Origin of the sequence: Pseudoalteromonas sp. T1lg88, from assembly GCF_002964765.1 — a bacterium.
GTDB lineage: Bacteria > Pseudomonadota > Gammaproteobacteria > Enterobacterales > Alteromonadaceae > Pseudoalteromonas.
The window spans coordinates 785491-843161 of record NZ_PQCF01000032.1 but is presented as its reverse complement, the minus strand read 5'-3'; the positions used below and the strand labels follow the sequence as shown (position 1 = coordinate 843161).

The following is a 57671-nucleotide window of genomic DNA, read 5'->3' as shown; positions in this document are numbered from 1 at the left end:
GCCGGCATCCCTTTTAACTTGCCACCATAGAACATGTTCAAAAACATGGTTTCTATCATATCGTCACGGTGGTGGCCCAGGGCAATCTTGGTGGCACCCATTTCTTTGGCGGTGCGGTATAAGATGCCGCGGCGCAGACGTGAGCATAGCGAGCAGGTGGTTTTACCTTCGGGGATCTTGTCCTTAACGATGGCGTAGGTGTCTTCCTCGACTATCTTGTATTCAATACCCAGCTCATTGAGGTACTGAGGCAAAATATGCTCAGGGAAGCCTGGCTGTTTTTGGTCCAGGTTTACGGCGAACAGCTCGAAGTTGACTGGTGCCGAGCGTTGCAGGTTTTGCAGTATATCCAAAAGGGTGTAGCTGTCTTTACCACCAGACAAGCACACCATGATGCGATCGCCTTCTTCAATCATATTAAAGTCGGCAATGGCCTGACCGGTATGGCGGCGTAAGCGCTTTTGCAGTTTGTTGAAATTGTATTGCGCTTTGGCTTGTGCTGAATGCGACACCTGGGCACCCTCTAAGGCTAAAAATCAAAGGCGCGTATTATAGGCTGACGCACTCGAGGCATCAAGAAAAAGGCAGCGGATGCTGCCTGAAGGTGTTGAAAATTGGTTTTGGGTTAATCTTCCAGTGGACTGCGATAGCCATCTGGTTTAAGCGCCAGCACGTCACAATCCAGGCTGTCGATAACATGCTCGGCGGTATTACCCACCAAGGCAGCGCTGAGTCCGGTACGACCCACTGTGCCAATGACCACTAACTCGCTGTCGAGCTTTTCCGCCAGGCGCGGCAGTACGTCTTCCGGCAGGCCTTCTTCCACATGTTGATGATTTTCAGGGATACCGAATTGCTTACCCAGCTCACGGGTAGAACTGAGGTGATGCTCTTTCACCGTTTCATTGTACTGCGACGGATTAAACTCGGGAATTTCGATGGCGATATTGACCGGTGTAGCCGGGTAGGCGTTAACCAGGTGCAAGTCACCCTTGGCTATCTTGCTGATAAACTGGGCATCTTTGATGATGCGCTCGCTGAGTGCCTGATGCTGTTCATCATCGCTCGACGCATTCACTGCCGCTAGAATAGCGCCACCAACCAACCATTTGTGGTCTTTCACCAACAATAATGGCGTAGGGCACTTGCGAATAAGGTGCCAGTCGGTGGGGGTAAAGATCACAGATTTTAGGGCATGATGTTGATGTGTGCCCTTGATCACCAAGTCGTACTCATGCTCTAACACCTCACGAATAATGGCTTCAAAAGGACGGTTATGCCATACCACCTTGGTATCGAAGCTGATATCCTGATGCTGCGCCGCTAAAGATTGCAGCCATTGCTCTTTATCGGCTATTACTGCTCTGCGCATGGCTTCGCGCTCATCGCCGCTGAGCATGGTGGTCATTTCATAAGAGAAATCGTAGATGGATAAGAAGGCGGTAATGTTTGCGCCTGTGTTACGCGCTATTTCCGCGGCTCGAGATAAGCTCTGCTGTGCCTCGACGGATGGGTCAACAACTGCAAGTATACGTTTAATTTTATCCATTATGCGCCTCCTTAATACCTAATTTTAAGAGTATTTCAATACAACTATGAGTGTAATAGAAATCCCTGATATTAAAAGGCGCGAATGGATTTAGTTTGAGTCAGATCAACTGCTTGGCGTAGAAATGGCTGCAGCCTGAGCGAGTTGCTGATGATCATTGATGGTAATAAATTTACCGTCGACGCTAATAAAGCCACTTTTCTGAAAACGACTTAATAAACGGCTGATGGTTTCAACGGTTAAACCCAGGTAATTGCCGATTTCGCCCCGGGTCATGGTGAGGCGGAATTCACGAGCCGAGAAGCCGCGCTCGCTAAAGCGACGAGAAAGCGTATGTAAGAAGGACGCCAGACGTTGCTCGGCGGTCTTTTTATTCAATAACAGCAGCATTTCCTGATCATAGTTAATCTCGTTGCTCATCAGGCGCATGATCTGTTGGCGTAACTTGGGCAGGCGTCCGGCCAAATCATCCAAGGTTTCGAAAGGAATTTCACAAACCATGGAGGTTTCCATAGCCTGGGCAAAACTTTGGTGAGTAGCGGTATGAATACCATCGAATCCCACTAAATCTCCTGCCAGGTGGAAGCCGGTGATCTGCTCTTCACCCTGCTCTGAAAGGGTAAAAGACTTAAATGAGCCGCTGCGTACCGCGAAAATGGATTTTAGCTTAGTGCCAGACTCGAACAGGTAATCGCCCTTGTGCAGTGGCTTTTTGCGCTCGATGATTTCATCAAGGCGGTCCATTTCTTCGCCATTTAAGCTAAAAGGAAGGCACAACTGAGAGATAGAGCAGTTGGTACAGCTAATGGTGCAATTCGATTTACCAGCGAATTTACCAGAAAGTTGTGTTTTTACGTCCATTTTACATTCCAAGGTAAGCAAGAGATGAAGTTAAATCTACGTGACTAGCGAGGCACTTGCAATAACCAAGCTATAGAGCCCATACCAAAGTAATAGATTACCCAAGACCAGGCGCACCCACGTTTGGTTAAGTATACCCTTAATGGCGTTGGCACCCAAGCCCAAGGCGAGCAGTGCCGGCAAGGTGCCAAGGGCAAACAAGGCCATAAATAAGGCGCCATCGGCGGCGCTTTGGCTAAAAATAGCCCAGGTTAACGCGCTGTAGACCAAGCCGCAGGGTAACCAGCCCCACAGGGCGCCGTATAACAGGGCTTTTGGGTAGCTGTTAACCGGCATCAGATGACGATTCAGTTTGACGATATGGCGCCAAATTGCCCAGTTGCCCAGCTTTTCTATGCCGCCCAAAGGATTAAACAGGCGCATAACGTAGAGGCCAACGAGGATCATAAAGACAGCACTTAGCAGGCTTAGGCCCTGGCTGATATGGTTGTTTTGACTGGCAAATGCGGCGCTAAAGCCGCCGACCAGAGCACCGGCTAAAGCATAGCTGCTTAAGCGCCCGACATTATAGGCAAGCGTGGCGCCGAGCGGCGGCAGATCGCGGCTGGCGAGCTGAAACGTGCCAGCGATACCACCACACATGGCGACGCAATGGCCACTGCCGGCCAAGCCCATTAACAGGGCGGCGGCAAAGTTAATCTCGTTCATTGCTCTTGTCGTGTTCCTCTTTGTCGTCCTCAAAGAGAATACTGTGACCTTGCTTTTCCAAATCGGAAAACTGCTCGCTTCTTACCGCCCAGAAAAAGATACCAATGGCGATAAGCACAAACAAAATGGCAATGGGGATTAGGACGTAGATGATACTCATAAGCGCAGCAACCGTAATGAATTGGTGATAACAATAATCGAGCTTGCCGACATGCCGATCACCGCCATCCAGGGGGCAACCCAGCCCAAGGCGGCAAGGGGTAGAATAGCCCCGTTATAACACAAAGACAGGGTTAAGTTCTGCCTGATAATACGGCGCGTTTGTTTGGCCACGCGGATAAGTTGCGCCACCGAGCGTAAATCGCTGTTGAGCAGCACCACATCGGCGGTGTTTTTAGAAATATCGGCACCGCTGTCCATGGCGATAGACAGGTGAGCGGCATTAAATACTGGGCTGTCATTGACACCATCACCTATCATGGCGCATACCTGACCTTCGCCATGCCATTTTTGCATTAACGCCAGCTTGTCTTCGGGCAGCAAGGCGCCATGGTAGGCATCAAGTTCAAGTTGCTCCGCCAGCTGTTTGCCGGCGGTTGACGGGTCGCCAGTAAGCATCACACGGCTGATATTTTGCTCTTTCAGCTCAGTTTGCAATGCCTCGGCATGGTCGCGCACCTGATCTTGCAGATAAAAGGCGGCCACAGGTTTTTGGTCGATAAAAAGCACAGCTTGAGCATTGAGTTCCAGCTCATGGGTAAACCAGTTGGCCTTGCCAATATGCACCTTATGCGCTTGCCAGATGCCAGCAACACCAAAGCCTGTATGCACCTCAACCTGCTCGGGCTGCGGGTGAATGGGTGTGATCTCGCTAAAGGCTTTGGCGATCGGGTGCTCGGAATAACGCTCTAAACTGGCGGCTAAGGATTGTAATTCCTGTTCGCTGTAGCCGCTATCGAGAATGTCCATTTTGGCGATGGCGAAGCGGCCATAGGTGAGGGTACCGGTTTTATCAAAACCCACCTTGGTTAACTTGGTGGCGGTTTCCAGCACATGTGCCTGCTTTATTAAAACCCCACGCTTGGTGAGGTTGGCCACGGCGCAGGTTAGGGCTGTTGGAATTGCCAAACTTAAAGCACAGGGGCAGGTGGCAACCAATACGGCTATGGTTATCCAAAACGCGTGCTCCGGGTCGATTTGGTACCAGGATAAGGCGGTAATGGAGGCAAAGATCAACAAGCAAGCGACAAACCATTGTGCCACCTTGTCGGTGATTTGGGCGATTTTAGGGCGTTGGCTTAGGGCACTGTGTTGCAGGCGAATAATCTGATTGACCAGGGTATTTTGACCAACCTTGTTCACTTTCAGGGTTAATACCCCGTCATGGTTCACCGTGCCGGCATGGACCTGATCGCCCAATGTCTTGTTAACCGGGTGATGTTCACCCGTCATCATGGACTCATCGACGCTGGAACGCCCGCTGATAACCTGGCCGTCGGCGGCTATGGTTTCACCGGCTTTGACTCGCACCGTATCACCAAGCTTTAACAGCTTGGCGCTGATTAACTGCTCTTCGTTGTCGCCATCGACCACGCGGGCAGTGAGCGGCAGTAGCTGCTGCAGGTTTGCAGTGAACTCGCTGGCTTTAAGGCGAGCACGAAACTCTAAATATTTGCCCAGCAGCAGCAAGAAGGTAAACATACAGATGGACTCAAAATATACCTCGCCGGTGCCAGTGAAGGTGGCATAACCACTGGCAAAATAGGCGCCAAAAATGGCTAGGGAGACGGGCACATCCATATTTAATTGTTTGGCTTTTAAGCCGGTAATGGCGTTACTTAAGAACGGCAGTGCCGAGTAGAAGATCACCGGCGTGGCCAGCGTCAGGCTGATCCAGCGAAAATACTGTTCAAAGTTATCTTCCATGCCGGAGAACATGCCAAAGTACATGGCAAAGGCAAACATCATCACCTGCATGGTCATCAAGCCGGCTACACCGAGACGGCGGACAAAGCTCTTGGCCTGCACCTGCTTTTGTGCCGCTTCGTTATCGGCCTGGAAGGGGTAAGATTTATAACCGATTTCTGCAAGGCTGGTGATCAAGGTACTGAGTTTGGCCTGGGTGTCGTCCCAGACTATCATAGCGCGGTGGGTGGAGGTGTTTACATCAACCCGTTTCACCCCGGAGTGAGCCAATAGCTGCTTTTCAATCAGCCAGGCACAGGCGGCGCAACTTATACCTTCAACGCTGAGCAGCACCTCTTTGTCATTACCCTGATGGGAAATAAATTCCTGCTGGATAGACTCGTTGTCATAACTTTGGATCAGCGCCAGTTGCTCTGGCACCAACTGCTGCACCTTGCCGGCTGATTCGGTGCGGAATTTGTAATAGTCGCTCATACCCTGAGCGATAATGGTCTCGGCCACTGCCTTACAGCCGATACAACACATGGGTTCAGGTTTATTGTTAACCACAACCGATTCATTAAAACCCTTGGGAATGGGCTCAAGGCAATGAAAGCAGGACTGCACACTCATTTAATTATACTCGGGCATTTATTTATACTCGGGGCTCACTTTAATCGTGTCCGCTTGTGGCAGTTGAATGTTTTCTTTCAACTTCCAGCTGTCATCAAATGGAGTGATAAATACCGTATAGGCGCCTTGTTCGATAGGCGTGTCGAGTAGGGTGGTGAACTGGCCATGGGCATTTTTGGTGAGGCGAAAGCTTACGTCTTTATCGCTTAGAGTGCGGTGGTATAAACCTATGTTGAGCGCTGCGACTTTTGAGTCATCGCCCTTGGTAAAGGCAAAGCTGATACGCTCATCCGTGAATTGTAAATCACCGTGCAAATACAAGGCCTTAGCCTTGTCGAACTTGGTTAACTCGAGGTTGATGGCTTTGCCTTTTTTATAATAGTCATCGACCACCATATCAGGGCCATTGCCCACCGCCATGGTGATAAGGCCAATACAGGCAATAATGGTTGTAAGAGGGAAGAAAAGTAAAAACCAAGGCCAAAACTGCTTATACCAGGGAGTAGTGTTCATAATACCAAGTTAGTTGCCATTAAGTTGCGGCTATTTTACGGCATTGGCGGATAAAAACCTAAAAAAAAGCCTCCAAATAGGAGGCTTTTTTGATTTCGATTAAATTCGTATGCTTACTTGTCTTGCGACAGGCTGTATACGTAGGCGGTTAACAGGTGAACCTTGTCTTCGCCTAGGATATCTTTCCATGCTGGCATCACACCGGCACGACCGTTAGCGATAGATTCTTCTACCGAACGAGCTGAACCGCTGCCGTATAACCAAGTGTTGTCGGTTAGGTTAGGCGCACCGAAAGGTAGGTTGTGAGCCACCGAGCCTTTACCATCTGCACCGTGACAGGCTGCACACATGGCAAACTTAGCTTTACCTGCGTCCGCATCACGTTGGTTAACCGTACGACCAGAAAGGCTTAGTACAAAGGCAGTCATTTCTTTTACGCCTTGCTCGCCACCAAGGGCTGCTTCCCAGCTAGGCATAGCAGCGATACGGCCGTGTAGTATTGTTTCTTTGATCTTGTCTGGCGTACCACCGTATAACCAATCTTTGTCGGTTAGGTTAGGGAAGCCGTCACCACCACGGGCGTCAGAGCCGTGACACTGAGCACAGTTTTGTAGATAAAGGCGTTGACCGATTTCTAGTGCTTGCTCATCTGATGCTAGATCCAATACGTCACGCTGGGCGAAAGATTTGAACATAGGTCCGAATTTTTCGTCTGCCGCACGGTACTCACCATCCAACTGGATGCGGTAGCCATCAGCGTGCATGTCTTCAACCGCTTTCTTAGACTCTTCTAGTGATGTTACGCCCTGGTTAGAGCTCTTCCACTTTAAGAAGCCTTCAAAGTTACCTAGGCCAGGGTAGGCAGCAAGGTAGTACACAGCCCACGCGAAGGTCGCGAAGAACATGTAGGTCCACCACTTAGGTAGCGGGTTGTTAATTTCTTCAATGCCATCAAATTCATGGCCACAGCTCTCGCCTTCTTTTACACCTACGAAGTTCTTTAAGTTCCAAACCAGTAGGCCGAAGAGCAGAACTAGACAGGCCAAGGTTAGAACGATGACCCAAATACTCCAAAAGCTAGTCATTTCTCAGACTCCTTTTCCTCATTAGTGATTGTGCTTTGGTGTTTCTTTTCGTCTTCAAACACCGCGTTGGCGGCATCATCGAAGCGCTTTTTGCTGCGCTTGCTGAAGGCCCACAACACAATCACGATAAAAAGTACCATTATTACCAGAGTTAAAATGCCTCTGAACGTGCCGTAATCCATAATAATTACTTCAAGTGTGTACCAAGTTGCTGTAAGTAAGCGATAAGCGCTTGCATCTCAGTCGCACCTTGGCCGTCGTTCATAGCATTAATCTCGTCAACCTGAGTTTGTAACTCTTCATCTGTACCGTAGCCTAAGCCATTATAGCGGTCAGTATTTTTATCAATACCAAAGCTATCACGGAAGATTTGTAGTTTTTTCAGGGTGTACTCTGTGTCTACTCGATTTTCATCTAACCAAGGGAAGGCTGGCATATTCGACTCAGGAACCACTGAGCGTGGGTCCATTAAGTGCGCATATTGCCAATCGTCAGAGTAACGTCCGCCAACACGAGCCAGATCTGGACCGGTACGCTTAGAACCCCACTGGAATGGGTGATCCCAAACGCTTTCACCGGCTACCGAGTAGTGGCCATAGCGTTCAACTTCGTCACGGAAAGGACGGATCATCTGTGAGTGACAGTTATAACAACCTTCACGTACATAGATGTCGCGGCCTTCAAGTTCTAGCGCCGTTAGGGGGCGTAGACCGTCTACCGGCTCAGTGGTGTCTTTTTGGAACATCAAGGGAGTGATTTCCACTAGGGCACCAAAGCTGATAGCAAATACCGTAAGGATGGCCATTAGGCCAACGTTCTTTTCAACAATTTCATGTTTGTTGCTAGAGTTTTTATTGCTCATCATCCTACCCCTTAAGCTACTTGTGCTTGCGCATCGTCTGCAATTGAGCCTTTCTTAGCTGCAATAGTGCGATAGCTGTTGTAGGCCATTACCAGCATACCCGCTACGATGAATACACCGCCTAGGAAACGCATGACGTAGAATGGGAATGAAGCTTCTAGCGATTGTACGAAGCTGTACATAAGCGTACCGTCTTCGTTAACTGCTCGCCACATAAGACCTTGCATTACACCAGAGATCCACATAGCAACGATGTACAGTACAACACCCACAGTGTGTAGCCAGAAGTGGGTGTTAACCAGTTTCACGCTGTACATGCGGCTGTGGCCGAATAGTGCAGGGATCAGGTGGTAAGTCGCACCGATTGAAATCATAGCAACCCAACCTAGGGCACCCGAGTGTACGTGACCTACGGTCCAGTCAGTGTAGTGCGAAAGCGCGTTAACTGACTTGATAGCCATCATTGGGCCTTCGAACGTCGACATACCGTAGAAAGAAAGAGATACAACTAGGAAACGCAGCACCGGGTCGGTACGTAGTTTGTGCCACGCGCCAGACAGGGTCATGATACCGTTGATCATACCACCCCAAGAAGGTACGAATAGAATGACCGACATTACCATACCTAGTGACTGAGTCCAGTCAGGTAGAGCAGTGTAGTGTAGGTGGTGCGGACCAGCCCAGATGTATAGAGAGATAAGTGCCCAGAAGTGAACAACCGATAGACGGTATGAGTAAACAGGGCGACCCGCTTGCTTAGGTACGAAGTAGTACATCATACCAAGGAAACCAGCAGTCAGTAGGAAACCTACCGCATTGTGGCCATACCACCACTGTACCATGGCATCAACGGCACCAGCATAGATAGAGTATGACTTAGTCAGTGAAACAGGCACTGCCATGCTGTTAACAATGTGCAATACCGCAACCGTAAGAATGAAGCCGGCATAGAACCAGTTGGCGACATAGATATGCGATACTTTACGCTTAACCAAGGTACCAAAGAAAACAACAGCATAAGAAACCCAAACGACGGCGATTAGGATATCGATTGGCCACTCAAGCTCGGCATATTCTTTCGAGCTGGTAATACCCAAAGGCAGGGTAATGGCGGCTAATACGATAACCAGTTGCCAGCCCCAGAAGGTGAAAGCTGCAAGTTTATCGGAGAAAAGGCGCGTTTGGCAGGTACGCTGCACAACGTAGTAAGACGTTGCGAACAAGGCGCTGGTGCCGAATGCGAAGATAACAGCGTTCGTGTGTAACGGACGCAGTCGAGAGTATGTTAGCCATGGGGTATCGAAGTTCAATGCTGGCCAGGCAAGCTGGGCAGCAATTAATACACCAACACTCATGCCAACGATGCCCCAAATCACTGTCATAATAGCGAATTGGCGAACAACTTTATAGTTGTACTCAGTTTGTGATGCTACTGTTTGGCTCATTGTCAGGTTTCCGCTGCATTATTATGCGATTAGAAATGAAATACCTACTCTTGCGAATAGGGCCTACTGATGGTGTCAAAGCCGGCTACCTAAAACTCTCATTTTACGAAGCGTTTCAGAAAGCAGACTCACAACACTCTTATTATTTGCGGTCGAAATAATAAAATTTTTGACCTCAAAAAGATAGCGCAAATGGCTAAAATAATGACTTCAATCAAATTATCACGTGAAGTTGGGGAATTTTTAACTCATGCCTAGTCAGGACGGATCCCATTGGTTAATATTGGCGCTAAATTAACGTTCAATAAATAACCATGTTGCAGTCGTACCACACCCGTCACTCTCTTGTTTTGCTTTCCCTGTTCACGGCGCTGCTGTCACTGACTGCGTGTAACGACAGCAACCTAAGTATAAACAAAGAGAGTATAGACAAAGATACGCAGCTCACCCATTGTTGTGATTCTCATCCCTTGCATATCGAGCCATTCCACTTTGCGCTCAGTGCTGAGTATGTTCACCCAGAGTCGCCTTTTTCAGTGTCTTTACATATGCCAAACGATGCTCAGATTGAAGGCGCAAAGATGCGGGGTGTGACCATGTACATGGGTACTATTCCGGTGTTTTTTAAGCAAATAGACACGCATTTATGGCAAGCGGATATCATGGTCGGTGCCTGCTCAGAAGCTCAGATGATTTGGCAACTGAACGTCGATATTAGCCGTAACGGGCAAATTCGCAGGTTAACTTATCCCATTAAGGTCACTCATCCCTAACACTCATCGCTGATATAACGCTCTGGCCTTGTTGGAAAAAATAAGTTCCTAGTAGATAACCGGGTGAATTTCTAACGCATGTTTTCTTGAATGCTGTGGCAATACCACAGCACGCCGGGGTAATCTTTTTTGCATATAAATTCACCGTATTTGGTTTGAATTATAATCAAATCCCTTGATTTCTTTTTTGACAAGCCCAAAGCCGTATTAGCTCGGCTATTAATTTAACCTGTCTATTTTAAATGTATGAATAACGGCCTGTGTATAAGTTGTAAATTTTCGATTAAGTAAACTTACTCACGATTGATTACATCGGGTTACAAAGTTGTCGCATATAGTTTCAGGTATCAAAAATTGTCGTTTTATTAGTTCCTCACCCCGCATTTTTAAAGGTGTTTTGACGTAAACATTTATAACAAGTGGTTACATGAGTTTAAGGCAGAAGGTGGAGTATTTCATGGTGTTTAATCCCTGGTCACTCATTCAGTTTTCATTCAGTTAATTAAACCTAAGTTGCTCGGCGTTATGCAGTAACTTCATAAAAATATGAACTGTATAACCACCCTAAACGGGTGAAAATTCAACAAGTAGGGTTTAATATGAAAAAGACACAACTAGGGCTAGCTGTTTTAGCAGCATTGCCTATGTTCTCAAGTGTTCAAGCAATTGCTGCGGATTCTTCAGCCGATGCAATTGAAAAGATTCAAGTAACAGGCTCACGCATCAAGCGTACCGATATGGAAACCGCTTCTCCGGTTACCCTAATCGGTGCCAACGATATTAAAGCCATGGGTGCGACCAGCATCGACAGCGTATTACAAAAAATGACCGCTGCCAGCGGTGCCATGACCAACCCGGCCGTAAACAACGGTTCAGGTGGTAACGCACGCGTTGACCTTCGTGGTTTAGGTGCTCAGCGTACGCTAGTACTTGTAAACGGTCGTCGTATGATCAACTCAGGTACAGGTGCTGCGTCAACGGTTGACCTTAACACCATCCCAGTTTCTATGATCAAATCGGTTGAAGTACTAAAAGACGGTGCTTCTGCCGTTTACGGTACCGACGCAGTAGCCGGTGTTGTGAACATCATCCTTAAAGATGATTTCGAAGGCCTGGACATGAACCTAAGCGGCGCCATCACAGGTGAAGGCGATGCCGACGAGACTTCATTCGACATCACCATGGGTACCAGCTTTGACCGTGGTAACGTGGTAATCGGTCTTCAGTACACAGACCGTGGCGATGCTTCTCAGGCAGACCGTGATTTCTCTGATTGTCCAATCGAAGAAGATTACGACAACAAGAGCTTCTACTGTGGCGGTTCTTCTTACACGCCTTTCGGCCACATTTGGGCTGACAATGCGAGTCTACAAGGTAATGAAGATGGCAGCTGGCACGATTATGCCGCTGAGAACGATGCCTATAATTTCTCAAAAGAAAGCTATCTTTACACACCAATGCGTCGTCTTAACCTAACGGGTATCGGTAACTTTGAATTGACAGACGACACTCGTCTAGTAACAGAGTTCACTTACTCTAAGCGTTGGTCAGATCAGCAAATGGCACCTCAGCCGGTATGGTTCGACTTTGAATACGATGCAGCCACCATGGGTGATTCACTACTATCACACGGTGTTGCTGATGGTGAAGCCATCTCTTACGGTCGTCGTATGACCGACATTGGTCCTCGTGGTTACGAGCAGGTTGTAGATACCGTACGTGCGGTAATTGGCCTAAACGGTGCGTTCGACAACGGTTGGGGCTGGGATACATCGGTAGTATTCGGTCGTAACGACTCGGTTGACCGCGCTACTAACCTGCTGAACATGGGTTCAATTCAAGACAAAATCGCTGCAGGTACCTTCAACCCGCTAAACCAAGGTCATTGGACTGCTGCTAACCTAGCTGACGACGTTTACACAGAAAACAACTCGGGCGGTAGCCAGTTATTGATCATGTCAGCCGGCCTAAACGGTGAGATTTTTGAACTTCCTGCCGGTTATGTAGGTTTTGCAGCGGGTATCGAGCGTCGTGAAGAAAAGGCTTGGTACGTACCAGATTCACTAACTTCACAAGGTCTTGCCAATGATCCTCGCGTTGACCCAACGGGCGGTCGTTTCGATGTAAACGAAGCTTATGTTGAATTCGCTGTACCGCTAGTTGCCGATACAGCATTTGCTGACAGCATCGACCTAAGTGCAGCCGTACGTGCATTCGACTACAGCACATTTGGCTCAGACGAGACCTGGAAGCTAGGTCTAACTTATCGTGTAAATGATGAGTTTATGGTTCGTGCGGTACGTTCAACGGCGTTCCGTGCTCCGACTGTAAACGAGCTATATGCTGGTCAAGGTCCATCATTTGAACAGGTTGATTTTGACGTTGAAAATGCTCAAGACCAGGCTGAAGTGACTGTAGGTGGTAACGACCAATTGACTCCGGAAGAAGCTGATACGCTAACCGCAGGTTTCGTATACGCGCCTTCATGGTTAGATGGTTTCTCAATGACGGTTGATTACTTCGACATTGAAATCGAAAACGCCATTGCCAGTGAAAACGAACAATACATCGTAGACACCTGCCTTGATTCGACAACAGGCGCTAATATCAATAACGATCTTGCCCTATGTCAATTTGCAGGCGTTAATTTTAACCAAAACACTGGCCGTATCAGCTTCAACAACCAGTTGAAAAACATTGGTACAGAGCAAACTAAAGGCTACGATGTTAACTTCAAATACGCGTTTGACGCTCTTGATCTAGCTTGGCGTACTGGCCTGGATATCACTATCCTTGACGAGTACATTGTTGAGTCTACAGGTGTAGACAGCGTTGATTACGCTGGTTTGATAACTTCAGGCCTGGGTAGCTATGCTGAGTACAAGACCAACTTCACCTTAAATGTTGCTGGTGATAACTGGGATGCCCAGTATCAAGCACGTATGATCGACGGTCTTGATGATTACTCTTGTCAAAAAGAAAGCAGCAAGTGTCTAGTACCAAGCGTTGGCACAGTGGTTTACCACGACATCAGCGGTTCTTACATCTTCAACGACACGCTGTCGCTTTCTGGTGGTGTAAACAACCTATTTGATAAGCAAGCGCCTTACTACACAGGTAATAACGATTCTAATACTGACCCGTACACTTATGACGTACTAGGTCGTCGCTTCTTCGCGAGTGTGAACGTTAAGTTCTAATTGGCCTTAGTGCCTTAGCATTAAAATGCCTGTCAGCGTGCTGATGGGCATTTTTTTTATCCCTGAAAAATAGGTTATACTTTTATTATCAATAAAATATGGGGGTTAATCATTGCACGAAATTGCTACGCTCAAACTTGATGAAGGCTTGCGTTTGGCGTTGGGGCAGTCATTGCACCCTAAATCCCACACCCGTATCGAATTGTTTTTTTGTATCCCCAACGAAATGGGCATTAACCCCAATACCCTGAGTGAAGAGAGCTTTTACTATAACCATATAAAAAGTCATCTGGCCTATAACGCCAGTGGTATACATTTACCCTTGGTTCGTAGTCGTTATGTGAGTAAGGTGCGGGGGGATGATCAAGAATACCGGCAAAATCTGAACTTATATTGCTACCAGGTACGCCTGGCTGTAGATGCTGATATTGCCGAGGCGCTGAGTATTAGTGAGGCTGATGAGTTTTATATACGTTCTCTGGCATTAATGCATGAAACTCAACGGCTTTTAAAGCGTTTACGTCGCTATAAACCACAAGATAGAAATCTATTATCCTTTTATCACAATGCCGATAATTTTCTTAGTTGGTATATAGAGCAAGGACTATTAAAGCTGCTCGATAAGGCACCAAAAACCACTGACTTTGGCCTGGAGCGCTCGCAATTACTACAATATTGCCAAGATGAAAACGAGCACCGCGAAAATGCCCGCTATAATTCTTCCCCGACTTTGGAAGATCCCAACCGCCTTGCCAACAAGATGTTGCTACTACAGCGCTTAATTGAGCATGGAGTGGTGTTGAAAAGGGAGGCAAAAAATCTCGATGCCGTACTTAAACGTATGGTGAAGGGCTCGGTTACCGCAGTGATTATGGCCTTTGTGATGGTGCTGGTGCTCAATACGCGTACCAATTTCACTCAGGTCACGGTAGGCCTGGTGGCTTTATTGGGTGCTATTTATGGTTTGCGGGAAATTTTTAAGGAAGATCTCACCTATTTTATTTGGCGCCGTATTATTCGTGGCCGTGCTAAGTGGCTGAACATATTCTACAACAACACCACACGTACGCGGATAGGTAAACAAAAAGTCTGGCTTGAATATATTCGACCTAAGCGTATACCAAAAGATGTGGCTGCTATATTTTCAAAGCGTCGTCAGCAAAATAAACAGGCGGCTAAGTGGTTATATATGCAGTTTGAAAATGAAATTTTGGTGAATGAGTTCCTGCCTGGCTATGATGCCTTAAATCAAACAACTAGTATTAGTCTGGCACCCATGGTGCGTTATTTACGTAAAGGGGAAGGGAAACTGTATGAATATACCGGCAAGGGGATCCGCAAACATACGGTAGAGCGGCGCTACCAAATTAACCTGGTATTGGTCACTCATACTAGCGCTGGCGAAAAATATGCCCAGCGCTATAAGATCACGGTAAATCGCTCTGCTGTAGTGGCCTTAGAGCCTATAGGTGAGGTGCAACAGAGCTAATGGGTAGCAGCGCCACCGGGCCTGTATTACAGGCCTTTTTCAGAATAAAGGGTTACTTTGTCTGATACCAGAGTAACCTGGATGTTTTTACTTTCTGAGCCCCAGACGCAGTTGGTGTGTAGGGCTTTGTCTTCACAGGCCGATGGGCTGCCTAATAGCGCTTCTACTTCTGCGCGGTCCATGCCCACCTTGATTTGTTCATAGTTTTCCAAGGTTACTTTAGAACAAGCGCTTAAAGTAAGACCTGCAGTGATGGCTAAAAGTAGAGATTTTTTCATGTTATTTTCCTTTTCACTCATTAGTGATTAAAACGTCTAATTTGCACCAGCATGCCAATTTGCGGGTGATCGAAATAATGAATCTCGCCGGAAATGACGCGGCGAAATTGTGAAAACTCACCACTGACCGAGGTATCTGTGTCGCCAATGGCACGGGTTACTAGGTTAGAGGTGATGTATAGATAATGATTCAGGTGCACCTTTAAAAAACCGTCCAGTTGCCACTGCGGTTCATAATGGGTGCTTGGCGATAATAATAGACTATCTTCTGTCAGCTGCTCGGGAAGCTCACTCAAGGTGGCAACCTGCTCGCCGCCGAAAAGGCGAAAACGTGGTGCCGCACGCTTAGATTGCCCAGCGAAACGCCAACCTGTGTGCAACAGAAGTTGCTTACCTTTGCGGCTGAGAGCTTGGCGCTGCTCTTTAAATTGCAGTTGCTCCGGCGCCAACACATAGGGGCTGGCGGTATGGCTTTGGGTCTCGGCATTGGGGATCTTGGGCAAGCGCTGCAGATTTACCAGGTCGGCATTATTGTAATCACAGCCCTCGCTTTGCATTTGCCCTGAATTTGTAAAAACGTCTGTAGTACGCTGTGGTGGGCTGATCTGGCCATTATCACATTGATTATTAAGAGTGCGCAGATAAGCTGGGGTCAGCAGGTCGTTATCGTATTGATACTTGTCTAACTCGAGTTCTTCATTACGCAAGGTTTCCGTACTGCCAGTCTGACCTTGTTCAAAAACCAGTATCTCGATTTCAAACCAACGACCGTCCGCGTAACTTGGGGCACTGAGCATGGCCGCCAATATAACTAACATTTTTCTTATCATTAATTTCCTACCTTGGCTTCAAATTCAGTGATCATTGCCGTAATTAATTTAAGTCGCTCTTTGGCGTTGGCTTCACTGATCATAAAGCGTAACCGATTCGCGCCTTCCATTCTATAGTGTTTTGGATCCGCTTGAATTAAACCAATAATAAAGCCCGGACTGACCTTGGTTTGCTGGCTAAATTCAAAATAACCGCCCTTAGGATTGGCTTCAACCTTGGTTATTCCTATTGCACCGGCACGTTGTTTCAACACCTGCAGGGCGAATAAGTGCTGTGTGGCATCGGGTAACAGGCCAAAACGGTCAATAAGTTCTACCTTAAGCTCGTCCAGAGTTTCCGTATCGCCGGCACTGGCGATGCGCTTATAAAGGCCTAAACGCAGATTTACATCGCCTATATAATCATTAGGCAGCAGGGCGGGCAGCTTTAAATCCACTTCTGTGTGGGATTTAAGCAGCTTGTCCAAGGTGGGCTCCTGGCCATTTTTTAATGCTTCAACGGCCTGCTCCAGCATTTCCATATACATGCTAAAGCCGATAGTTTGAATTTGCCCGCTTTGCTCATCGCCAAGCAGTTCACCGGCGCCACGGATTTCCAAATCATGGGTGGCCAGGGTAAAGCCAGCGCCCAGGTCTTCCAGCGAGGCGATGGCCTCGAGACGTTTTTGCGCATCTTTAGACATGGCTTTGGGCGGTGGCGTTAACAAATAGGCGTAGGCCTGGTGATGGCTGCGACCAACACGGCCCCTTAGCTGATGCAGTTGCGCCAGACCAAGGCGATCGGCTCTGTCCATAATAATGGTATTGGCGCTGGGAATATCTATACCGGTTTCGATTATGGTGGTACAGACCAGCACGTTGAAGCGCTGATGATAGAAATCGCTCATCAGGGATTCCAGCTCGCGCTCACGCATTTGTCCGTGGGCTACGGCCACCGTTGCTTCTGGCACGATAGTGCGGATGTCTTCGGCGGTGCGCTCTATGGTTTCAACATTATTGTGCAGGAAGTAAACCTGACCACCGCGCTTAATTTCCCGCAAAATGGCTTCGCGGATCATTTCATCATCGCGCTGACGAACAAAGGTTTTTACCGCCAGGCGTTTTGCCGGCGGGGTGGCGATAATGGAGAGATCGCGCATGCCACTCATGGCCATGTTCAGCGTTCTTGGAATTGGCGTAGCGGTCAGGGTGAGAATATCCACATCGGCACGCAGCGCCTTGATTTTTTCTTTCTGACGTACGCCAAAACGGTGCTCTTCGTCCACCACTAAAAGGCCTAAATCGGCAAAGTCGATGTTTTCCTGCAGCAGTTTATGAGTACCGATCACTATATCCACCTGACCTTCTTTGATCTTGGCCAGGGTCGCATTTTGCTCCTTGGTGGATTTAAAGCGCGATAGGATATCTACCGTTACCGGAAAGTCGGCAAAGCGGTCGCGGAAGTTTTCAAAGTGCTGCTGCGCCAACAAGGTGGTCGGCACCAATACCGCCACCTGCTTACCATCGGCCACGGCAACATAGGCGGCGCGCATGGCGACTTCGGTTTTACCAAAACCTACATCACCACACACCAGGCGGTCCATGGCGTTTTTGCTGCGCATATCTTCAAGCACGGCGGTGATGGCATTTTGCTGATCTTCGGTTTCTTCAAAGACAAAGTTGTCACTGAACTGACGATAGCCTGCTTCATCGAGAGCAAATTTGTAGCCGGGCTTGGCCTGGCGCTTGGCATAGATATCAAGCAATTCGGCGGCCACATCGCGGACCTTTTCGGCGGCGCGTTTTTTGGCTTTTTCCCAGGCATCTGAACCCAGTTTATGTAACGGGGCGCTGGCTTCTTCACCGCCAGAGTAGCGGCTAAGCATATGCAAGGCGGCCACAGGGACGTAAAGCTTGGCTTCGTTGGCATACATTATGGTCACAAACTCGGTGGCCACGCCCGCAGCGTCCAGGGTTTCCAGGCCGATGTAGCGGCCGACACCATGGTCGAGGTGCACTATGGGCTGGCCTTCTTTGAGTTCAGCCAGGTTACGAATAAGGGCGTCACTGCTGACCTGATGCTTGTGTTTACGGCGACGTCGTTGGGAGACGCGAATACCCAGTAATTCCTGCTCGGTGATCAGGCTGACACGGCCGTTTTGATTGAGCACCACACTTTGTTCAAATGGTGCCACGATCAGGGTGATATCCGCATCGCTAGCGAGCGCCGCATCAAGGCTTTCACAAGGTGTAATTTTTAACCCGCTCGGTTTTAGCAGGGTCAAGAGTGCTTCGCGGCGGCCATCGGATTCCACACTTAAAACGATGCGGCCCTTGTTCTGTTTTTCCGCCAGGACATAGTCCAAAAATGCACCAAATGGGGGCTGTTTGGCATGGTCGATGCGCACCTCGGGCAAGGGCTCTGTGCCTAGGTTAAAATGCCCGGCGCGCAGCGGCAGACTGGCTTGGGAGAGCTCGATTCGCGGATACTGTTTAAAGCGGCTGTTAAGCTCTTCAATGGGCAGATAGAGACGTTGCGGCTCCAACAAGGGGCGCAGCGGGTCAACCTTGCGACTGGTATAACGGCTGTAGACATCCGCTAAGAAACGCTCGGCACCGTGCTGAATATCGCCCATATGCATAAACACGGCCTGCTCGGGCAGGTAATCGAATAAAGTGTCCAACTGCTCAAAAAACAGCGGCAAATAATATTCTATCCCAGGTGGCAATGCGCCCTTGGAGACCTGCATATACACAGAGTCTTGCTCGGCACTGGCGCCAAAGGCTTCACGGTATTGGATACGAAAACGTTCTATGTCCGTATCCGTGGTACCAAACTCATGGGCGGGGAGCAGGTTGATGGCCTTGATTTGCTCGCTGGAGCGCTGGGTATCGACATCGAAATGACTCATGCTGTCGATTTCGTCATCGAATAGATCAAAACGCACCGGCGCATTTTGGCCCATGGCGAAAAGGTCGACAACCGAGCCGCGCACCGCGTATTCACCATGCGCCATCACCTGTTGGGTGTGTATATAGCCGGCGTCGTCCAGCTGTTTGCGCAGCTTGTCGATATTCAGGGTGTCACCGACGCGATAGACGATGGCATTGCCATAGATAAATTGTTTGGGCGATGCGCGCAGCATCAGGGTCGATACCGGCACTATCAACACACCCTGATGCGAGTCGCGCAAGCGGCTCAAGGTGCTTAGGCGGGTGGAGACGATATCCTGATGCGGCGAAAAGTGATCATAGGGCAGGGTTTCCCAGTCGGGAAACACCATGACCTGTTCGCGAGGCAGTAGCGCATGAAGTTCGTGCTCAAGTTTCAATGCCGTGGGCGTATCCGGGGTGACTAACACCACCAATTGCGGGTGTTGCTTCACCGCTTCGCCGACACTCAGGGTCAGAGCGCTGCCGCTTAACTGACCCCATTTGATTTTATCTTGTTGCGTTTTTACCCAAGGCAATTCGATGAACTGCGCTAACTGCATGGAAATCTCCGTTTTAGTCGCGATAAAGTTTGGTTAGGTCGCCATAATGATCGATACGGCGGTCACGTAGATAAGGCCAGATACGGCGTACATTCTCGCCACGGGCCAGATCTAAGTCGGCGCTTAATACTTCGGCCTTGTCATCACTGGCGGTGGCCAAAAACTCACCCTGAGGTCCGGCAATAAAGGAGTGACCCCAGAATTGGATACCGGCACTGTGGCCCGTGGGATCCGCTTCAAAACCTGTGCGGTTGGCACTGATCACATACACACCGTTGGCTACCGCATGGGCACGTTGCGAAATGACCCAGGCATCTTGCTGACGCTTTTGCTCTGCGGCATCGTCGTTAGGATCCCAGCCGATAGCGGTTGGGTAAATCAGAATTTCTGCGCCTTTGGTGGCCATTAGACGTGCCGCTTCAGGGAACCACTGATCCCAGCACACGAGTACGCCCAAGGTGCCCACCGAGGTTTTAATGGGCTCGAAACCAAGATCGCCCGGAGTAAAGTAAAACTTCTCGTAGAAGCCTGGGTCGTCCGGAATATGCATCTTGCGGTATTTACCTGCGATGCTGCCATCGCATTCAAGTACCACAGCAGTATTGTGGTAAAGACCTGCGGCGCGGCGCTCGAACAAGGAGGCAACGATCACTATATTCAGTTCTTTGGCCAGTGCACCCAGGGTATCCGTACTTGGACCAGGAATGGTTTCGGCCAGGTCAAACTGGTTTACGTCTTCGCTTTGGCAAAAGTACAGGCCGGTATGCAGCTCTTGCAGCACTACCAACTTGGCGCCATGGGCGGCGGCCTCGCGGATCCCGGCGATGGAATTGTTAAGGTTAAAGTCGCGGTCTGCGGTGTTTTGCTGCTGTATGAGTGCAACGGCTAAATTCGAAGAGGACATTATTTATTCTCCAAAAAACCATGGGGCAACTGCATGGTAATACAGTGCAGGCTGCCAAATTGTTCAATCAGGGCGCAGCAGTCTACGCCAATTACTTCACGTCCCGGATAGGCCTTGGCTATTTGTGCCAGCGCCACCTGATCATGGCTATCCTGGTAGGTCGGCACCAAGACAGCATCGTTAATAATAAGGTAGTTGGCGTAGGTGGCAGGGAGACGATCGCCTTCGCTGTTGTACACGGCCTTAGGCCAAGGCAGTGCGATTAGCTCATAGGCCTCGTCATTAAGACCACGCAGAGCGACCAGCTCTTCGGCCATTTTGCCAAGCTCGTCATAGTGCTCATCCTGCGGGTCATCGCAGCGTACATACACCAGGGTGTTGTTAGGCGCAAAACGTACCAGAGTATCTATATGAGAGTCGGTATCATCCCCGGCCAGGTAACCATGCTCGAGCCAAAGAATCTTGTTGGCGCCAAGCAACTCGGCCAATGCCGCATCGATTTGCTCTGCGCTCATGCTGGCATTGCGGTTTTTATTGTGTACGCAGGCGCGGGTGCTTAGCAGTACGCCGTGCTCGTTAATTTCAATGGCGCCGCCTTCGAGGATAAAATCGCTCTGCTGGGTGCGCACGCCTTGATTGAGCGCTTGCGCAAACAGTTGGCCATTGATGGCATTGTCTTTGTCGGCCTGATATTTACCGCCCCAGGCGGTGAATTGGCAATCTATGGCCTTAAGCTCTTGCCCGTCGCTGAGAGTCAGCGGGCCATGATCCCTTGCCCAAGTGTCGTTACAGGGCGCATCAACAAAGCATACCTGAGTCAGGTCGACACCTTGCTCAACCAGCTTGCTGCGGATCTGCGCTTTTAGTTCGGCGTTGTCGGCTACGATCAGCAGGCGTTGGCGTGCGCTGATGTGCTTGCTTAATTCAAGATAAACCTGCTCAACGGCAGATAGGTTGGCCGCCCAGTCAGTGTCTTGATGGGGCCAGGTGAGCATTACCGCATCCTGTGGATGCCACTCGGGAAGTAATCTAAAGGTCATTGCTGTCAATCACTGAAAAACAAGCCGCTAGTTTAGCATTAATAGCTTGAATGTCAGCTAAATATCCCGCGTTGAAGGCGGATTGGCGGCAATTTTTGCCGCCTTTTATAGCTGTTTTAAACCAAGCCTTCCTTGGTATCCACATGTTCCTTTTTATGCTGACTGGCAATTTCATCCGCGAGCTCCTGGCGTGAGCGGCGCTCACCGAGGCGACGTTGAGTTAGCCAGTAGAAGAACAGGGGCACAAAGAATACGGCCAGGAAGGTGGCCGCCATCATGCCGCCCATGACCCCGGTACCGACACTGTGGCGGGCACCGGCACCAGCTCCCGAGCTCAGCACCAAGGGCACAACGCCAAGGATAAAGGCCATGGAGGTCATGATAATGGGGCGAAAACGCAGTCGGGCAGCCTCAAGTGCTGCTGCAGCGGCACTCCAGCCCTGTTGATGCTTAAGCAAGGCATATTCGACGATCAAAATGGCATTCTTACCGGCCAGACCGAGCAAGGTAACCAGACCAATTTGGAAGTAGACATCATTGGTCAGGCCCGCTATCCAAATGGAAATAAGGGCGCCAAAGGTACCAAAGGGCAGGGCCAGCATCACAGACAAGGGCAAAGACCAACGCTCATAGAGCGCCGCGAGGATCAAAAAGACCATGATCACCGCCAGACCCAGCGCCAACCCGGTCGTACCCGAGCTGCGCTTTTCCTGGAAGGCGGTGCCGGTCCAGTCGTAGCTCATATCCGCAGGCAAAACCTGGGCGGCGATACGCTCGATTTCGGCGATGGCCTGACCCGAGCTGTAACCCGGTGCCGCCTCGCCCAGCAGTTTGACCGCCGGTAGGTTATTGTAGCGACTCAGGCTATCAGGGCCGCGGCTAAACTCCATGGTGGTAAAGGCCGACATGGGCACCATCTCACCTGAGCTGCTTTTAACGTAAATACGGCCAATGTCCTGAGGCTGCATGCGATACTGGGCTTCCGCCGACATTAATACCTGCCAGGCGCGACCAAACTTGTTGAAGTCATTCACATAGTAGGTGCCCAGCGTACCGGCCAGGGTATTAAAGGCCTCGTTAATATTGACGCCCATGGCACGGGCCTGCTCGCGGTCAATATCCACCTTCAATTGCGGTGCGTCCGGGCGCCACAGGGTCTGCACGCCACCGACTATGGGGCTCTTTTGCGCCTCACTCATCACCAGTTGCATGGCCTGTTGCAGTTTCTCCGGGCCTCCGGCCCCTTTATTTTGAATATAAAACTCAAAGCCGCCCGTGCTTCCTAAGCCGAAAATAGCCGGCGGGTTAAACGCCAGCACAAGAGCCTCATTGATATGGGCGGTTTTGCCAAACAGCTCGCCGACCAGGGCCTTGGTATCTACCTCGCGGTCATCCCAATGGGTTTGGGTGACGAACATGGTCGCGGCATTGTTTTTAAAACCGCCGCCGATAAAGTCAAAGCCAGTAAAGGAGGCAATATTTTCGTTCGCCGGGTTTGATTGCACCGCGGCTATCACCTCATCCACCACCGCGGAGGTGCGCTCTAACGAGGCACCATCCGGTAGGAATACCGCTACGATGTAGAAACCCTGATCTTCATCGGGAACCAGTGAACTGGGCGTTTTTTGCCAGAGACCTATGGTGGCAGTGACCATGGCTACCATAAGCACTAAACCCAGCAGACCACGGCGCACCATAAAGCCAACGGCGCCCACGTATTTATGGGTAATCGCACTAAAGAACTTATTAAACCAGACGAAGAAGCCTGCGGTTTGCTTGTGTTCGTGTTTAAGAATAAGCACGCACAGCGCCGGCGTCATGGTCAAGGCGACCACACCAGAGAGGCTCACGGCAATAGAAATGGTAATGGCAAACTGGCGGAACAGCTCGCCCGTCAAACCGCCGAGGAAGGCGATGGGCACAAACACCGAACATAACACCAGGACTATGGCCACCACGGGACCGGAGACCTCGCCCATGGCCTTAATCGCCGCGTCGCGGGCACTGACATGCTCTTCGTGCATAATACGCTCGACGTTTTCCAGCACCACTATGGCATCGTCGACGACGATACCGATAGAAAGCACCATGCCGAACAGGGTCAAGGTATTGATGGAGTAACCCAACATATACATGCCGGCAAAGGTGCCAAGCAAGGAAACCGGTACCGCCAGCGTCGGAATAAGGGTGGCGCGCCAGTTCTGTAAGAACAGATACACCACCAGGAACACCAAAATCATGGCTTCTATCAGGGTTTTTAACACCTCACGGATGGACACTTCAACAAAGCGAGTGGTGTCGTAGGAGACCACATGCTCAAGGCCCACCGGGAACTGAGGCTTAAATTCGGCCATCACGGCGCCGACTTCTTCGGCGACTTCCAGGGCATTGGCACCGGGCTGCAGGAAAATACCCATCAGCACGGCTTCTTTGCCGTTAAAGCTGCCTTCAAAGTTATAGTCCTTGGCGCCGAGCTCAACCCGGGCTACGTCTTTTAAACGCAGCGAGCTGCCATCGGCATTGGCACGCAGGATAATGTTTTCAAACTCTTTTGGCTCCGACATACGGCCACGAGCGGTGACGCTGTAGACCAAAGATTGCGGCGCCACATGGGTTGGCGTGGCACCTATGTTACCAGGGCATATTGAGAGTTTTGCTCGCGAATGGCGGTGGTGATTTCGTCCACCGTCACGCCAAGCTGGCTCATTAAGTCCGGTCGCAACCAGATGCGCATGGCATAGTCCTTGGCACCGAATATTTGCACATTGGTGGTGCCGGGGATGCGCTTGATGCGATCCAGTATATTCAAGGTCACATAGTTAGAGGTCCACAGCGCCGAACGACTGTCGTCCGGGGAATAAAAAGCATGCACCTGCAAAAAGCTGGATGAACCTTTTTGTACCACCACGCCCTGGCGACGGGTTTCCTCGGGTAAACGCGCTTCCACCTGCTTAACGCGGTTGTTTACGTCCACCGCGGCCTGATCGGCATCGGTGCCGATTTCAAAGGTCACTTCTATGGTGGTGGTGCCGGCACTGGTGGACGTCGATGCCATATACATCATGCCCTCAACGCCGGTGATGGCATTTTCTATGGGGGCGGCCACGGTTTGCTCAAGCACCTCGGCGGCGGCACCTGGGTAACTGGCGGTCACCTGTACCACAGGTGGGGCGATTTCCGGGTATTGGGCCACGGGCAGGGCGCGCATGGCGGCCAGGCCCGCGAGAACTATGACGATGGAGATCACAAAGGCGAAGATCGGCCTATCGATAAAATATCGAGAAAACATAATGCCCTTATCCTTGCTCGTTGATGACGCTAACCGGCATGCCCGGGAAGAAGATACGAGCCATGCCTTCGACGATCACCTTATCGCCGGCGCTCAGGCCGCTACGGATAATCCACAGGTTTTCTATTTGCTCACCCTTTTGTTGGCGATACCATTCGCCGACCTCAACGGGAGCGGGGCGGGCTATGGTGGCGCCTTGCTCATTGGTGGCAGCAAGGTAAACGAATTTGCCGGTGCCATTATCAAGCACAGCCTTTTGCGGGACGGCAAAGGTGCCCTTGTGTTCAGCGCCTAGCAACTCGACCTGCACAAACTGACCTGGGCGAAGACTAAAGTCCGGGTTGGCGACTATGGCCTGAAATTCCGAGGTGCCGGTATTGGCGTTAATGCGCACATCGGTAAAGTTTACCGTGCCCATATGCTCATACAGGCTGCCGTCTTGTAGTTTCAATTGGGTTTGCCACTGGCCATCCGCAGGCAGGGTTAGTTCGCCGCGTTTTTGTGCCTGGCGCATCATCAGCTGTTCGCGCTCGGACAGGCCAAAGCGCACTCGCACTGGGTCGAGTGCGGTGATCTGCGTGAGTAATACCTCTGGGCCGGACACATAGGTGCCTTCCGATACCTGTTCACGACCCATAATGCCGTTAACCGGGGCCTTCACTTGGGCATAGTCCAGGTTGAGCTTGGCTTCGCGCAGTTGCACTTCGCTGGCATTGAGATCCGCCTCGGCGATATCGACGCTGGAACGGGCGTTATCATAATCGCGCTGGGAAACCGATTTATCTTCGCGCAGCTTTGCCAGTCGCTTACTTTCTCTTTGTGCCTGCTCTAACCGTGCCTTGGCGGCGACTACGGCGGCATGGGCCTGTTCATAGGCGAGCTGATAGGGTGCTAAGTCAATGGTAAAGAGTGACTGCCCGGCGCTGACCTTTTGCCCTTCCGAGAAGTTTCGAGACTCAAGCACGCCACTGACGCGGGCGCGAATTTCAACTTCTTTAGAGCCCGATACCGTCGCTGGCAATGAGATCACAAAGGGCGCGTCGATAGGGGTGACGGCCAGTACTTCGACCTGAGCTGGAGGCATGGCCTGTTGTTGCTGCTGCGCGCCTTGCTCACAGGCACTTAAGAGTAAGCTGGCAGTGAGCGCCAAAGACGCGGAGCGGGCGAAAGAATTAACTAGGTTAGTGCGCATAAGATAAGCGTTTCCCTGTGCAAGTTATATGGTATTTAGGTGCCGCCGAGGCGGAATACTTGGCATCTTCAGGCTGTTATCGCATGGCAAAAAAGCCACTTTAAAGAAAGCGTAGCGTCAATTCCCCAAAGAATGAATTCACTTTGCTAAATGTAATTATTGTAACCCAATGGTCACCAAGTAAACGAAAGTGTATACTTTTTTTTAATTTAGGTATACTTTTTCGTTTACCAACTATCTTCTTAGTGCAGTTTAGTTATACTGCCGAGCGTTGACATAAGGGGCGGCACATGAGTAGTACAAAACAACAAGCAGTGATCGGCGCAGCCATTGCCTTGTTTGCCCAACGCGGGCTGGCAGGCACGACCATGGAAGCGGTGGCCACTAAGGCCAAGGTATCAAAGCGCACGCTGTACAAATACTACAGCAACAAGGAACAACTTTTTGACGGCGTTGTCGATTTGTTGATTGAGCGTATTCGCCCTCTACAAGACAACCCTTTCTGCATGCAAACGCCGATTAAAGAGCAGCTGCAAAAGTTAGCCGATGTTGCACTGAGGCTGACTCAGGATAAGGACTACTTGACCTTATCCCGTATTATTTTGATCGAATCATTGCGCTCGAAAAAGCGCGCCGCCATGCTCGATGAGCGCTTTAAGCATTGCGAGCAGGGTATCAATGAATGGTTCGAAGAAGCCCACAGCAAGGGCGCGCTTAAGGATATTGCTCCGGATATCGCCGCCGTGGTGTTTTTTGGTGGCCTCAAAGAGCTGGCATTTTGGGAGCAGTTGATAGCCTGGAAACCTCCGGTCGATAAAGCTAAGCTCGACGCCCTGGTCGAACTTAGCAGCAAGATGTTTGTTCAACCGCCGTTGAAATAATCCGGCGTGCCGTGCGCTTCAATGCCTTCACTGAGCCGTTCTAGAGCCACGGCATAGACGGCGTCGCGAAAGTCCATGCCGTGCTTTTCCACCAGATCATTGGCGCGCTTAAAGGCGCGTTGCATTACCTGGCTCAGCTCTTCGCTGACCTTTTCTCTTGGCCAGCGCTGACCACAGCGATTTTGCGTCCATTCAAAATAGCTGACGGTGACACCACCAGCGTTGGCAAGAATATCCGGGATCACTATCACCCCTTTATTTTTCAAAATAGCATCGGCGTCGCTGGTCACCGGGCCATTGGCAATCTCCACTATGTAACGGGCTTGAATGGCTGCGGCGTTTGCAGCCGTGATCACCCCATCGAGAGCGGCGGGGATCAGGATATCGACGTCACTGACCAAGAGTTCGGCATTACTGAGGCGTTGGTGCTCTAGGGCCTCGCACACCGAGCCTTCGCAATACACGGCTTTGAGCTCCTTATGCTGTTGCTTTTGCCGATAAACACTGTCTATATTCAAACCTTCCTGACGATAGATGGCCCCTTGCGAGTCACTGACCGCCACCACCTTATAGCCGTCATTGGCGAGCAGGCGCGCCACATGGTAGCCGCCGCTGCCAAAGCCCTGGACGGCAACGCGGGTTTCTTGTGGCGTAAGCTGGTCGCGTTTTTCCAACTCCTTGATGCACAAATAGGCGCCGCGGCCGGTGGCATCGTCTCGTCCTAAACTGCCGCCCAGGGCGATAGGCTTGCCGGTGATCACCGCGGGGTTTTTTACCCGGGTAATTTTCTCGTATTCATCCATCATCCAACCCATGATCAGGGCATTGGTATAGACATCCGGGGCGGGAATATCGCGCTCCGGACCAATAAAGTCGGCCATGGCACGTACATAGGAGCGGGATAAGCGCTCCAGTTCAAAGGGGGAGAGGGTTTTTGGGTCGACACAGACGCCACCCTTGGCGCCGCCAAAGGGAATACCCACCACCGCGCATTTTAGCGTCATCCACAGCGCCAAAGCCTGTACTTCATCGGCGTTGACCTGAGGGTGAAAACGTATCCCGCCCTTGGTCGGGCCGAGCACATTATTGTGTTGACAGCGATAGCCGGGGAAGTAGTGAATATGACCATTATCCATGCGCACCTCAACATTGACGTGCAACATGGCATTGGCATGACTGAGGGCACTGATCACCTGATTAGAGCACTGGGTGAGTGCACCAATACGCTTTAAGCGCGCGACCGCATCGTTAAATACCTGACCTAGCATAGCATCTCCCAAACAGCGATTTTTTAGATAGAGGTTTGATTTATCGTCTTTTGCCCATATCTAAGAGTAGATTGCCCGATGTCGAAATAACAACTTAACGGGGCAAGATGATGATTTGTGGGTGAGCTGATTGTGCGTGCATTTTTGATAATCTGGGTGGCTGCGATCACACTTGTTTTTGCAAGTGCGCTCGGTGCTGGGCAGTTTCCGCAGCAGAGTTCCGCGCCGGTGCCAACTGCACTGTGTGCGACGCAGCAAGTGCAAAGTACAGCACCCTGTCTCACCTTTACGCTTGAAATGGATATGGACGCCAAGCAGCATAAAGCGCCCACCTCTCATCCGGTACAACTGCCCCAGCGGGCCATGGGCTCGCACCCAAGCTATTTTTTACATCCCGAGCAGCAACCCTTGTATCTGCTCGCCTATACCCTGGCGCAACAAGACGAGCCCAGTCGCCTGGATAAGCTCAGGTTGACGCCAAGGACCGACTTACCCTGGTATATGCATACGTGCCGGCCCAACAGTGGCCTGCTTGATAACTGCAAGGCCGCCAATCTCACCTATCGCAGCCGCCTGCTGTACGACTCTCTGCCTGGTTAGCGGCTCGGCTAACGACCCGTTTAACACTCCATTTAGCGGCTGGTTCAAGTATCCAGCAAAGGTTTTATTTCTTGTCCACAGACCGGTTTTAGGCCGCGTCTGCTGACAAGGATGGCAATTTTTTACGCTTGTTTTGGCAAGCGTAAGGTAGAGATTATGAATAATAAAAACGGTTCGTTATGGCGAGCCAAGCGTGGCATGGGCGTATTTACCACCCTTGCCCTCATTGTGATATTGGCACTGAGTGCCTTACCCAACTTATACCCCAATACCAAGGTGATTGCTGTCGAGAATCCCGAGGGAGCGCAGGCCTTGGTTCAGATCGAGCGCTTGCTCGATAATCAAGGTTTCCCTGTACAAGGTGGCCACTTTGACCCCCAGGCACAGAGGTTATTGCTGACCCTGGAAAGACCGAATAACAGCGCCGCGGCGGCCGGGGTATTACGACAACAATTAACGGACGCCAACGTCAAGGTGCAAACACGAGCGACCACACCGAGCTGGATGCAAAGTCTTGGCTTAGCGCCGATGAAACTGGGTTTGGACTTAGGTGGCGGCGTGCTTTTTGTCTTGCAAGTCGATACCGATCAAGCCATGGCGCAGCGTATTAAATCCATTGCAGCGGATGCCACTACCCTCCGGCGTACCCTTGGATTGCGAGGCGTGAGCATAGACACTGGGGATCATGCCCTGGTGCTGCGCTCCCCACTGCGTTCGGCGGCTCAGGGCGAGCAATTACAAGATCAGCTACAGCAGCTGTATCCACAACTGCATGTCACGCGTGAGCAAAAGGGGGATTTTGTATATAGCAGATTGCATTACCCTGCGGCCCAACAGCAGCTTTTCGCCCGTGAGGACATGGCTCAGGCCCTGGCCACCTTGCGCAAGCGCATTGAAGAGCTGGGGATCACCGAGGCTGTGGTGCAGCGTCAGGGCGAGCAGGGCATTCGCATTGAGTTGCCCGGCGTCCAAGACCCGGGCGAGGCCAAACGTATCATAGGTGCTACCGCCCAGTTGTCGTTTCACGGCATGCAGCAGCAAGGTGGCAAGCGGGTGTTAACCCAAGAGGGAGACCGAGTGGCCATCGATGCCAAGGCCATATTTACCGGCAATGATATTACCGGTGCGCAGGCCGGGCGCGATGAATGGGGCCAACCCATGGTGCAGTTGCAGCTCTCATCCCAGGGCGGCGATAAAATTAATCGCTTCTCTCGCGCCCATATCGGCGAGCCCATGGCCACCTTGTACAGCGAGTATGTGCAAGGCGCCGATGAAAATGTGCATAAACGTGAGGAGGTGATCTCAATTGCCACCATCAATGAAGCCTTGGGAACGCGTTTTAGCATTACCGGTCTGGATTCCTGGCAGCGAGCGCAGGATCTCGCCCTAGTGCTGCGTGCCGGTTCTTTGGAAGCGCCGATACGCATCATCAAGGAACAAACCATGAGTCCGAGCCTGGGCGAGCAAAATATCAGTAATGGCCTTAATGCCTTATTGCTTGGCTTTGCGTTGACCCTGGGCTTTATGCTGTTTTGGTATCGCCGCCTAGGAGTGGTGGCGAACCTGGCGTTGATGGTTAATGTCGTCAGTTTACTTGGGCTGATGTCGCTGTTGCCCGGGGTGGTGTTAACGCTGCCGGGGATCGCCGGTTTGGTCCTAACCATAGGCATGGCGGTGGATACCAATGTCATCATCTTTGAGCGCATCAAGGAGGAGCTACGCCTGGGGCGCACTCGTTTGCAGGCACTGCAGCGAGGTTATCAACACGCCATGAGCAGTATTATCGATGCCAATCTCACCACCTTTATCAGCGCCTTGGTGCTGGTGGGGGTAGGTTATGGTCCGGTCAAAGGCTTTGCCATCACCCTGGCCCTGGGCATTGCCACCAGCGTTTTTAGTGGTGTTCTGGTATCCAAATACCTTTCTTATTTGTTGTTTAACTGGGCGAAAGAGACGGCTAAGCACCCGACCAAGGAGTTCCATCATGGTGAGTAATTTTAAATCCGTGCGCCAATTTGGCCTGTGGTTGAGTGTTTTGCTTATGGTATTGAGCCTGTTGATCATCACCCTTAAGGGTGTGCCCTTGGGGCAGGATTTTACCGGCGGTTACGTCAGTGAGTTTAGTCTGCCTCAGTCGGTCGCCCAAGAGCCGTTAAAGCAAGATCTTGGCAATTATATTGATGGGCCATTTCGCTTAACCGATCGGGGCCCGGGGCAATGGTCAGTGTTTCAAACGCCCGAGGCGGGACGGGCCAGCGGCGATTGGCTGGCGAGCTGGTCGGTGCACAGCGGTGCAACCGTGCTTGATAACAGCTTTTTGGGTGCCGCCGCCGGCGATGAACTGATAGAGCAGGGAATGATGGCATTGTTATTCGCTACCCTGGCGGTGATGCTTTATCTCCTTGGTCGTTTTGAATGGCGCTTAAGCGTAGCGGCAACCCTGGCGCTGGCCCATGATGTGATTATCACCCTGGCGCTGTTAGCCTTGTTTGAGGTGGAATTTACCTTAACCGTGTTGGCGGCTATTTTGGCGATCATCGGATACTCCCTCAATGACTCCATAGTCATAGGCGATAAGGTGCGCGAGATAGTGCGCGCTAAACCCGAGCAAAATGTGTCCAGAAGCGTGAATGAGGCCATTTTTGCCTCCATGAGCCGAACCCTGATCACCTCCTTGACTACCTTAACCACCATTATCAGTATCTGGATGATGGCGGGGGCGCCGCTGCGTGGCTTTGCCATCACCTTGTTTGTTGGCGTCCTGGTGGGTACCTGGTCGTCGGTATTTATCAGTGCCACCTTGCCGCAAAGCCTGGGGTTAAGCAGTGATAATTATCTGCACAAGGACAGTGAAGAGGTCAAAAGGCAATTGGCTGAGCCTTAAGCGGGTATAAAAAAGGGGAGCCTAGGCTCCCCATTTTATTTTCGAGTTAGTCGCTGCCACGCCCCAGCATACGACTTAAGGTTCTATCTTTATCGATTAAATGGTGTTTGATGGCCGCGGCGATATGCACCAACAGGGTCACAAGCAACAACCAGGCCGCCGGGCCATGAATATCGTGCCCAAGGCTTCCCATCCATTCGATTTTTTCACTCTTTGGATAGAGCTCGAAACCAAATAAGGCCGCACCATGGCCGCCGCCGATACTCATCATTAATCCGGAGATGGGCATTAACAAGGTGCCTATCAGCAACACCATATGCACGCTCTTAGCGGTTAACTCCTGGACTTTGCTAAGCTCGGCAACATGGGTAATTTCACCCTCTTTAAGGCGCCAGAGCAAGCGCGCAAAGGCAAAACAAAGCACGGTAATGCCAAAGGATTTATGCAGTGCCAGCATCTCTAGCTTTTCATCCCCCTTGGGCAGCTCCTCAACATACAAGCCAAATGCCAATACGCCGATAAACAACAAGCCGGTAAGCCAATGCAATACTATGGTGGGGGTCGAGAGTTTATTATCCATATTTAATTCTCAGGTTGAGCGAAACTAAAATCCAGTATGGGTGAGATTTGTGTCAATTTCGACAGCATTTAGCGTAAATGTGTGTAAATTTTACGCAAAGAGGATCTGGATCATATTTTCCTAGGCGTTGGGTTTCAATTGACGCCGATGGGCCCAAACAAGCGAATGGCCAGCATAAAGGTAATGGCCATAAATAGGGTGGAGATCATAGATACCACAATGGGGATGGCGATAACTTGCCATAGCTTTAGGATCAGTACTTTTCTTAATACAAAGGCAAAGAGGATCACCGAAGCGATAAGGGTTGTGGGCTCGACAAAATTTAGCAGGTTGCTCACCCAGCCGCAGGCGAGTTGAATGGCTAAAAAACTGATCGTCAGTGCAATGGCCCTTTTATTGACTTCGTCTTTCACCCGTAGATAAGCCAGGACAAAACGAAAGCCAATAAAGGTGCCAATAAAAAAGGTGAGTAAAAAAAGTGGCTGTAGCACTGAAGGGAATGCCCCGATCGCTTAGTTAAGTTGCTTAAGACTAAGGATAGACAACAAAAGCGAGTTTATTACCATCGCTATCGCGCACATAGGCGGCATAAAAGCCCTCGCCATATTGGGGTCGATAACCCGGCTTACCAACATCTCTGCCGCCATTTTCCAAGGCCATCTTGTGCAGGGCCACAACCTGCTCCGGTGATTGCAGCCTAAATGCCGTCATGGTGCCATTGCCGACGCTGGCGGCAGCACCATCGAATGGGTAGCCGATAAAAAAGCGTGGCACCGACTCATCATCGACAATGCCAAAAGAGGCGCAGGTATCGCCTTGCCAACATATTTCCATGCCCATTTGCGCAAATAATGGCTTGTAGAAATCTATCGCCATGGGTAAATCGCTTACTCCTATCATGGTATAGGCAATCATTTAATTCTCCTTCGTGGCTTAGTGCACAATCGTAGAGTGAGTATATGCAAGGGGTTGAATTTGTTGTAGAGAATTATCAGTTTTACGGTCGGGGAGGAAACTTTTCCGGCGTTTTGCCGAGCATCATACATACTATGAAGGGAGAAATTTATGCGTCCGCTTGGAGATGTCGCTTGAAAAGGCCGCTAGAAACAGTCGGCTTTGTCCGCTATAGGTTAATCCTAATAAAAATGTAAAGGTGCGAGCTGCACCAAGGAGAATAAACATGAGTTATGTAGATGGTTTTGTCTGTGCTGTGCCAACGGAAAAACGCGAGGAGTATCGTGAACATACGGCAAAGGCCGCGGTGTTTTTTAAAAAGTATGGTGCCGATCGTGTGGTGGAAAATTGGGGCAGTGATGTACCCGATGGCAAACTGACGTCGTTTCCCATGGCGGTGCAATGCAAAGACGATGAAACCGTGGTGTTTTCCTGGATCCACTGGCCGTCAAAAGAAGTGCGTGATCAGGGCTGGGCAGAATTTATGCAGGACCCCAGTTGCCAGGAGCAGCTTAACCCCATGCCGTTTGATGGTAAGCGGATGATTTACGGTGGTTTTGATACCTTGCTTGATGAGTAATGGAATGCTATTGAGCGAAAAATAACAAAGGGGCAGGCGCCCCTTTGTTATTTGGTCAAATCAAGAAACCAGCTCTTCGTTTTCCACGCGGATCCAGTCTTTTTCATCTACCCAGTTTTGCTTGCCATCGCCCAAGGTACGAATAGGAACTATATAGTCACAGCTGATCTGCGGTTTAACCGAGGCAAAGATGGGCACAAAACCGAAGCTTAACGCGGTTTCGATAATAGCCTGCTGGTTTTGCGGGTCGATATCGGCGGCCTCATCAATATACAGGGGCACTCGGTACTGGCTTTTCTCTTTATCCGAAAGCAGATGGCGAATAAATAACATGCCGCATAACAGCTTGATGGTAATACGGGTACCGTTTGAACCGGCCGAGTCGATTTTATCGAAATACTCGGTGTCGCCAGCGCGGTTAACCACCTCAAAGCGGATATCAAAAAGATCGCTCAGCGTCAGTCCCGCCTTGTCGGAAGCGAGCTTAATCAATTGATCTTTGGCCTCATTCACCTCACTTTCGTGTACATGCTGCTCCGCCAATAAATCCAGGCTATCCCCTTGCTCATAAAGATCTGAGGTAGCAAGGATAGTATCTATGCTTTGCACCAACATTTTTCTTGGCACCACCTCAATCTTAAAGCCTTTGAGGTTTGAGATCTGGTGCTCGCTGATCCCCTGATTAAACAGGCGCATTTCCGATGTTAAGCGGTTTAAGTCCTGGCGCAGCCCCTTAATGGTGGCGGCCACATCGGTCAATGCCACTCGAGCCTGGCGATTGACCGCCTCGCGCTCGTTATCCAGGTTGTGATAGGCGCTGATCAGCTTTTGGTATTTGCTCAGCTCGTCGCTTTCGTTATCAAATTTGGTGATCCCGGCGTTGTAGATATGCAAATAGGTATTGCGCACATTGATATCGAAGTTGCGCAGCTCCTGACAATCCTTGTTAAAGCCGTGAATGGTGTCGGCCAGGGCATCAAGATCAAAGGTGATATCGATAAGGTAGGGGGTTACCTTACCGCTGATAAAGTCCAGGGTGTGATCCAAGCGCTCGTTCTTAACCTGTTGCAAGCGGGCTTTTTGACGCTCCAACGCCTCTTTTTTGGAGTTAATAATGGCGCGGCGATCGGCGATACCTGCGGCATTTTGTTGCACTTCACTGAGATGGGCATCCACTTCTTCCTGCTCACCATTAAGGCTTTCTTGCAGGGCCTGTTGGGCATCACAGGAGCGTTGCATAACCTGGTATTGCTCAAAGCGTTTTAACGCCGCTTCCTGGGCCATAAGTTGCTCATACAGAGCATCGCGCTCGGCTTGTTTACCGGCGACATCGGCGGCAACGTCACGTTGGGCCTTAAGGTCATTCAGTGAGCGCTCAAGGGATGCCAGCTGCTCGCTTAGTTGCGCCTTATCGGCGCCGCTTTGCATCTGTACTACCGGCAGCTTCTTCAGGGAAATGGTCGCGCCCGGTACCACCAGCTCACCGCCGCGCACGGCCTGGCTTAGCTCGGATAAAAATGCGCCAAACGCATCCTCATCGTCAATATTGATCTCGCCGCCATTACTGGTGGCAAAAGAGAGCAGATCCGGATTGAGGATGCGCGAAATTTCTTCCACTTCTTTGAGCGATAAGTCCTCGCGCATGCGGGTAAAGAGGTTGTACTCCAGGTTTTTCAGCTGAAGTTTCAGGCTCTTGATCTGCTTTTGCGTCTCTTTAATACGAAAATCCAGGGTATGCAGGCTCTGGCCCTCGGCGCTTTTAAGCGAGTGGGACAGGGCTTCATACTCTTGTTTAAGCGCTTTTAGCTCGCTTTGCAAGGTGGCGCTGTTGGTCAGCTCAAACTCAGTATGCAGGGCGTCGAAATCGTTAAACCAAGCCGCAAGCTCGGTGAGCTTGCGCTCGATATCCCGTGATTGTTGCACGTAGAGGCGCTGCTTTTGCTCGAATTCTTCCTTCTCCTGAGAGATTTCTTCAAGTTGCTCGGCCAAGGTGGCGTGCTGATCCTCATAAAAGGTATCGAACTCGGCCAGGGCCAAGTCGATTTTTGGCGCATAGGCACCTAGCTTGCCTTTAAGGGCACTTTGGTGCTCCAACATACTTTCCAGCGCGGCGATGGGCTCTTGCATGGTTTCCAAGGCATTGAGCTCACGACGGGCGCGATTAACCTTGTCGAATGCCCGCTGCCAGACCTCATAAAAGTCGACGTTAGCGTTGGACATATGGCGCTCAAACACACGCATCATAAAGCGTTTTACATCGCTGGCGCCGAGCTTGTGCAGGTTAAGCATGCGACGGAAGATTTCTTTATAGGTGGCGGCGTCGCTGACATTATTGAGCGGGATCATGCGCAGGTTGATGTCGCCATCGAACGGCGTTGCGCCGCCTATCAATAAGGCATTGAGTTCCTGCGCCTTGAGTTCGATGGGGCTAAAACCCTTGTCCTTAAGATGATTGAACAAGCGGGTGTATTTGACGATGCGCTTGTTGTCGGTAAAGTCATCAAGGTTCAGCGCGCCGTTATAACAAAAGAACTGATGGGCAAAGCCGGCTATTTTGCCAAGGCCCGCCACACCTATGACCACCTTGCCATGGGGCAGGTCGGCCTCAAGCAAGATATAGGACTGGTCGGAATTAAAATAGAATTTGCGGGTTTCTTCTAAATCATGGCCATCCCATTCGGTCAGGCGTAAGTCATTGATAAGGGGAAACTGCAGGGCGTTTATTACCGAGCTTTTCCCCGTGTTGTTTGGCGCGCAAATAGAGCTGCTTTTATCCAGCGGGATCACGCATTTGGCATAGCCAGCGGTATTTAACAGGGCTAGTTTACTCAGACCGTGTAATTGCTGCATTTATAGCTCCTCGGCGCTTTCAAGCGCGTCTTCATTTACTTCTAACAGGGCATCGAGATAGCGGTGAATGGGGGCGAGTAAACGAAACACGCTTTCCTTGTCTTTGGCCTTGGCCATTCCCAGGCGCACCATGCGCATCAGCACATCCTTGCGTAAGTCGGTGCCGGAGAAGATCTCCAACTGGTCATAGAGCACCTTGTTGTGTAACACCAGCTCCTGACACAGCTCCAGGTCGACGTCTTTGTCGAACAGCGCGCGCATGGGATCCTGGCCCTGGTTGGCGTAGTGCTCAATCAGGGTATAGATAAAGAGCGCAATGGCTCGGGAGATCTTACCCATGTTGGCTGTGCCTTCATCTGTGGCAAAATGGAAAAAACCACGGGCATCGTGCACCAGGGTGTGACCTAGGGCACTAAAGAGGGCGGCGTATTGCTCTTGTTGTTGGTCGAGCTCCTGCCAGGCAAGGTTGTCCTGCTCGCTGATATGATAGCCGCTGACCAGTTTTTTATTGATGTAGTGCAGCTGGGTAAGCTGGGTTAAGTCTATGTCGGTCATAATTGTTCGCTACTTTTTGTTGTTGTCGCATCACTGGCATCGATAAAGGGATACAAGGCAAAGCGCTTGCCGGCGATGGTTTTAGTTTCAAGCCGTTCGCTTTGACTCAGGGTCAGCGAGGGGTCGTTAATCAGTTTTTGATACAGGTATAACAGCTCGTCGGACTCCAGCTCAGGATAATGGGTATCGAGCACATCAATAAGCTGCTGCTTACGGGCTTTGTTGTTGCCCTTGGCGGGTTTAAACAGGGCGCGAACATCTCTGAAGCTGGGAATATTTGGGGCGCGATAGGGCTCGGCAGCGCTGGCGTCGGGCATTTCAAAGTCATGCTCTTCAAACTCGCTTAGCCCGGCCATATAGGCCACTAATTGTGCATTACTGCCGAGTTGGTGATGCATGGGCTCGCTGGCAAAAAACGGCTGATGGGCGCTCATCACGCTATCCAAACCGCGCTTACGAATAAGCCCCAGTACCTTGGCGGCCTGGCGGGTGACTAGGGTGTTTTGTCTTAACTCTTCGCGCAGTGGCATCAGCATGTCGGCACTTTGGCGCAGACTTTCGCGGCCAATATGGTGCATATCGAGGATGCGGGTGCGCAGCTGTTCCAACATGCGAATGGTATTGGCGTCGCGGCCGCTTTGTTTTAGGTGCAACAGGTGTTCGGTAAGGCTAAGCTCAATGGTGTCGAAGCAAATTTGAAAGGCACCGCTTATATCGAGCATTTCCAGCATGGGTTCTATATATTCGTCAAAGGCTTCAATCACCGCCTTATAACGCTTGCTCAGAGACATGCTTGAACCATTGGCCTTGGCTTGCTCAACCAGATTGTAAATGGCGTTTTCATTGTGCTGGTAGAGTTTGACGATTTTACGTACCCGTTCATCCATAATCCGGGTGTAGCGACTGATATCACCGTAATCATCATCACCGACCGCCTTAGTGAGCTTAGCGCTTAAGCGCTCTAAGTCGTCCACTAAAACATGAATTTCAGCGGCCACGCCCAAGCTTTCATCTTGCAATAAGTAGGCGGCAAAATCACTCACCGCACGGTTGATTTCCAATTGCGATGATTTTGCTAAGGGAACAAGAATGTCTTGGCTAAGCAGGCGGTTGGTTTCTTTGTAAATCTGAGCGCCGGAATAATGAGGAAAGTGCTGCTTTATGATGCTTTGCACTTCCTTGATGCTAAAGTCGCCCATTTTGAAACGTTTCATCAGGGTCTCAAGCACCGGCCATAGCTCAGTCAGCGTATTGAGCACGCGTTTCGCTATTATCATTATGTTGTTTCTTTGTGCTTGGCAATAGGCAGGGATTATAACTAAAGGTACAAAAGGGGAAAATAGCTTTTCACTGTTACATTATCTTTACGAAAAGCGTTGTATTTGGTTGACAAAAAATATGTAAAGAAATTGTCACTTACAACGAATTGGTAATAGCTCCTTGGGCATATGAATGTTAGAATTCGCGCCGCTTGCAGACTGTAATTGTCTGCAATTAACCCATGGTATCGCTAAGTTTGTTATTTGTACATCTGGGTGTAATTTGTACCACCAATAAACTTAGCCGTACTTTTTTAAATCGCTTGTCGCAAGGAATAATACTCAAAATGGTCAGTGCGCTCATCTTGACGCTCATTGCCGTGGCGTTTGTGCTTATTGTTGTGGAAGACGTCATCCATGTAAATAAGGCTAAAACCACGCTTTTTTTCGGCACTTTGTGCTGGATTATCCTCTTCATCTCGCCCCTTCACGGTCATTCCCTTGATCATATCAAAGATGAACTTAATGAGAACATTTTAGAAATAGCGACCCTGTGGCTGTTTTTAATGGCGGCTATGACCTTTGTTGCCTATCTCAACTCCAAAGGGTTCATTCAAAATTTGGTTCAAAGGGTACTGCCAAGTAAGATTAGCGAGCGCAAGCTGATGTTCCTTATTGCTGGTTTTGCGTTTTTATTCTCATCGATTTCCGACAATATTACCGCGACCTTAGTATCGCTGGCTGTGGTGATGTCGTTGAAACTTGATGGCCGCAAGCTGGTAAAATACGCGACCTTGATTATCTTTGCGGTTAACTCCGGCGGCGTGTCGCTGATCACAGGTGACGTAACCACCTTGATGATCTTCCTGGCCGACAAGGTGACCATAGGCAATCTGTTGTTATTGATTGCTCCAGCAGCCTTTAGCGTACTGGTGCTGGCGACCTTGTTATCGATGAAGATGCGCGGCACGGTGACCTTTTCTCTAGGCGAGCGCAAACCCATAGAAAAAACCGACATTACCATAGCGGCTATTTTCCTTTCGACAATCGTCGGCACCCTGACCATGAGTGTGCTGTTTCAAATTCCGCCCCTGTTGACGTTTTTATTCGGTCTATCGCTGATGTTCCTAACGGCGCAGTTCTTGATGCGCAAAAAGGACGTAAACAAGCAGATCATCGACTATATCCGTGAGATTGAGTATGACACCTTGTTGTTCTTCGTGGGTGTATTGTTACTGGTTGGCGCTCTAAAAGAAGTGGGCGTGCTGGCCCAGTTTACTCATCTGTATGAGGTGTTAGCGCCAAGTCAGGCCAACTACCTGATGGGTCTACTGTCGGCAGCGGTCGATAACGTACCTTTAACCGCGGCACTGCTGAAAGCCGATATTCATATGGATACGCAAAACTGGCTGGCATTTACCTATGCGACCGGTGTAGGTGGCTCCATGTTAGTAATAGGCTCGGCGGCGGGTATTATCGCCATGAGCAAGGTGCGCGATTTAACCTTCGGTAGCTACCTGCGTAATAGCTTCTATCTTTTGATAGCTTATTCTGTGGGTTATGTGGGTGCTTTCTACATGGGTTCATTCGTGTAACGGCGACAGCATCCGCATTTTCTTTAAAGACCATCTGGGCTTAAACCCAGGTGGTCTTTTTGTTTGTTTACTGCCGTTGCTCACACACATTAGTACAATTAAAATTCTATCGACCATTGCCGCGAGCTTAAACTTACAGCACTATTAACGTATTAGGTAACTTATTGACCAGATTAATAAAGGTGACTTATGCGTATTGCGGTTTTTGGTGCCGGTTCAACGGGGTGCTATTTGGGCGCGTTATTAAGCGCGGCACAGCTTGATGTATCCCTGATATGCCGGGCACGGATTAAAGATGCCATTATTGCTAATGGCGGCATTCATATCAGTGACTACCAGGGGCTGGATAAAACTGTGATGCCGGATGAGCTTATCACCGAGCCTGGCGAGCAGCTGTTTGATGTGGTTTTTGTCACTTTGAAGTGCCATCAATTGCCCCAGGCACTGCCCCAACTGCTGGCTATAACCCATAAGTCTTCCGAGCTGGTATTTATGCAAAATGGCCTAGGTAGCTTTGAGGCAATTCAAGATAGGCTAGCGGAGCGCACCTGTGTGTTTGGCATTACCCCGTTTAACGTATTGCAACAGGGCGCACATTTTCATAAGGGTACCGAGGGCGAATTTGTATTTGCTAAAACCCCAGGCACTGAGCATATCGCCAAGACTTTGCGTGAGCACGGCTTTAACTGCGAATTAAAGGCGCAGATGACGCCAGTGATCTACGGCAAGCTGCTGTTAAACCTCAATAACGCCCTTAATGCGGTGGCGGATATGCCAATCAAGCAGGAGCTGGAAAATAAAGCCCTAAGAAGGGTGTTGGCGGCGGCCATGAAGGAATGGCTGGCGGTATGTAAGGCCATGAATATTGAGCTGGCGCAATTTACCAAGGTTAAACCTGCCTTAGTGCCCCGTGTGTTGAGCTTACCCAATTGGTTATTTAGGCGCCTTGCCTCTGCCATGTTGGATATCGACCCCAAGGCGCGCTCGTCCATGTGGGAAGATATTCAGGCGGGACGCAAAACGGAAATCGCCTATCTCAACGGCGCCGTGGTCGCACTTGGTCAGCGCCACGGGGTAGCCACTCCCGTAAATTCGGCCATTGTTGCCTGTATTGAAAAGTTAGAGCGGGGCGGTGTTGTTAAGCTTGGCGATTTGCTGCTGGCCAGGAATACCAATTCACTTAAATAGCTAATCATTCTAGCGGGCTAAATTTCATGCTCACTGTGTTGGAATTTTTCGATGTAGAATAACTACATAAGAAAAATTCCGCCTTGTGATCATATCATTTATCCAGCGCTATCTCTGATCACATACTTAACAGAATTGGTATAAGCAAAAATTAAGTGCCCATGCTCGACCTAAGGGTGATTGACATCCAGCCATCCAAACGTTAAATTCCTAGCTCGGGTTTGCGGATCATGCCGTAAATCTGTAGCAGAAGAGGTGCGATAGCTAGGTAGTAGACGCGAGGCAGACGTAGGCCAACGACCGTTTATGAGGGAGACTATCGCCGAGGAAGTACATTGCTCGTCACAATGGCTTTCGGTTCTTGAGGCTGAATCCTCGGAACTGTCACCTGTTTGGGTGGAGGGCTTCTGGCAATGGACATACCTTTCTTTTAGTCTTGCCAAGTTCTCCTGATTGTATTTGAAAAATAAGCTATTTTTCATCTCGGAGAGAAAATGAATCAGGAATTTACCGTCGCCAAATTCGGCGGCACCTCAGTAGCCGATCATGCAGCGATGAGCCGTTGTGCCGATATCATTGCTGCCGACTCACACGTGCGCATCGTGGTTGTTAGTGCCAGCGCCGGGGTTACCAATCATCTGGTGGCCTTGTGTCAAACTGGGCTTAGCAATGAAGAGCGCCAAGCGCATATTGATGGTGTTATTGCCATCCAGCTCAATATTATTGAGTGCCTGAGTCTGGATGCGGATCTTGCCCATGGCTTCGATACTACCCTCAATGATTTTAAACACAGCGCCTCGCACTCTACGCAAAACGTGCCACTAACCAATGTCCAGCGCGATGAGTTGCTTAGTTTCGGCGAGCGTTTATCTTCGTATTTATTTACCCAGGTGCTGCGTGATAAAGGCGTGGCCTCAAGTCGCTTTGACGTGCGCTCGGTGCTTAAAACCGACAGTCAGTTTGGTAAGGCGCAACCGGATATCACCCAAACCCGAATTAGGGCTCAGGCTGAGTTGGTGCCACTGCTTAGCGAGCAGGTGGTAGTGACTCAGGGCTTTATTGGCTCAGATGAATACGGTGAAACCACCACCTTAGGCCGTGGCGGCTCGGACTACAGTGCGGCCCTGTTGGCGGAGGCCTGTGGTGCCAGTAATATTCATATTTGGACCGATGTAATAGGTATATACAGCACAGATCCGCGTTTGTGTAATAAGGCCAGGCCGATTGCCCACCTGACCTTTGACGAGGCCGCGGAAATGGCTACCTTCGGCGCCAAGGTGCTGCATCCGGCGACTATTTTACCGGCTGCGCGCAGCGGTATTGGCGTATTTGTGGGCTCCAGTCAGGACCCGCAAGGGGGTGGTACCTGGATTGAGAAGGTGCCCAGTAGTGAATTGATCGCCGGCGTACGGGCCGTGACGCAGCGCAAGAACCAGCTGCTATTGACGCTGAAAAGCCCGGAAATGCTCTTGGCCAGTGGTTTCTTGGCGCGGGTGTTCACTATTCTCAGCGAATATAAAATTTCTGTTGATCTGGTCACGACTTCTGAGATCAGCGTTGCTGTTACCCTGGATAATGCGCCGAACGCCAGTCGCCCCGAGCTTGATCAGGAAGCGCTGGAGCGTTTAGGTGAGTTTTGTCATGTCAGCGTGGAAACCAATCTTGCCTTGGTGGCCCTAATTGGCTCTGAGATTCAGCTGCGCCAAAGCGAGCTAAATCTGATGCGGGTGCTGAGCGGCTTTGATATTCGCCTGATCTGTCATGGCGCATCAAAGCACAATCTGTGCTTCTTGGTAGAGCAAGGACAATCGGATCAGGTGGTGCAGGCTATTCACCAGCAGCTGCTGGAACAAGCCTGATCACTTCTACCTCAGTTTTGGCGGTGATCAAACTAAGATCAAACTGCCGCCATTGCTGACAATAAACCTGTGCCGGGCAGCGTTCAAGCAAGGGCAGTATAGGCTGGCTAAGCAGCGTACTGATACTTTGTTTAGCGGCCTTGGCATAGGCTTCTTTTAACGTCCACACTCGAAAAAAAGTATCGACGTTATTGCCTATATCCCGGGCTTCCACCTCAGGGTAAAAATGCGCCGCCAGCTTTTCAAAGCGCCGGTTTGCATCTCGCTTTTCGATATCCACGCCCAATAAAGATTGCTGGCCCTGAGTTATGGCCACGGCAATATGGCCGTGGGAGTGACTGATCACCACATTAATATCCAATAACTGCCCGTCGATAAACAGCTGCAGGGCTCGTTCCTGTTCGTTAAAAACACTCTGCCAACTTGTCAGTGGCGCCTGCGCGTATTGAGGAAAGAGGCGCTGTGCCAGGGTCTTGATAAAATAGCGGCTACTTAGGTATTCGCGCTTGGCCTGGGGTTGTTTACGCCTGTTGAGCACCTCGAGTTCACCTGGGTGCAGATGGGCTTCATCGAGCTCAATGGCGGCACTGAGGCTCAGTAAGACTTTTTCCGATATCGGCACAGATGGCGTGGTCTTTGGTAATGCGGGAAAGCGATAAGCTGCATTAAACATGGGATGAATGGTCCGATATGGTTGGCGGCGACTACTTTGTTAATGGTAAGTGTGGTTTAATAGCGGCAAAACAATAACAGATATCAATAAGAATGACGAATAATCGTGACGGCTTTCAAAGTCGCATAGGATTTGTGCTGGCGGCTGCCGGCGCCGCAGTGGGTTTAGGAAATATATGGGGATTTCCAACTCAAGCTGCAAACCACGGAGGCGGAGCCTTCCTACTTGTTTACTTTATCGTAATTTTTGCCTTGGCATTGCCGGCGCTCTTTACCGAGTTATATTTGGGCTATGCGGCGCAAGCCAACCCGGTGCAGGCGCTTAAACGTGCCTGGCATACCAAGGCTCCAAAACTCGGTGCCGGCGCCGGTTATCTTGGCCTTGGCGGCGCCGTGGTGATGCTGAGCTTCTATTCTATCGTTGCCGGTTGGATGCTGGCCCATGCCTTGGCACCGATAGCGCAAATGCTGGACCTGCCCAAGGTCGCCGAATTTCTAAGTAATGACTCCCTGGCTCGTAATCTGGTCTTTACACCCTTGATGCTGCTGCTGACCGCCAGCATTATTTTGCAAGGGGTGAAGTCCGGCATTGAGGCCTGGTCGCGACGCCTTATGCCCTTATTGCTGGTGCTCTTGGTGGGGCTGATCTTCTATATTGGCTCCCTTGATGGGGCGGCCGAAGGCTTTGCCCATTATCTTAAGCCCGACTTTGATAAAGTCTGGGATGCGGATTTAATCATTGCCGCCATGGGACAGGCGTTTTTCTCCCTGTCGCTAGGTGTGGGCTGTATGATGATTTACGGCTCCTACCTTAAGCCCGGCGCTAACCTTGGCAAATTAACCTTAAGCGTGGCCGCGCTCGACACCTCGGTGGCATTTTTAGCCGGTTTGTTGATTGTTCCAGCTATTTTTGTGGCCAGCCATAACGGCGTTGAAGTCTTTGCCAACGGTAAGCTGATCGGCGAAGGACAGCTCATATTTGCGGTCTTGCCGCAACTGTTTGAGGCCATGGGCGCCATGGGCCTAGTGATAGCTTTAGCGTTTTTCGTGCTGATGTCTATCGCGTCTGTAACCTCAACCATTTCTTCGACCGAGATCCCGGTGGCCTTTTTGGTTGAAAATCACGATATGGACCGCAAGCGCGCGACTGCCTTGGTGACCTTAGTGGTAGCTATCGCCTCAGGTACCATCATTATGAACTTTGACTGGCTGTTTGGCTTGGTGATCCAGGTCTTTACCCAGTACCAGTTGCCACTGATGGGTTTATTCTACTTCCTTACCCTGGGCTGGGTGTGGAGCCGCGGCAATAAGCTGGCCGAGTCGAACCATCCGGGCATTAAAGTCCTGTTGTGGTATATCCGTTTGGTGTGCCCTATTTTGATGACCGCCGTGTTTATTAATGTAGCGCTGAAATAATCCTACAAAGCCAACTAGAACGAAAAAAGGGATATGCTGTCATATCCCTTTTTTTGTGCCTGCTGAAAAGCTTAAGACCTACATATCGAGTACCTGATTGGTCAGGGCCTCGCTCTTGGCGAATTGGCTGAGGTTAAAGTAAGTGGTTTCTACTATCTGTGCCAGTGCTTCCTGGGTAAAAAAGCCCTGATGGCCAGTGATCAAGACATTCTTAAAGGTGAGCAGGCGGGCAAACACATCGTCTTGAAGAATTTCTTCCGATCTGTCTTTAAAAAACAATTCAGATTCCTGCTCATACACATCTAAACCCAAATAACCGAGTTTTCCGCTTTTTAGGGCGTCGATACAGGCCTTGCTATCGAGCAAGGCGCCGCGTCCTGTGTTAATGAGCATGACGCCGGGCTTCATTGCTGCCAGGGCGGACTTATCGATTATATGATGGGTTTGCTCGTTGAGCGGGCAGTGCAGGCTGATAATATCGCTGTTGGCCAGCAGTTCGCTTTGCTGCACTAGGGTAAAGTCACCTGTAGGGGCGGCCGGGTCGCACACCAATACCTTGGCGCCAAAGCCGTTTAAAATCCTCACCATGGCCTGGCCGATTTTACCGCAGCCGATAAGACCCACGGTTTTATTGTGCAGGTTAAAGCCAAGCAGGCCGTTGAGGTCAAAGTTCTCCTCCCGCACCCGGTTATAGGCCTTATGAATTTTACGCGACAGGGTTAAGATCAGCGCGATGGAATGCTCGGCCACGGCCTCCGGGCTGTAGGCGGGCACCCGGGCTACGGTAATCTTGTGCTTTTTCGCCGCCGCCAAATCGACATTATTAAAACCGGCACAGCGCAGTAAAATTAGGCCGACACCATAATCGGCCAGCCTGGCTATGACCTCGGCGCTTAGGGTGTCGTTGACGAATACACAAACGGCATCGAAGCCTTTGCTGAGGGAGCAGGTATGGGCATTAAGGCTGACATCGAAATATTGGATATCGACATCTGTTGGGCAGAGTTCATTAAATGCTGTTTGTTCATACCTTTGCGAGCTGAATAGGGCTAATTTCATCAAGTTGACTCTCTATTACCGATCTAAGTGTATCGGGCTTGGTGCGTGGTGCGTAACGATTTACCAGCTGTCCTTGAGAGTTTATGAGAAATTTAGTGAAATTCCATTTTATTGCCCGATTTTGGGCTATACCACGGGTATGCTCTTTAAGGTAGTTAAACAGAGGGTGGGCGTCCGGACCATTGACCATCACTTTGCTAAACAGAGGAAAGCTCACATTAAAGGTGTTTTCACAAAATTGCTTTATGGTGGCGTTATCGGCAATTTCATGACGCCCAAATTGATTGCAGGGGAAGCCAAGAATAACCAGCCCCTGATGTTTATAGTCTTGATACACGCGCTCCAGTGCGCCGTACTGGTGGGTGAAGTTACAGCTGCTAGCGGTGTTGACGATAAGCACCACACGTCCTTGTAATTGTTTGAATGAATAGGGTTGGCCGTCGATAAGTGTGGCGTTGAAATGGTAAATACTATCCATTGAGTGCTCCCTTGCTAAAACCAGACGTTTTTAGCCTTTGCCTTTGATATACTGTGTGCGTTTTTTCGAGGCTAGCAGGCAAATAGGTCAGAAATATGTCAAAAAAATGTACCTTTATCGGTCTAGGGGTTATGGGCTATCCCATGGCGGGTCACTTACAACAAGCGGGATACGATGTTTGCGTGTACAACCGCAGCGCCGAAAAAGCGCAAAAATGGGTTGAGCAATACGGTGGACGCAGTGCGGCAACACCCGCACAGGCAGCCAGCGACGCCGAATTTGTATTCGTGTGTGTGGGCAATGACGATGATGTGCGTAGCGTGATTTACGGTGATGATGGTGCCCTTGCAACCATGGCGCCGGGCAGCTATTTAATCGATCACACTACCACTTCGGCGCTATTGGCCCGTGAGCTAGGTGAAGCGGCCCAAGAAAAGCAGGTGGCCTTTATCGATGCACCGGTTTCCGGTGGTCAAGCGGGCGCCGAAAACGGTGTATTGACCGTGATGTGTGGCGGCGAGCCTGAAGCGTTTGCCGCGGTGCAGCCGGTGATGGCACCGTTTAGCCGTTTTAGCGAATTGCTCGGTCCCATCGGCAGTGGCCAGCTATGTAAAATGGTCAATCAGATCTGTATCGCCGGTGTGGTTCAGGGTCTGGCCGAAGGTTTACACTTTGCCAAAAAAGCCGGCTTAGATGGTGAAAAAGTAGTGGAGACCATTTCTAAAGGCGCGGCAGGCTCTTGGCAGATGGAAAACCGCTACAAGACCATGTTGCAGGGTGAATACGAGTTTGGCTTTGCCGTTGACTGGATGCGCAAAGACTTGGGCATCGCCCTGGATGAGGCGCGTAACAATGGCGCGACCCTGGCGCTGACGGCCTTGGTTGACCAATATTATGGCGATGTACAGGCCATCGGCGGTAATCGTTATGACACCTCCAGCCTGTTGGCGCGCTTGGAGAAGCTAAACCCTAGCGACTAAGCTGGGTTTGCTCTTGCGCCCAGGCCGTTTTTTTACAGGCTTTGGGCGTAATGATACAGGGCTTTGAGCACCGCCATATTGCGCTCATTGCTCTCGTTTTCATGCACCAGATTTTCAAGGCTGAGCATAAAGTCCTGAGCATTAATAGACGGGCTGTCTTCTCCGTGCATTAGTTTGTTCTGGCAGTATTTACGCCATGAATCCAGCTCCGCTGGGGTCAGGCTTTCCGGCCAGTTACGGGCGCGATAACGAAACAGCATGGTGGCAAATTTCGGGTCTTCAAAGTCCAGCTCCAGGTTCCCCAGCTCCAGCGGTGAGGTGCTGCGGATAACATCGAACTTGGCCTTATCGCCATTGCTGATAAAGCCACTGTATAGTTGATAATCCACATTGGTGGTGGCGGCAAATTCACGGCTTTCATTAAATACTTCGGCCACCTTGTCACGCAACTCCGGATGCGCCTTTAAAAACTTCAAATGCTCCAGGCATTGCTCTCTGTCTATGCCCAGACGTTCGGCGTTTTCCGGCAACAGGGTTTTTGCCGGCGCGAGAATAGGGCACTTGTTTACATGCACCAGTTTTAAGCCAATGGGCGCCTGACCTTCGGGCAGCTCGTCACGGCGGGTATAAAGGTACTCGCGCAGCTGTTCGACGGATAAATCGAGCAAGGGCTGCGGATCTTGCGTCAGGTTAAAGCAGACCACGGCGTTTTTGTTGCTCGGATGAAAGCTCATGGGCGCAATCCAGGTGGTGCAGCCCTGCGTTGCCGGAATACGCGACGAGGTATGCACTAGGGGCGTCATATTGAATACGTCCACCATCTGCAACAGCGCTTTTTTATGGCGCAGGCCGAAAAAGAAGTGGTATAGCTTGGGCTGGCGCTCTTTAACCAGCTTGGCTAGGGCAATGGTGGCCTTAACATCACTTAAGGCATCGTGGGCATCGGCGTGCTCTATGCCGTTGGCCTTGGTGAGTTCTTCTAGGCGAAAGCTGACGCTGCCGTCTTCCTTACGCGGCCAGTTAATACCCTCAGGGCGTAGCGCATAGCAGGCGCGCACCAAATCAATAATGTCCCAGCGACTATTGCCGTTTTGCCACTCTCTTGCATAGGGGTCGTAGAAGTTACGATACAGGGTGTAGCGAGTGACCTCATCATCGAAACGAATACTGTTATAACCGGCCACACAGGTATTGGGTTGGCTAAATTCTTCGTGGATCTTGGCGATAAATTCCGCCTCACTTAGACCGTGGCGCAGCGCATGTTGCGGGGTAATGCCGGTAACTAAACAGGCCTCTGGGTGAGGCAAATAATCCGGCGCCGGACGACAGTATTCAATCAGCGGCTCGCCGATAATATTCAGATCGAGATCGGTACGAATACCGGCAAACTGGCTCGGCCTGTCTTTTTGCGGGTTCGCCCCCCAAGTCTCATAGTCGTGCCAGTAGATTGTGGGCTGGTCGTTGTCGTTTCTAAGCTCTGCCATATTGTTTCTTTTTCTCAGTATTTCTGGTGTTCACATCGATTTTCTATTGCCGTTTGTTTTTATTCGTTTCTCGCAATGACCGCCATGTGTGTATTATAGTGTGTATAAAATTTCATGGACGTGTGTATAAAATTTTATGGCACTTAGCGATACAAAGTTACGCAAGCTTTTGGGCAAAGAACAAGACCCCTGCATACTAACACATAGGGACAGCTTAAGAGTACAGGTATCAAAGAAGGGAACCATTACCTGGCAATATAGGTTTCGCTTTGATGGCAAGCAGGTCATTCTTACCATGGGCCGTTATCCAGGCATGAGCATCAAAGAAGCCCAGTCCCATATTCCGGAGTTTCAAAACTGGCTGGCCCAGGGTCGCGACCCAAGAATTGAGTACCAGGTAAAGCAATCCTATAAAAGCGAATTGCCGCGCCTGGATGCCTTAACCCGCCAGTGGCTTGAAGTAAAAGTGCCCGACCTCAAAGAAAAGACCCAAGGGCTATATCAGAACCACGCCAAAAAGTGGATTTACCCCTACTTTAACGACAAGTCCTTGCCCGTAGATGAAATGCGCCTACTCGATTGGGTAGCGTACTTTGACAAGGTGAAGGCCGCCGGCAGCGCCAAAATAGCCGCCGTCATGTTGGTGAGGATTAAAACCATAGTGCGCTGGGCCTATAAGCGCGGCGAACTGCACAACCAATGCCCGGTGCTAAACCTCAACACCAATGATGTGGGTGAGCCGCCAGCAAAAGGGCAGCGGGTATTGTCACTAAGCGAACTCGCCTAATTGTGGGTGTGCACTGAGCGTTCAAAGGCGGCACCGGCCACTAAGTATTGCCTGCAACTTATCTTCCTAACCGGTGCCCGCCAATCAGAAGTGCGCACCGCCAAGTGGGAAGACTTCAACTTTACCGATGGCATTTGGACCGTGCCGGCTGAGAACTCCAAAACCAACAAGCCAATTCGCCGCCCGCTCACCGATAAAATGAAAGAGCTGCTGGAGCACCTTGCCATTGCCTATGGCCGTAGCGGTTATATCGTCCCCGGGGCATCGCCAGGCAAACCTATTACCACCCATGCCATTAACCGCTATTGCGCCCGAATGTGGGCCACCATGAACAAAGAATACGGCACACCCAAGTTTGTGCCTCACGATGCCCGCCGCAGTGTCTCCACTATCTTAAGTGAGCATGAAGTGCTGCCCCACGTAACTGAGAAAATGCTCGGTCATTCCATGCGTGGAGTGATGGCGATTTACAATAAACATGACTGGATAAAAGAGCAAAGAGCTGGGTATGACTTGTATTGGGAGCTAATCAAGATCAAAATAAGTAGTTGTAATAATTAGATTTAGAGATTTGGTGATGCTGCAAAACTTGAGTAATTGGCTATATAACATGGATGATACGACCAATAAATATGGTTTGAGCTTTGTGCCTGCTCTCTGGGTCATACTTATTTCAGCACTATTTTTTTCTGGTTTATTCATTATAGCTTTGGACACTAAAGGTCTCGGACAAGTGCTGTCTAATATGGGCAGCTTTGCAGGTGGCTTTTTTGCGATAGTAGCCGCTATTATTGCTACGAAAATATATTTTTATACAAAGCGGCAGGATGAAAGCAAATTAAGTCATAATGAAAAACTCAGACTGATGGTTGTACTAAAAAACAAGGTCAACGAACTACTTACTGACGACGTTATGTTAATGGCTAGCAATTATCATCTGGCTTTTGGTAGCTTCGATGGTGATGGTTCTTATCTTTGGAATGAAAACGAGTGGCCAAAAGTGATTGAAGAAGTCAGAGGTATTTCTAAACAGATTGAGCTTACAGTAGAGGAGCTAATTGAGCTTAAGCTAAAATTAGAGGTTATGGGAGCGATCGATAAAGAAGGTCAAGCAGAGCTAACCAACTTAATCAAGATATTCGGAACTTTTAGATATCTTAATAGCGTTGTAATTAAAATGGCATCTAAAAATAAAGAAAAACGTAAGCGTATAACCTATGTAAACAGTTATCTTTTAAAAACAGAGTTTTATAATCTTTTTGTAAAAGACAAGTTTGATGGCCATGATTTTATCGAAGAGCATACAGTTGAAGTTAAGAAACTGGTGGATAATTCTGTTAACTTAATACGCGCATCAATTGGGTGGGAATTAGATAAATAGAGGGTTTAAAGGGCTTTAACTTGATAAGAGTATTTTAAGGTAATAGCCCCTTAGTCAGATTTTTGAATCTCACTCCTTTATCAATTTCCAATTATCTTCAGTGATTATTACCGTGGAGATCCCTTTTTGCTGATTCTCCAAGGCCTTTTCAATCTTTCTACCATGACTACTAAAGCGCCAGTCACGGCTTGCTAAGCCACCAATAACCAAAAGGTGGAGAGACTGTGTCACATCCTTTTGAGGGCGAAGGCCAATCTTTTTAGCTTGGTCTTGCAGAGTTGTTCTGGTGCCGGATAGGAATTTTCCGGTAAAGCAAATGGTTTCGAAGTGAGCGGGCAGTGATTCTAACTTTGTGGCGCAAAATTCAGTGGCCATTCCGTGGGCAACACCCGTTTCTAAAAATTGTTGGCCAGCCATTAGCTTGCAGGTTTCAACAAGATCATCTAGTTCATGTTGCTCAACTACGCCATCTTCTAGAATCTAAGCGAGCTTATTGTATAGGTCATTACCAGGCCAACAACTAGTAGCCTCAGGATTGTCATTAAACCAATTTACGAGGGCGTTAAACTCGCCAAGCGTAATGACATTGTCGGCAGTAATACCAGAAAGAAATCCGAGTAACTCATTTGTTAGATCTTCAACGCAACCTGATACCAATTCACCATACTCAAGAATGTCGTTTACAACGTCTTTAATTTCGTTGAGTTCGTCGGCTGTGATAACGCCGTCAGCCAAGATATCTTCAATGGTTTCGACTATATCGAGTACATCACCGTCAACTGGCAACTCTTTATGTGACGCGAGCCATGTCTGCAAAAACAACAGCTCTTGGTCGTTTAATCGCTGGTCAGAAACTACACCTTTGAGTATTCCTTGCAGTGATAAAATCGATTTCGTTAAATTTTGTGCTGTACAAAAGTTATGGTTGAGTGGTTGGCCGTGCTGGTCGGTTGGCATGTTTTGCATGGAAAATTCCCTTTCACTTGATATATATGTACTTATTGAAAGTATCAGATCTTCCTGTGAAAGCAACTGCCAGAAACAGGTAAACACAACTTGCAACAAGGTCAGTAATCGCTTATATTTTGACGGTATGGTCAATAACGCACCAACAGTCTAAGCCTATCTATTATTAAGAGTACTTTTAATTATGTGTGCTGAAAAAAAGCGAATCCATGACAACTACCGCCGGGCGATTATGCTAGCCAAGGCCGGAGCTAAGCTGTCTATGCCCAAATCTCGCTTTAGTGGCTCTTTTAGGAAAGTAAAACCAGCTGCTTGAATGTTAAGTTGTTTCTGATATAACTAGTCTTTTTACAAGGCAGTTATAAACATGGAAGTAGAGCATTTAGCCCCCACTGACCAACTTGTTTATCTAAACGAAGAAATTTACCCAATCCTTGATACCCTTGAATCTCCAATGATTGTCATAGGCGGCCAGGCTGTTGCATATTGGCTCGCCTACTATGGAATTGATCAAGATTTGGAAGAGCATATCGGACTCCAAGCCACATCCTACGATATTGACTACTGCGGTAAGAAAGAAGATTTTCAAAAACTCACGTCAATTTGGGGCGTTGATTTTGAAACCCCCGATATAGATCACAACACCCCGGAACTAGGGCGCAGTATTCTCTTAAACTCGATGAAAGAGATAAAAGATCATAAAGGCTCTCTATATTTAGATTTCTTTGAATACCTTTTCCACTCCAAGCAAGAGCCAAACGTAGTCGATTTACTTCAATTGCCAGCTGGTTTTAGCAAAATTGATTTTGAGAATAACCGCTTGGAGCAACATACAGTTGAATTCCTGTTCCCAGAACAATTTAACTTGGAGCCTCATTCAAAACTCAGAATTCTTAACCCCATTGGGTGCTTAAAAAGTAGAATGAAAAACTTATTTGAACTGAGCCATACGAAGAATCCAGAGGTTGAACTAGTTCGAATTAAGCTGCTGCTACCTGCGATAGAAATGTTCTTAACTGAGCAACTACAAGAAAAAGGCTATAGGGAGTTTAGAAAGCCATTTGACCTACTGATGCAAATAGCGAAAACGAAGCAGGGCTTTAAATTAGATGTTGACCACCAAGTTAGCTTGGCTGGTTTCATAAATCACTTTGCTGATGTGCAAGGTGAACGCTTACCAAAAGAGTTACTATCCAAAGAAATTCCACGCTGGATGGAAGGATATGATAAAAGGCGGAAGGGTTTATATATAGCAGCAATGGGATAAATCATGAACTGGACTACAACAGCTATATGCTACTTCTATTTTTTGTGTGTTGGTGGTTTGTACCTCTACGGGTTTTGGACACCATTACATTTCAATATCTTACAATTTCTTTCCCCTTTAGATGTGATTAAATCAGCCGTTTATCCTTTGATTCCGACTTTGTTAACGATATTGGTCTTGACGGCATTGGACGCATATAACTCTCAAGGTATACAAAAACCAGAAGAAAATGATGCAAAGGCTATTAAGGGCCTATTCTATATTTTTATTTTTGCTGCTTTTTTAGGAGTCTTATTGCTTTTGGTTGTTGTGGGTGTGAACGTTTGGGAAGCAATAACAACGGTTCCTGAAAAGAAGCTGCTCTATGCTCTACCCGTGATCTCTATAGGTGTAATGATTTACTTGATAAAAAATCCACCAGTTCTTAAAGGTAAAAATAAAATTTTTAGAAATTTAGTAATAATGTTTACTAGCCTACTACCAACTTACTCTCACACTGCAGGATACAATGAAATTACTGCGACTTTAGAAGAGAAAAAATCCCTTTATTACTTAAAGAAAAGTACAAAAAACTGTGTGGTTGGTACGGGTGTAAGAATGATTTACTTAGGAATGTACGGGCAAAGCTACTTCTTTTTAAACCCTGAAAACAAGGATATTTGTGTAGAGAAAGAGCATGGTCTGGTTTTAAAGTTTCAGGACAGAAAGCTCAAGGACTGACAGTACAATATATAAGGTCAGGGTGAACTGTAAGAAACTGCTTTTTGTAACAGGTGCTATGACAGTTCACCAAGAATAATTTACATTTAGCTTTTTATTAATTCAGATACTTGCTTTAAATTTCTGATGTTCTGAGGTTTAAAGAGCTTTTCCGGATACTCCTCTAGCTCAAAATTACGCCCACCGTTTAAAGTGTCGTCAATAAATGATAATTGCAAACGCAACTGTTCAAGTAGAGTGTTAGTTTGATGTTCTAAAGAATTAAGTTCACTTTCTTTAACCTCAAGAGCTTGGCCTTTGTTAGCCAAGGAAGTTTTAAAGTCCTTTAACTCCGAAATTAGGAGATAAAGAGCTTCCACAGGGTTCACATCTTTTTCATATTGTGAGTTCTGCAGTAAGGATGTTAATTCAGGGAGCAGCTTCTCAGAACTCTCCTTCAACTCTAAGTAGTCTAGATAATCTTTTAATACGGATACGTATGACGGCCAAACGTTCGTATCAGCCCAATCAGGTTTGCTGTCTATTTGGGCCTTTAAGCCTTTTATTTTACTAGTCGCCAAATTAGCAAACTTGTTCCCAGCAAAAATATTTCTAATACAAATAAGAGATCTTACTTGCTCACTAGCCCTTGGTTCTAATGCTTCAATAAATGGGGACAGTTCATCAATTTTTATTATTGTTCCATAGAAGCTATCTGAAGCAATATAGTTAGTTAATAGGTTTTTTAGACCAGCTTTATAAGCCTTTATCCACTTCGTATATTCAGAATGACTTAACCCAACCAACTCCCCTGATTTAATAGTTGATAATATGGCAGTAGCCTTCTTTTCAAATTCATATGCTGAATGTAGCTCAGAGCTAATTACTTCAACTCTCTTAATTACCTTTGATTGGAATTGAGCCCAGCTATCACTGGTTACCCAAACAGGCTTTTCGAATGAAGCAAAACTCTCTAGGACTTCAATAGATGACGTCAATAACAGCGCAATTTCAGACTCAATCACAAAAACTTTATTTACATGCAGACCTATTTCATCTTTGACCTTTTGGGAAAGACGGCTGCTTTTAACTAATTCGGTTATCACTGTACTAGCTTTTATTGTGTTTAGATCAGAGGGACTAGATAAATGGTTTGAGACGTTTGGGCTAAGTATGTTTGGTAGGGAGCTTATTATGAACTCTTCATGTTCTTTGTTGGTTAGATACCAAGGTTTACGCTCGTTAATATGCTTAGGTAAATAAATTCTGTAACTGTTGTAAAATACGCAGCGCAAACTTAAAGCAAAGTAAATGAAAGCAGCACAAAGCATGAGTAAATTTGCGTATTCTAGTATTCCTTGATGGTCAGTTGCTTTAGTCGCAACACCATTAAGATGTTTAACAACAGGCTCAATGGGGGAATCACTATCAAGCAATAGCATTACTGTGAATTCAGACGTTGGTGTCAGATTTGCGTATTTTATTTCTAGCTTTCCTTCAGGTTCCATTACGCTGACCATATCTTGTGCTGCTGACTTTATTATTTGGTGATTTTTAACGTTATCGTTAAAAACAAAAAGCACATCCTGCGCAGCCTTGTTTCCTTCATTCCTGATAGTGTACGTTTTTAAAAAGTCGCTATTGCCGGGATTAGTAAACGAAGTAGATACTATTGGTGTAGAAGTTACTACAACATGCTCTTTCTCCTTTGAATACTGCTCCCAAGCCCACAGCACAAATAAAGGTAATAATGCGTATAAAAATAAATTCTTTATAATAGATGTTTTCATAAAGTCATCCTTGTCCTTAAAGTGATTTTCCAGTAAACACGACCTTACCGACTATGGTGCAGTTGCCGTTGATGGGCATGAGGGGATCAGGCCAGTTGGGGTTGAGGGCTTTTAAGAACTTTTGGCCGCCTTCAATGATCAGCTTTTTGAACTTGGCCTGGTTTTCGTTATCCAGGCTGATGGCTTCACCTGTAAGGTATTTTGGGTACTTTTCAGTATTTATAGCGCTGATATCACTATGTGCCATATTAAGTCCTTTTGCGTAACTCTTGCCGTAACCGTATGTTACTTATCTTTTTCGTCATTATTACATAGCCTCTCACACCCGCAAACCATGGGCTACACTTTGCTAGGACGTGAATAATAATTAACCAGGAGATATTTATGGAATTACACGGAAGCTGCCTATGTGGTGGCGCCAGCTACAGCGTCAGCGGTGAGGTGTGCGGTTTTTATCTTTGCCATTGTCACCGCTGCCAAAAAAGCACAGGCTCGGCTCATGGTGCCATCGTTTTTATGGATGCGGCCCAGCTTGATTGGTTACGTGGCGAACATTTATTGACTCGTTATCGTGTTGACGACAGCCGCCATGAAAAGTGTTTTTGCAGCGTATGTGGTTCATCATTGCCTTTGCTTGTGGAGGAGCGGGGAGTGGTGATGGTGCCCGCCGGCAGTGTCGATAATGGTGAGCTGCCCCAGCCCAATGCCCATATTTTTACTTCGCGCCAACAAGGGTGGCAGCAATACATTGCCTTGTTACCGGGTTATGAGGAATATCCTCCCAAAGAGAGCAACTAACTGAATACTGTCATTATTCTGTTATGTAACAATGATATAAGCTTCCCTAATTTTTTAGCATAAAGAATGGTGTTGCGGTCGTATGCGTGGCCGTGACCTAGGAAGTAGTGTGCGTCTTATTCTTGTAGTTATGTTTTTATCTCTGCCAGCCTACGGCAAACTTGATGTCAGGCAGAGTACACAAAATTATCCCGTTTACGCCGATGTGCTTGGTGAGTTACTGAATACTTTGGATGCCGCGTCCCCGGTTAAGCGCGATGGTAAGGTAGAGCATGGTCATATCCAGCATCAGATTGGCTGGGAGTTTTTATTTAATGGCCGGACTCGTCAGTGCCAGGTGGAGAAGTTAACAACGACGGTGGAAATTGAATACACCTTACCCAGGCTCGATAGCTACAGTGAAGCGGTAAAGCAACTTTGGTCGCGCTGGTATCCGCATCTGGCCGAATATCAACGTAAGCAGGGCTTGATGATCATCGCCGCCGCCGAGCGTCTCGACCAAAAATTGGCGGCACTGCCTCAGATAGGTAATTGCCGCATATTGAAAAAGCAAGCGCAGCGAATTGGTGAGCAGGTGCAAGGTGAATTGAGTTTAGCGCTGCGGCAATTGCAACAAGAAACTGAGTTTGGGCGCACCGAAAATGCCTGGCTGGTGGATCATTTAAACTAGCTTAAGGCATGAACTCCTTTTCTAGGCGCTCTCTCTAAGCCCTTTTTATCTAGGGTCTGTTTATCTTTGCGGTTTACTTTATGTTCAATCTAAACGCATTCTGATGAATGTCATCACTGATTTATGTGGTTTAATTCATCCG

The 57671-nt window shown here is 49.0% G+C and carries 52 protein-coding genes, 1 pseudogene and 1 riboswitch (1 of these 54 running past the window's edge); of the genes and pseudogenes, 20 read left to right on the top strand and 33 right to left on the bottom strand.

The genetic code is table 11. From position 1 onward, the window contains the following. The 11 genes from ttcA to ccoN all read right to left on the bottom strand — a co-directional run. Window positions 1-512, bottom strand: partial view of a tRNA 2-thiocytidine(32) synthetase TtcA gene (gene ttcA, locus C2M34_RS15380; protein WP_105199822.1) — the 5' portion only. Its footprint begins 406 nt before the window's first position; the window shows 512 of its 918 coding nt (coding positions 1-512); the start codon lies at window positions 510-512; the stop codon falls past the left edge of the window. Between the two features lie 113 nt (window positions 513-625). Beyond that, complete coding sequence (gene uspE / locus C2M34_RS15375) at window positions 626-1549, bottom strand: universal stress protein UspE (RefSeq protein WP_105199823.1); 924 nt, start codon at window positions 1547-1549, stop codon at window positions 626-628. A gap of 105 nt (window positions 1550-1654) precedes the next feature. Beyond that, window positions 1655-2410 (bottom strand): FNR family transcription factor, encoded by a 756-nt coding sequence (locus C2M34_RS15370; protein WP_105199824.1) that lies wholly within the window; start codon window positions 2408-2410, stop codon window positions 1655-1657. Window positions 2411-2446: 36 nt separating this feature from the next. After that, window positions 2447-3118: a sulfite exporter TauE/SafE family protein gene (locus tag C2M34_RS15365; protein WP_105259255.1), complete on the bottom strand. Its 672-nt coding sequence runs from the start codon at window positions 3116-3118 to the stop codon at window positions 2447-2449. Then, on the bottom strand, window positions 3105-3278 hold the full coding sequence (gene ccoS, locus C2M34_RS15360; protein WP_105189569.1) for a cbb3-type cytochrome oxidase assembly protein CcoS: 174 nt from the start codon (window positions 3276-3278) through the stop codon (window positions 3105-3107). The genes C2M34_RS15365 and ccoS overlap by 14 nt, the downstream gene beginning before the upstream one ends. Beyond that, complete coding sequence (locus tag C2M34_RS15355; RefSeq protein ID WP_105259254.1) at window positions 3275-5656, bottom strand: heavy metal translocating P-type ATPase; 2382 nt, start codon at window positions 5654-5656, stop codon at window positions 3275-3277. The genes ccoS and C2M34_RS15355 overlap by 4 nt, the downstream gene beginning before the upstream one ends. Before the next feature lie 18 nt (window positions 5657-5674). After that, window positions 5675-6169: a FixH family protein gene (locus C2M34_RS15350; RefSeq protein ID WP_105199827.1), complete on the bottom strand. Its 495-nt coding sequence runs from the start codon at window positions 6167-6169 to the stop codon at window positions 5675-5677. 113 nt (window positions 6170-6282) lie between these two features. Then, window positions 6283-7254 carry a cytochrome-c oxidase, cbb3-type subunit III gene (gene ccoP / locus C2M34_RS15345; RefSeq protein ID WP_105199828.1) on the bottom strand — a complete coding sequence of 324 codons (972 nt, stop codon included), beginning with the start codon at window positions 7252-7254 and terminating at the stop codon, window positions 6283-6285. Next, window positions 7251-7436 (bottom strand): cbb3-type cytochrome oxidase subunit 3, encoded by a 186-nt coding sequence (locus C2M34_RS15340; RefSeq protein ID WP_105189573.1) that lies wholly within the window; start codon window positions 7434-7436, stop codon window positions 7251-7253. The genes ccoP and C2M34_RS15340 overlap by 4 nt, the downstream gene beginning before the upstream one ends. A 5-nt stretch (window positions 7437-7441) precedes the next feature. Continuing rightward, window positions 7442-8116 carry a cytochrome-c oxidase, cbb3-type subunit II gene (gene ccoO, locus C2M34_RS15335; RefSeq protein ID WP_105199829.1) on the bottom strand — a complete coding sequence of 225 codons (675 nt, stop codon included), beginning with the start codon at window positions 8114-8116 and terminating at the stop codon, window positions 7442-7444. Window positions 8117-8127: 11 nt separating this feature from the next. Beyond that, window positions 8128-9561 (bottom strand): cytochrome-c oxidase, cbb3-type subunit I, encoded by a 1434-nt coding sequence (gene ccoN, locus C2M34_RS15330; RefSeq protein ID WP_105213556.1) that lies wholly within the window; start codon window positions 9559-9561, stop codon window positions 8128-8130. Between the two features lie 314 nt (window positions 9562-9875). On the opposite strand from ccoN, the gene C2M34_RS15325 reads away from it, so the two are divergent. The 3 genes from C2M34_RS15325 to C2M34_RS15315 all read left to right on the top strand — a co-directional run bounded on the left by C2M34_RS15325 (window position 9876) and on the right by C2M34_RS15315 (window position 15023). Beyond that, entirely contained in the window at window positions 9876-10334 is a 459-nt protein-coding gene (locus tag C2M34_RS15325) for a hypothetical protein (RefSeq protein ID WP_105259253.1), read from the top strand. A gap of 599 nt (window positions 10335-10933) precedes the next feature. Further along, window positions 10934-13534: a TonB-dependent receptor gene (locus tag C2M34_RS15320; RefSeq protein WP_105259252.1), complete on the top strand. Its 2601-nt coding sequence runs from the start codon at window positions 10934-10936 to the stop codon at window positions 13532-13534. Between the two features lie 112 nt (window positions 13535-13646). Further along, window positions 13647-15023 carry a hypothetical protein gene (locus C2M34_RS15315; protein WP_442792790.1) on the top strand — a complete coding sequence of 459 codons (1377 nt, stop codon included), beginning with the start codon at window positions 13647-13649 and terminating at the stop codon, window positions 15021-15023. A gap of 26 nt (window positions 15024-15049) precedes the next feature. Here the strand turns inward: C2M34_RS15315 and bamE are convergent, their stop codons facing one another. The 7 genes and pseudogenes from bamE to C2M34_RS15280 form a co-directional block, all read right to left on the bottom strand. Continuing rightward, window positions 15050-15301, bottom strand: coding sequence for an outer membrane protein assembly factor BamE domain-containing protein (gene bamE / locus C2M34_RS15310; RefSeq protein WP_105199921.1), 252 nt, complete (start codon window positions 15299-15301; stop codon window positions 15050-15052). A gap of 20 nt (window positions 15302-15321) precedes the next feature. Beyond that, entirely contained in the window at window positions 15322-16119 is a 798-nt protein-coding gene (locus tag C2M34_RS15305; RefSeq protein ID WP_158681465.1) for a CsiV family protein, read from the bottom strand. A gap of 11 nt (window positions 16120-16130) precedes the next feature. After that, window positions 16131-19604 (bottom strand): transcription-repair coupling factor, encoded by a 3474-nt coding sequence (mfd, locus tag C2M34_RS15300; protein ID WP_105259250.1) that lies wholly within the window; start codon window positions 19602-19604, stop codon window positions 16131-16133. A 13-nt stretch (window positions 19605-19617) separates the two neighbouring features. Next, a complete protein-coding gene (locus C2M34_RS15295; RefSeq protein WP_105259249.1) occupies window positions 19618-20511 on the bottom strand; it encodes a carbon-nitrogen hydrolase in 894 nt (297 codons plus the stop codon). Then, a complete protein-coding gene (locus C2M34_RS15290) occupies window positions 20508-21548 on the bottom strand; it encodes an agmatine deiminase family protein (protein WP_105259248.1) in 1041 nt (346 codons plus the stop codon). The genes C2M34_RS15295 and C2M34_RS15290 overlap by 4 nt, the downstream gene beginning before the upstream one ends. A gap of 116 nt (window positions 21549-21664) precedes the next feature. Beyond that, window positions 21665-24837, bottom strand: a pseudogene (locus tag C2M34_RS15285) (efflux RND transporter permease subunit). A 7-nt stretch (window positions 24838-24844) separates the two neighbouring features. Beyond that, complete coding sequence (locus C2M34_RS15280) at window positions 24845-26029, bottom strand: efflux RND transporter periplasmic adaptor subunit (RefSeq protein ID WP_105199837.1); 1185 nt, start codon at window positions 26027-26029, stop codon at window positions 24845-24847. Window positions 26030-26319: 290 nt separating this feature from the next. Here C2M34_RS15280 and C2M34_RS15275 point away from each other — a divergent pair, with 290 nt between their 5' ends. Continuing rightward, complete coding sequence (locus tag C2M34_RS15275) at window positions 26320-26910, top strand: TetR/AcrR family transcriptional regulator (RefSeq protein WP_105199838.1); 591 nt, start codon at window positions 26320-26322, stop codon at window positions 26908-26910. Here the strand turns inward: C2M34_RS15275 and C2M34_RS15270 are convergent. Then, window positions 26892-28178, bottom strand: coding sequence for a Glu/Leu/Phe/Val family dehydrogenase (locus C2M34_RS15270; protein WP_105199839.1), 1287 nt, complete (start codon window positions 28176-28178; stop codon window positions 26892-26894). The genes C2M34_RS15275 and C2M34_RS15270 overlap by 19 nt on opposite strands. A 117-nt stretch (window positions 28179-28295) precedes the next feature. On the opposite strand from C2M34_RS15270, the gene C2M34_RS15265 reads away from it, so the two are divergent. The 3 genes from C2M34_RS15265 (at window position 28296) to secF (ending at window position 31662) form a co-directional block, all read left to right on the top strand. Continuing rightward, window positions 28296-28778, top strand: a complete 483-nt coding sequence (locus C2M34_RS15265) for a hypothetical protein (RefSeq protein WP_105259247.1) — start codon at window positions 28296-28298, stop codon at window positions 28776-28778. A gap of 156 nt (window positions 28779-28934) precedes the next feature. Continuing rightward, window positions 28935-30773, top strand: coding sequence for a protein translocase subunit SecD (secD, locus tag C2M34_RS15260; RefSeq protein ID WP_105259308.1), 1839 nt, complete (start codon window positions 28935-28937; stop codon window positions 30771-30773). Further along, window positions 30763-31662 carry a protein translocase subunit SecF gene (gene secF, locus C2M34_RS15255; protein WP_105259246.1) on the top strand — a complete coding sequence of 300 codons (900 nt, stop codon included), beginning with the start codon at window positions 30763-30765 and terminating at the stop codon, window positions 31660-31662. The genes secD and secF overlap by 11 nt, the downstream gene beginning before the upstream one ends. 46 nt (window positions 31663-31708) lie before the next feature. Here the strand turns inward: secF and C2M34_RS15250 are convergent, their stop codons facing one another. From C2M34_RS15250 to C2M34_RS15240, 3 genes are all read right to left on the bottom strand, one after another. Further along, window positions 31709-32242 carry a cytochrome b gene (locus tag C2M34_RS15250; RefSeq protein ID WP_105259245.1) on the bottom strand — a complete coding sequence of 178 codons (534 nt, stop codon included), beginning with the start codon at window positions 32240-32242 and terminating at the stop codon, window positions 31709-31711. A 134-nt stretch (window positions 32243-32376) separates the two neighbouring features. After that, window positions 32377-32733: a hypothetical protein gene (locus C2M34_RS15245; RefSeq protein WP_105199843.1), complete on the bottom strand. Its 357-nt coding sequence runs from the start codon at window positions 32731-32733 to the stop codon at window positions 32377-32379. Window positions 32734-32773: 40 nt separating this feature from the next. Continuing rightward, window positions 32774-33157 carry a VOC family protein gene (locus C2M34_RS15240; protein ID WP_105213570.1) on the bottom strand — a complete coding sequence of 128 codons (384 nt, stop codon included), beginning with the start codon at window positions 33155-33157 and terminating at the stop codon, window positions 32774-32776. 265 nt (window positions 33158-33422) lie between these two features. Here C2M34_RS15240 and C2M34_RS15235 point away from each other — a divergent pair, with 265 nt between their 5' ends. Further along, window positions 33423-33776 carry a DUF1428 domain-containing protein gene (locus C2M34_RS15235; RefSeq protein ID WP_105259244.1) on the top strand — a complete coding sequence of 118 codons (354 nt, stop codon included), beginning with the start codon at window positions 33423-33425 and terminating at the stop codon, window positions 33774-33776. Window positions 33777-33836: 60 nt separating this feature from the next. Here the strand turns inward: C2M34_RS15235 and C2M34_RS15230 are convergent, their stop codons facing one another. The 3 genes from C2M34_RS15230 to C2M34_RS15220 are packed head-to-tail and all read right to left on the bottom strand — an operon-like array spanning window position 33837 to window position 38458. Continuing rightward, window positions 33837-36626 (bottom strand): ATPase, encoded by a 2790-nt coding sequence (locus tag C2M34_RS15230; RefSeq protein ID WP_105259243.1) that lies wholly within the window; start codon window positions 36624-36626, stop codon window positions 33837-33839. Beyond that, the gene (locus C2M34_RS15225) at window positions 36627-37181 is read right to left on the bottom strand and encodes a condensin complex protein MksE (RefSeq protein ID WP_105259242.1); all 555 of its coding nucleotides are present in this window, start codon (window positions 37179-37181) and stop codon (window positions 36627-36629) included. Then, on the bottom strand, window positions 37178-38458 hold the full coding sequence (locus tag C2M34_RS15220) for a hypothetical protein (RefSeq protein WP_105259241.1): 1281 nt from the start codon (window positions 38456-38458) through the stop codon (window positions 37178-37180). The genes C2M34_RS15225 and C2M34_RS15220 overlap by 4 nt, the downstream gene beginning before the upstream one ends. Before the next feature lie 329 nt (window positions 38459-38787). Here C2M34_RS15220 and nhaD point away from each other — a divergent pair, with 329 nt between their 5' ends. From nhaD to lysC, 3 genes are all read left to right on the top strand, one after another. Beyond that, a complete protein-coding gene (nhaD, locus tag C2M34_RS15215) occupies window positions 38788-40035 on the top strand; it encodes a sodium:proton antiporter NhaD (protein WP_105199849.1) in 1248 nt (415 codons plus the stop codon). A 189-nt stretch (window positions 40036-40224) separates the two neighbouring features. After that, entirely contained in the window at window positions 40225-41223 is a 999-nt protein-coding gene (locus tag C2M34_RS15210) for a 2-dehydropantoate 2-reductase (RefSeq protein WP_105259240.1), read from the top strand. A gap of 242 nt (window positions 41224-41465) precedes the next feature. Continuing rightward, window positions 41466-41638, top strand: a riboswitch (Lysine riboswitch). A 79-nt stretch (window positions 41639-41717) separates the two neighbouring features. After that, the gene (gene lysC, locus C2M34_RS15205) at window positions 41718-43082 is read left to right on the top strand and encodes a lysine-sensitive aspartokinase 3 (RefSeq protein ID WP_105259239.1); all 1365 of its coding nucleotides are present in this window, start codon (window positions 41718-41720) and stop codon (window positions 43080-43082) included. Here the strand turns inward: lysC and C2M34_RS15200 are convergent. Beyond that, window positions 43051-43755, bottom strand: coding sequence for a 4'-phosphopantetheinyl transferase family protein (locus tag C2M34_RS15200; protein ID WP_105259238.1), 705 nt, complete (start codon window positions 43753-43755; stop codon window positions 43051-43053). The genes lysC and C2M34_RS15200 overlap by 32 nt on opposite strands. A gap of 92 nt (window positions 43756-43847) precedes the next feature. On the opposite strand from C2M34_RS15200, the gene C2M34_RS15195 reads away from it, so the two are divergent. Then, window positions 43848-45170, top strand: coding sequence for a sodium-dependent transporter (locus C2M34_RS15195; protein ID WP_105259237.1), 1323 nt, complete (start codon window positions 43848-43850; stop codon window positions 45168-45170). Window positions 45171-45248: 78 nt separating this feature from the next. On the opposite strand, the gene C2M34_RS15190 is transcribed toward C2M34_RS15195, so the two are convergent. Then, complete coding sequence (locus C2M34_RS15190) at window positions 45249-46229, bottom strand: 2-hydroxyacid dehydrogenase (RefSeq protein ID WP_105259236.1); 981 nt, start codon at window positions 46227-46229, stop codon at window positions 45249-45251. Beyond that, the gene (locus tag C2M34_RS15185; RefSeq protein ID WP_105199854.1) at window positions 46195-46707 is read right to left on the bottom strand and encodes a glutathione peroxidase; all 513 of its coding nucleotides are present in this window, start codon (window positions 46705-46707) and stop codon (window positions 46195-46197) included. The genes C2M34_RS15190 and C2M34_RS15185 overlap by 35 nt, the downstream gene beginning before the upstream one ends. 95 nt (window positions 46708-46802) lie before the next feature. Between C2M34_RS15185 and C2M34_RS15180 the strand changes: the two genes are divergently transcribed. Beyond that, window positions 46803-47687, top strand: a complete 885-nt coding sequence (locus C2M34_RS15180; RefSeq protein ID WP_105199855.1) for an NAD(P)-dependent oxidoreductase — start codon at window positions 46803-46805, stop codon at window positions 47685-47687. Between the two features lie 32 nt (window positions 47688-47719). Here the strand turns inward: C2M34_RS15180 and sbcB are convergent, their stop codons facing one another. After that, a complete protein-coding gene (sbcB, locus tag C2M34_RS15175; RefSeq protein WP_105259235.1) occupies window positions 47720-49171 on the bottom strand; it encodes an exodeoxyribonuclease I in 1452 nt (483 codons plus the stop codon). 136 nt (window positions 49172-49307) lie between these two features. Here sbcB and C2M34_RS15970 point away from each other — a divergent pair, with 136 nt between their 5' ends. Genes C2M34_RS15970 through C2M34_RS15165 form a run of 3 tightly spaced genes read left to right on the top strand, consistent with a single transcriptional unit; the run spans window position 49308 to window position 51339 of the window. Beyond that, a complete protein-coding gene (locus tag C2M34_RS15970; RefSeq protein WP_234398829.1) occupies window positions 49308-49958 on the top strand; it encodes an integrase arm-type DNA-binding domain-containing protein in 651 nt (216 codons plus the stop codon). Between the two features lie 6 nt (window positions 49959-49964). Beyond that, window positions 49965-50519 carry a tyrosine-type recombinase/integrase gene (locus tag C2M34_RS15965; RefSeq protein WP_234398834.1) on the top strand — a complete coding sequence of 185 codons (555 nt, stop codon included), beginning with the start codon at window positions 49965-49967 and terminating at the stop codon, window positions 50517-50519. 49 nt (window positions 50520-50568) lie between these two features. Further along, window positions 50569-51339, top strand: a complete 771-nt coding sequence (locus tag C2M34_RS15165) for a hypothetical protein (protein ID WP_158681464.1) — start codon at window positions 50569-50571, stop codon at window positions 51337-51339. Window positions 51340-51408: 69 nt separating this feature from the next. Here the strand turns inward: C2M34_RS15165 and C2M34_RS15160 are convergent, their stop codons facing one another. After that, window positions 51409-51756: a hypothetical protein gene (locus C2M34_RS15160; RefSeq protein ID WP_105259233.1), complete on the bottom strand. Its 348-nt coding sequence runs from the start codon at window positions 51754-51756 to the stop codon at window positions 51409-51411. Between the two features lie 63 nt (window positions 51757-51819). Then, window positions 51820-52305 carry a hypothetical protein gene (locus C2M34_RS15155; protein WP_105259232.1) on the bottom strand — a complete coding sequence of 162 codons (486 nt, stop codon included), beginning with the start codon at window positions 52303-52305 and terminating at the stop codon, window positions 51820-51822. Between the two features lie 367 nt (window positions 52306-52672). Here C2M34_RS15155 and C2M34_RS15150 point away from each other — a divergent pair, with 367 nt between their 5' ends. Beyond that, the gene (locus tag C2M34_RS15150; RefSeq protein WP_105259231.1) at window positions 52673-53572 is read left to right on the top strand and encodes a hypothetical protein; all 900 of its coding nucleotides are present in this window, start codon (window positions 52673-52675) and stop codon (window positions 53570-53572) included. Window positions 53573-53575: 3 nt separating this feature from the next. Next, window positions 53576-54292 carry a hypothetical protein gene (locus tag C2M34_RS15145; protein ID WP_105259230.1) on the top strand — a complete coding sequence of 239 codons (717 nt, stop codon included), beginning with the start codon at window positions 53576-53578 and terminating at the stop codon, window positions 54290-54292. 86 nt (window positions 54293-54378) lie between these two features. On the opposite strand, the gene C2M34_RS15140 is transcribed toward C2M34_RS15145, so the two are convergent. Together C2M34_RS15140 and C2M34_RS15135 are read right to left on the bottom strand one after the other, a co-directional pair. Then, entirely contained in the window at window positions 54379-56061 is a 1683-nt protein-coding gene (locus tag C2M34_RS15140) for a hypothetical protein (protein WP_105259229.1), read from the bottom strand. 16 nt (window positions 56062-56077) lie between these two features. Beyond that, a complete protein-coding gene (locus C2M34_RS15135) occupies window positions 56078-56308 on the bottom strand; it encodes a S24 family peptidase (protein WP_234398828.1) in 231 nt (76 codons plus the stop codon). A gap of 137 nt (window positions 56309-56445) precedes the next feature. Here C2M34_RS15135 and C2M34_RS15130 point away from each other — a divergent pair, with 137 nt between their 5' ends. Next, window positions 56446-56859, top strand: a complete 414-nt coding sequence (locus C2M34_RS15130) for a GFA family protein (protein WP_105199858.1) — start codon at window positions 56446-56448, stop codon at window positions 56857-56859. Between the two features lie 109 nt (window positions 56860-56968). Next, window positions 56969-57529 carry a DUF922 domain-containing protein gene (locus tag C2M34_RS15125; RefSeq protein WP_158677926.1) on the top strand — a complete coding sequence of 187 codons (561 nt, stop codon included), beginning with the start codon at window positions 56969-56971 and terminating at the stop codon, window positions 57527-57529. Window positions 57530-57671: the final 142 nt, after the last annotated feature.

Bases quoted from the DNA above. Each gene is read 5' to 3' on its own strand.
- C2M34_RS15280 (WP_105199837.1), bottom strand. From the start codon at position 26,029: ATGCGCACTAACCTAGTTAATTCTTTCGCCCGCTCCGCGTCTTTGGCG.
- ccoS (WP_105189569.1), bottom strand. From the start codon at position 3,278: ATGAGTATCATCTACGTCCTAATCCCCATTGCCATTTTGTTTGTGCTT.
- C2M34_RS15165 (WP_158681464.1), top strand. From the start codon at position 50,569: ATGGATGATACGACCAATAAATATGGTTTGAGCTTTGTGCCTGCTCTC.
- C2M34_RS15220 (WP_105259241.1), bottom strand. From the start codon at position 38,458: ATGATAATAGCGAAACGCGTGCTCAATACGCTGACTGAGCTATGGCCG.
- C2M34_RS15365 (WP_105259255.1), bottom strand. From the start codon at position 3,118: ATGAACGAGATTAACTTTGCCGCCGCCCTGTTAATGGGCTTGGCCGGC.
- bamE (WP_105199921.1), bottom strand. From the start codon at position 15,301: ATGAAAAAATCTCTACTTTTAGCCATCACTGCAGGTCTTACTTTAAGC.
- C2M34_RS15160 (WP_105259233.1), bottom strand. From the start codon at position 51,756: ATGGCTGGCCAACAATTTTTAGAAACGGGTGTTGCCCACGGAATGGCC.
- C2M34_RS15275 (WP_105199838.1), top strand. From the start codon at position 26,320: ATGAGTAGTACAAAACAACAAGCAGTGATCGGCGCAGCCATTGCCTTG.
- C2M34_RS15150 (WP_105259231.1), top strand. From the start codon at position 52,673: ATGGAAGTAGAGCATTTAGCCCCCACTGACCAACTTGTTTATCTAAAC.
- C2M34_RS15145 (WP_105259230.1), top strand. From the start codon at position 53,576: ATGAACTGGACTACAACAGCTATATGCTACTTCTATTTTTTGTGTGTT.
- nhaD (WP_105199849.1), top strand. From the start codon at position 38,788: ATGGTCAGTGCGCTCATCTTGACGCTCATTGCCGTGGCGTTTGTGCTT.
- lysC (WP_105259239.1), top strand. From the start codon at position 41,718: ATGAATCAGGAATTTACCGTCGCCAAATTCGGCGGCACCTCAGTAGCC.
- C2M34_RS15130 (WP_105199858.1), top strand. From the start codon at position 56,446: ATGGAATTACACGGAAGCTGCCTATGTGGTGGCGCCAGCTACAGCGTC.
- C2M34_RS15185 (WP_105199854.1), bottom strand. From the start codon at position 46,707: ATGGATAGTATTTACCATTTCAACGCCACACTTATCGACGGCCAACCC.
- C2M34_RS15190 (WP_105259236.1), bottom strand. From the start codon at position 46,229: ATGAAATTAGCCCTATTCAGCTCGCAAAGGTATGAACAAACAGCATTT.
- secF (WP_105259246.1), top strand. From the start codon at position 30,763: ATGGTGAGTAATTTTAAATCCGTGCGCCAATTTGGCCTGTGGTTGAGT.
- C2M34_RS15210 (WP_105259240.1), top strand. From the start codon at position 40,225: ATGCGTATTGCGGTTTTTGGTGCCGGTTCAACGGGGTGCTATTTGGGC.
- C2M34_RS15355 (WP_105259254.1), bottom strand. From the start codon at position 5,656: ATGAGTGTGCAGTCCTGCTTTCATTGCCTTGAGCCCATTCCCAAGGGT.
- C2M34_RS15290 (WP_105259248.1), bottom strand. From the start codon at position 21,548: ATGACCTTTAGATTACTTCCCGAGTGGCATCCACAGGATGCGGTAATG.
- C2M34_RS15135 (WP_234398828.1), bottom strand. From the start codon at position 56,308: ATGGCACATAGTGATATCAGCGCTATAAATACTGAAAAGTACCCAAAA.
- secD (WP_105259308.1), top strand. From the start codon at position 28,935: ATGAATAATAAAAACGGTTCGTTATGGCGAGCCAAGCGTGGCATGGGC.
- C2M34_RS15225 (WP_105259242.1), bottom strand. From the start codon at position 37,181: ATGACCGACATAGACTTAACCCAGCTTACCCAGCTGCACTACATCAAT.
- C2M34_RS15305 (WP_158681465.1), bottom strand. From the start codon at position 16,119: ATGTTAGTTATATTGGCGGCCATGCTCAGTGCCCCAAGTTACGCGGAC.
- C2M34_RS15240 (WP_105213570.1), bottom strand. From the start codon at position 33,157: ATGATTGCCTATACCATGATAGGAGTAAGCGATTTACCCATGGCGATA.
- C2M34_RS15320 (WP_105259252.1), top strand. From the start codon at position 10,934: ATGAAAAAGACACAACTAGGGCTAGCTGTTTTAGCAGCATTGCCTATG.
- C2M34_RS15970 (WP_234398829.1), top strand. From the start codon at position 49,308: ATGGCACTTAGCGATACAAAGTTACGCAAGCTTTTGGGCAAAGAACAA.
- C2M34_RS15370 (WP_105199824.1), bottom strand. From the start codon at position 2,410: ATGGACGTAAAAACACAACTTTCTGGTAAATTCGCTGGTAAATCGAAT.
- C2M34_RS15235 (WP_105259244.1), top strand. From the start codon at position 33,423: ATGAGTTATGTAGATGGTTTTGTCTGTGCTGTGCCAACGGAAAAACGC.
- C2M34_RS15195 (WP_105259237.1), top strand. From the start codon at position 43,848: ATGACGAATAATCGTGACGGCTTTCAAAGTCGCATAGGATTTGTGCTG.
- C2M34_RS15200 (WP_105259238.1), bottom strand. From the start codon at position 43,755: ATGTTTAATGCAGCTTATCGCTTTCCCGCATTACCAAAGACCACGCCA.
- ccoP (WP_105199828.1), bottom strand. From the start codon at position 7,254: ATGACTAGCTTTTGGAGTATTTGGGTCATCGTTCTAACCTTGGCCTGT.
- C2M34_RS15140 (WP_105259229.1), bottom strand. From the start codon at position 56,061: ATGAAAACATCTATTATAAAGAATTTATTTTTATACGCATTATTACCT.
- C2M34_RS15155 (WP_105259232.1), bottom strand. From the start codon at position 52,305: ATGCAAAACATGCCAACCGACCAGCACGGCCAACCACTCAACCATAAC.
- C2M34_RS15340 (WP_105189573.1), bottom strand. From the start codon at position 7,436: ATGGATTACGGCACGTTCAGAGGCATTTTAACTCTGGTAATAATGGTA.
- ccoO (WP_105199829.1), bottom strand. From the start codon at position 8,116: ATGAGCAATAAAAACTCTAGCAACAAACATGAAATTGTTGAAAAGAAC.
- C2M34_RS15325 (WP_105259253.1), top strand. From the start codon at position 9,876: ATGTTGCAGTCGTACCACACCCGTCACTCTCTTGTTTTGCTTTCCCTG.
- ccoN (WP_105213556.1), bottom strand. From the start codon at position 9,561: ATGAGCCAAACAGTAGCATCACAAACTGAGTACAACTATAAAGTTGTT.
- mfd (WP_105259250.1), bottom strand. From the start codon at position 19,604: ATGCAGTTAGCGCAGTTCATCGAATTGCCTTGGGTAAAAACGCAACAA.
- uspE (WP_105199823.1), bottom strand. From the start codon at position 1,549: ATGGATAAAATTAAACGTATACTTGCAGTTGTTGACCCATCCGTCGAG.
- C2M34_RS15270 (WP_105199839.1), bottom strand. From the start codon at position 28,178: ATGCTAGGTCAGGTATTTAACGATGCGGTCGCGCGCTTAAAGCGTATT.
- C2M34_RS15180 (WP_105199855.1), top strand. From the start codon at position 46,803: ATGTCAAAAAAATGTACCTTTATCGGTCTAGGGGTTATGGGCTATCCC.
- sbcB (WP_105259235.1), bottom strand. From the start codon at position 49,171: ATGGCAGAGCTTAGAAACGACAACGACCAGCCCACAATCTACTGGCAC.
- C2M34_RS15350 (WP_105199827.1), bottom strand. From the start codon at position 6,169: ATGAACACTACTCCCTGGTATAAGCAGTTTTGGCCTTGGTTTTTACTT.
- C2M34_RS15230 (WP_105259243.1), bottom strand. From the start codon at position 36,626: ATGCAGCAATTACACGGTCTGAGTAAACTAGCCCTGTTAAATACCGCT.
- C2M34_RS15250 (WP_105259245.1), bottom strand. From the start codon at position 32,242: ATGGATAATAAACTCTCGACCCCCACCATAGTATTGCATTGGCTTACC.